This window comes from Subtercola vilae, assembly GCF_004923255.1.
In the GTDB taxonomy this organism is placed as follows: Bacteria; Actinomycetota; Actinomycetes; order Actinomycetales; family Microbacteriaceae; genus Subtercola; species Subtercola vilae.
On the sequence record NZ_QYRT01000004.1, the window covers coordinates 1 to 56180 of the forward strand.

Sequence of the window (56180 nt, forward strand, 5' to 3'; positions counted from 1 at the left end):
CCCCCGCCCAGAACGGATCGCATGACCTCCTCCGCGCCCACCCGCCGCATCATCGTCGACACCGACACGGGAATCGACGATGCGCTCGCCCTGCTCTACCTGGCAGCGCAGCCCGAGGTCGAGCTGGTCGCCATCACGGCGGTGTACGGCAACTGCGTCGTCGACGACTCGGTGCAGAACATCGCCTACGTGCTCGGGCTCGTGGGCCTTGGCGAAACGCCGGTGGCGAGGGGGGCGGCGAAACCGCTGCACGCCGAGCCGCACATCGCACACTATGTGCACGGGCATGACGGCCTCGGTGACGTGATCGATGAGCGGCCACAGCCCTCGAACCTGCTGCCGCAGAGCGCAGCCGAATACCTCGTCGAGCTGGCCAGGGGCAACCCCGGAGAGTACGAGCTGCTGACGCTCGGCCCCCTCACGAACATCGCTCTGGCGCTCGAGATCGAGCCCGACCTGCTGACCCTCTTCACTTCGATCACGATCATGGGTGGTAGCGGCCCGTTCCCCGAGGTGGGGCGCACCGACATGTTCGACGCGAACATCCAGAACGACGCCGATGCCGCACGCGCTGTATTCCAGGCACCCGCGACCCGGCGCCTCATGGTGGGGGTGAACGCCACGGCCACCGTGGTCACCGACGAGCAAGACGTGCTGATGCTGCACCGCTCGGGCACGGCCACCGGCACATTCGCCGCCACCATTCTGGAGTCGTACCTCGACTTCTACCGACTCGCCTGGGGCCGCAGGGTGAGCCCTGTGCACGACGGGCTCGCCGCCATGCTGATGCTCCACCCCGAGTGGGCGACCGAGACCGTGACCGGCCCTGTGAACATCACGAACGACGGCTTCACGGTTCGCGCGCGCGTCATGCAGACGGCCGAGGGGCGCCTCGTGCCCTGGCCCATCGAGCCGGCCCCCGACACCATCGCCGTCACTGCCGTCAACATCGAAGCTGCCCTGCACGCCTTTCTCACCGCCCTCATCGAAGCTGGAGCAGACTCATGACCGACACCGCCGTTCAGACCCAGGCCCCCGTGCGCGATCTCGCGCTGCTGCCCAAGGGGCACCTGCACCTGCACATGGAGGCGGCGATTCGGCCCGCCACGCTCACCGACATGAGCGAGGCCATGGACATCGTCGTGCCCATGCACAGCGTGTTCACCGACTTCACCGAGTTCAGCGACACCTACCGCGGCATTCTCGCCGTGCTCTCGAACCCCGAGAACCTGGCTCGGCTCATCGACGAAGCGGTCGAAGATGCGGCCCGCGAAGGGGTCGTCTACATCGAGTTCGGGGCAAGCCCGCACTTCTACGCCGGGGTCTACGGTTCGACCGAGCTCGCTCTCGAAGCCATGATCGAGTTGTGCCGCGCGTCGGCTGAGAAGTGGGGCGTCGAGATCGGGCTCATGATCACCGTCGACCGCATCGAGAGCATCGAGGTGGGGGTGGCCTACGCGAAGGTGGCGGCCGCGTTCGCCGGGCGGGGTGTGGTGTCGCTCGGGCTCGCGAATGACGAGCGCGGGCATCCGGGAGCCCCGTATGCCGAGGCGTTCTCCATTGCGAAAAAGGCCGGTTTGCTGTCGACGCCGCACGCGGGCGAGCTGGTTGGGCCCGTCGAGGTGTGGTCGGCTCTGGATGACCTGCACGCCGACCGCGTTCTGCACGGTGTCACTTCGGCACTCGACCCCGCCCTCATGGCGCGGCTCGCGGCCGACGGAATCTGCCTCGACGTCTGCCCCACCTCGAACGTGCTGCTGTCGGTGGTGCCCGAGATCGGTGCCCACCCGCTGAAGGTGCTGCTCGAGGCGGGCGTGCGCTGCTCGATCAACGCCGATGACCCGATTCTGTTCGGGCCGGACATCCTCGCTGAGTACGAACTCTGCCGCACGGTTCTCGGGCTGAGCGACGAGCAGCTCGCCGCGTGCGCGTGGAGCTCGATCGAGTGCGGGGCGGGCTCGGCCGGCCTGAAGTCTGCCGCGAAGATCGCGATCGACGCCTGGCTGGCGGCCGAACCCGCCTGAGTCGCCGTCTGGCCCTGAATCTCTGTCTGGGCCCGGTGCGCGGCTACGCGACGGGCGCGAATGCCTCGTCGTAGGTGGGGTAGTCGGTGTAGCCCTCGGGGCCCGCGCCGTAGAGGGTGGCCGGGTCGAGCGGGTTCAGCTCGAGGTCGTCGCGCCAGCGCCTGACCAGGTCAGGGTTGGCGATGACCGGGCGGCCCACCACCACGGCGTCGGCCTGGGCATCCGCAATCAGGGCGATCGCTTCGTCGCGGGTTGTCACCGCGCCGAAGCCACTGTTGACGAGGAAGGCTCCGCCGAACTGGGCGCGCAGGCCCTGCACGAAGTCGCCGGACGGCTCCGCGTTCAGAACGCTGACGAAGGCGAGGCCCAGGTCGGCGGCGGTCTGCATGAGCCGGCCGTAGACGACGGCGCGGTCATCCGCATCGTTCTCGATGATGCCCTGGATATTGTGCGACGGCGAGATGCGAATGCCCACGCGGCCAGCACCGATCGCTTCGGCGACAGCGGTCATCACCTCGGTGACCAGACGGGTGCGGTTCAGAGCTGAGCCGCCGTAGCCGTCGGTGCGCACGTTCGAGGTGGCGCCGAGAAACTGGTGCAGCAGGTAGCCGTTCGCGGAGTGCAGTTCGACGCCGTCAAAGCCGGCTGCGACGGCGTTCTTCGAGGCCTGAACGAAAGTCTCGACAATGCTGGGAAGCTCGTCTTCGCCGAGCGCGTGCGGCACCGGGTAGGCCGCCTTTCCGAGCGGCGTGTGGGTTTCGCCGTCGATGGCAATGGCGCTCGGGGCCTCGACATGGTTATTGCCGTTGATCTCAGAGTGGCTGACCCGCCCGGCGTGCATGATCTGGGCGACAATGGTGCCGCCCTCCGCGTGCACTTGATCGGTCACCCTCTGCCAGCCGGCGAGCTGCTCTTCAGTGACGAGCCCCGGCTGGCCCGGGTAGCCCTGCCCGGCGAACGAGGGGTAGATGCCCTCGCTGACGATGAGGCCGACGGATGCCCGCTGGGCGTACTGCTCGACAACCATGTCGCCCGGCACTCCTTCGATGCCGGAACGGGTGCGGGTCAACGGGGCCATGACGATGCGGTTCGAAAGGGTGAGGTCGCCGGCAGTGAAAGGCGAGAAGAGGTCGGTCATACGCAAGTGTCCATTCGATCGGGGCGCTCGCCCGACAACCGGGCGCACGCACGGGGTACCTCTGGGTAACAGCCGAACGGCCCGGCAATATTCCTTGCCAATCATGTCGGGCGGGGCTAGCCTGCGACTATTCGGCACTCAGTGCCGAATGTGGGGCACTGGCCGCTCACGCTTTCGGAGGCGACCATCCACTCTCTATCGAAAGGAAGAGCATCATGGGAAGACTCGAGGGCAAAGTCGCCTTCATCACCGGCGCCGCTCGCGGCCAGGGGCGCAGTCACGCGCTGCGCCTCGCCCAGGAGGGCGCAGACATCATCGCCGTCGACATCGTGGGGCAGATCGACTCGGTTCCCTACCCCATGTCGGTTCCCGCCGACCTCGACGAAACGGTGGCGGGTGTCGAAGCCCTCGACCGCCGCATCGTGGCGATCAGGGCCGACGTGCGCGATCTCGACGCCCTCGTGGCGGCCGCCAAGAAGGGTGTGGCCGAGCTCGGCCCCGTCGACATCATTCTCGCCAACGCCGGAATCGCACCGCAGGGCACGAAGGCCGACAACGCACAAGCCTTCCGCGACGTGGTGGAGGTGAACTTGTTCGGCGTTCACAACACCGTGATGGCCGCCGTACCGTCGATGATCGAGAAGGGCCAGGGCGGTGCGATCGTGCTGACCAGCTCGACCCAGGGCCTCAGTGGTGCGGGTGGCGACGGAACAGGGGCAACGTCGGGCTACACGGCGGCCAAGCACGGCGTCGTCGGGCTCATGCGCACCTACGCGAACTGGCTGGCGCCGAAGAGCATCCGGGTGAACACGGTTCACCCCACCGGCGTGAACACCCCGATGGTGGTGAACGACGCTATGCAGGAGTTCCTGAACTCGAACCCCGGCATGGGCGCGGCACTGCAGAACCTGCTGCCGGTCGAGCTGATTCAGCCCATCGACATCAGCAACGCGATCGCGTGGCTGGTCAGCGATGAGGCGCGGTATGTCACCGGGGTCACGCTGCCGGTCGATGCGGGATTCACCGCGAAGTAGGGGCAGCCAGCGACCGCAGCAGCACATGCCGCCAGCGCAGAACCGACGAACTCGCCGGCCAGTGCAGCGCCAGCGTCTGAAAACCCCGGTGCATGCGGTACGCGAAGGTGCGCCAATCGGTCAACGGGCGTGACGAGATGCCAACCCAGACTGCGGTGTCGTACACAATCGTGAACCGTGGGGTCAAATGGATGCTCAGATCCACGTCGTCGTGCAGATCGGTTCCCCAGCAGTGCACCGAGCCCCGCACCTCACGCCACACCGACCGCCGCAGAAAGAAGGTAGACCCGAACAGCGGAACCGTCGCGAGCGCCAAGCGCATCGAGTGGAAGTACGCACCCATGTACAGCGCCCCGAGCATCCAACTGCCCCGCGCTGGGCCATCGTAGAAACGGCCGGGCCCGGTGACCGCGTCGACGCCGGGCTCTTTTTCGAGCCGCGCCAGGCCGTTCTCTATCCACCGCGGCGGCGGCACCGAGTCTGCGTCGAGACGCGCGATGACATCGAACCGGCACGCGTCGTAGCCCGTCGTGCTGGCTGCAGGGATGCCCGGCTCGGCCTCGTAGAGTACGCGGGCCCCCCACGCGGCGGCCACGTCACCGCTGTCGTCGGTGCTCGCGTTGTCGACCACGATCACCTCGTCTGGTGCCACGGTCTGTGCGGCGAGCGCCGCCAGGCAGCTCGCGAGCGCTCGGGAATCGTTCTTCACCGGAATGACGACAGAGACTCTCACCCCTTCACCGTACGATCAAATGCAGCGCGGCGTTGGGGGCTGACAACGGATGCAATTCGTGTATCGACGCTGAGCCAACTACACATTTCGGGCAGCTCTCTCGAGGAACACTGCGCCGCCTTGAGCAGGGCGAAGGCGGGGCGAGCGTCGAGAGTCTGGTGCGGGTGCTTCGTTCGCTGGGCATCCTGCAGCAGGTTGTCGAGAGCGTCGACCCGTACTCGTCTGACGTGGGGCGGTTGCGTTCTGATGAGATACTTCCCCAGCGAGTGCGGCGCCCCACCACCCTGAGAACCGACAATGGTTGACGAACGCGCCGAGGTGTGGGTGCAACTGCTTGGCTACGACCGCTCGCCGGAACGGTGTTCGCGCACCCGCGCGGGCGCACCGGCGCGGGCGCACCGAAAGCGCTACCTTCAGCTACGCCGATTCATATCTCGCCACGCCGCTGGCCTATTCGGCGAACTCGACTAGGGTCATCGCGCTCGCGTAGCCGATGCGCGTATCGCCGTGTCTGTCGAATCTGCCGAGCACCAGCACGCTGCGGCCCGAGACCGTCATCAGCTCAGAGGTCGGGGGCTGGATGCCCGCCGCCGATTGAGCTCCCCGCGCCGACAAGCAGGCGCAGGACATCGTTGCCCCTGCTCGAAGCCCGCGACGGCGAACAGCGCAGCTCTGTCGAGATCGCCGAACTGATCGAGCAGTTCGCGTCGTTGCCGACAGCGCAGCTGGCCGAACTTTGGCGGCGCATGGTGTTCTCGATGCTCATCTCCACTACCGATGATCACCTTCGAAACCATGGCTTTCTGCCTGAAGACAGCTCGAACTCATGGAACCTCGCACCCGCATTCGACCTGAATCCGAACCCCGAGCCCGGCAACAAACAGCTCTCGACGGCGGTCGTTGACAACGACTTCGACATCGATGTGGAGTCGGCGCGGGCGGTCGCCGGTCTTTTCAGGCTCAGCCTCGCCCAGGCGAAGACCATCGAGGCCGAGGTCAGACAGAGTGTGGCGCGGTGGGCGGTCGAGGCGGCACGAATGCAAATCCGGCACTCAGAGATCGACTTGATGGCAGGGAGGTTCGAGGGGGCGTGACGCGATCGGCGTCAGGCGTCAGGCGTCAGGCGTCAGGCGAGGGAGGCGAGCAGGTTCTGCGCGGCCTCGACGGCCGAGAGACGGGTGGTGCGCGAGCCGCCGAGGGGCTGCACGAGAATCGTGGTCACTCCCGAATCGAGCAGGGCGAGCATCCGGAGCCTGACCTCGCTCTCGGTGCCGATGAGGGCGGTCGAGCGCACGAGGTCGTCGGGTACGGCGGCGGCGGCCTCGGCTTTCTGGCCGGTGAGGTAGAGCTCCTGAATGAGGGCGGCCTCGTCGCCGTAGCCGTAGCGGCTGGCGAGGTCGTTGTAGAAGTTGGCCCCGCGGGCGCCCATGCCGCCCACATACAACGCCATGCGCTGGCGGTACTCGTCGAAGGCCTCGTCGGTGCTGTCGCCGATGAAGAGGGGCATCTCTGCAACGACGTCGAGCGCGCCGAGGGCCGGGTCGCGAAGAGCTCTGCCCTGCGCGAGAGCTGCGCCCCACGCGAGGTCGGCCCGCTCGGGGTAGTAGAACAGGGGCAGCCAGCCGTCGGCGATCTCTGCGGCCTGCGCCACGCTTTTGGGCGTGAGCGCCGCGACGGTGATCGGGATGCCCGGCCGCAGCGGTCGGTTGATGAGCTTCAGCGGCTTGCCGAGCCCGGTGCCCTCGCCCACCGGCAGCGGAATCGAGTAGTACCGCCCGGCGTGGTCGATCTTCTCGCGCCGCCACACGGCGCGGCAGATCTCGATGGTCTCGCGGGTGCGACCCAGGGGTGCGTCGAACGGCACCCCGTGGAAGCCTTCGATGACCTGCGGCCCCGAGGTTCCGATGCCGAGTTCGAACCGCCCGCCCGACAGCGAATCGAGCCCCGCCGCCGTCATGGCGATGAGCGTGGGCGTGCGCGAGTACAGAGGCAGGATGCCCGTGGCCAGCGTGATGCGCTCAGTGACGGCCGCGAGGTAGCCGAGCTTGCTCACCGCATCGAACGAGTACGCCTCAGAGACGCTGACCTGCTCGACGCCGAACTTCTCGAACTGAACCACGTCGGCTGCGGCCTCGGCGAAATCACTGGAATAGTCGACAACAACACCGAGTCTGGCCATCACACCACCGTAGCCGCCCGGCCTCGGGGGCGAAAGCCCGGGGTGGTGGGCTGCACGTATGCTCGAGGGTGTTGGGCGGCGGCGGGGGCGCGGCATGAGAACGGAAGGCGCACATGAGCAGTCGGGAACATCTGGTTCGAGCCCTCTGGACTCTCTTCGAGCCCGTTCACGCCCTCACCTACTTCTCGCCGCAGTCGCGCGACAGTTTCGCCGCCGCCGGCCTCACACGCTACTGGGACGGCTACTTCGCCGGCCGCGCAGCCCCCCTCGGAGCCATCTCGGGCGCGCCCGTGACCGCCATCTTCAGTGGTTTCGCGCCCGCGCTCGTCGAGCGGGCCCTGCCCGCGGTGTGGAGCACACTCACGCCCGAACGCGCTCTCGAGGCTCGCGCCGAGGGTGCCGTGGCCACGATTCGCGCACTCGCGCCCGACGAGTCGATCGTCGCCCGCGCCGCCGAGGCGCTGCTGCCGGCCGCGCTCGCTGTCGGCGCGCACGCCGTGGGTCGCCCCTTGGCCGCGGCCAACCACGCACTGCTCGCAGCCCTCGTCACCCCTGACCCGTACCGAGTGCTGTGGCAGTGCGTCACCACGCTCCGCGAACACCGCGGCGACGGACACGTGCTCGCGCTGGTGACAGAAGACATGGCGGGGCTGTCGACCATCGTGCTGCGCGCCGGGCTCGACCTCGACGCCCCCCACATGCAGCGCGCCCGCGGCTGGACCGACGACGAGTGGCACGCCGAACAGCGCTCACTGGTCGCGCGCGGCCTGCTTGCACCGGCCGCATCCAGAACCGACGCCGGCACATCACCCGCCACCGCACCGCACGCCGCCACGCCGTTGGGCGAAGCCGCCCTCGCGCGGGCGGAGCAGCTCACCAACACGCTCGCCGTGGGGCCGTGGCAGCTGTTCGACGACAATGCTCTGCGGGCGATCGCCGCGGCCCTCTACCCGGTGGCGGCGGCGTGCGCGCCGCTGTTCCCGTACCCGAACCCGATCGGCATGCCGCACTCGTGGAACCCGACGACCGACCCCGATGCCACCGCCGTACCCTCTGCTCCCGAACGAGGCGCAGCCCGTACGGCGGCGTGACATGGCCGGGTATGAACGCAGCCCGGCCGTGTCGCCGCATGACGGGGCCGCGCCCAAACGCGACCCAGCCCCGTGGAGGCTGCGGCCGAGCACGGCCGACGACGCCGCCTGGATCGCCGAGCTGCGCGCCGAGGTCATGCGCCCCGACCTCGAACGGCTCGGCCGGTTCGACCCCGACCGGGTGCGGCAGCGCTTTCTGAACGCCTTCGTTCCCGAATTCACCTCCGTGATCGAGGCATCCGGGGCCGGCGAGGCAGTCGGGGCCAGCGAACTGCCCGGGGCGCCGGCATCACCGGAGTCGCCCGCTCCCGACGAAGACCGCACGCACGTCGCCCTCGGCGTGATCGCCGTGCGCCCAGAGCCCGACGCGCTGTGGATCGAGCACTTCTACCTGGCCCCGTCCCAGCAGGGTCGCGGGCTGGGGAGCGCCGTACTGCAGCACGTGATGCGCGAGCACGCCGATGAACGCCCGTTTCGACTCGACGTTCTGCAGGGCAGCCCCGCTCGGCGACTGTACGAACGCCACGGCTTCGAGTTCGAACGCGAAGACGAGGTCGACGTCTTTCTCGTCAGGGCTCCCGACGTGAATATGCTCAGGTAGCGCGCGGCGGCGCCGGCGGAGAGCACACGATCACGTCGAGGGAACCCTGCAGGGTGATCTCGCCGGCTCCGAACGGTACCAGCACGGTCATCCCCCGGCCAAGCCGCAGCGACAGCGGCAGCGGCGCCGCGCTGGCTCCGATGGATGCAGCACCGGCGGCAGCACCAGCCTGCAGCGAGCCTTCCCCCGCCACCACCACCAGAATCGCGAAACCAGCCGCCAGCGTGGCCGCACCCTCGACATGCACCGAACGCGCCCGAAAGAACCGGTCGGCAGCCGGCGGAAAGTGGGTGGCCCCGTCGCCCCGCCCCTCACCCAGAACTGCGAGTTGCTCCGGCAGCCATAGAGATCGGTCGAGCCCTGTGACGGCGGTTCGAACATCCAGCCCCAGCAGCGCACTCGACAGCGTGAAGCCGGGAAACCCCTGATATTCGAGCAGAATCGAGAGGTCGGTGGGCTCCTGCAGTTCGACCAGCGTGACGCCCGGCCCGATGCCGTGGGCGACGCCCGCCGGAACGAACAGAGTGTCGCCGGTCGCCAGCGCGACACGGTTCATGGCGCCCACCATGTCGGGAACATCCTGCTCGGTCACCCAGTGCTCGGCCTCGACCGAGGAGATGGGGCGGTTGAATCCGAGCAGTGCATAGGCGTCAGGCCCGTCGGTGTCGATGACCACCCAGGCCTCGGTCTTGCCCACCGTTCGCCCGAGGTGCGCCGAAGCGAACGCCGCATCGGGGTGGTAGTGCACGAACAGCCGCTCGTCGGTGCTGAGCAGTTTGACGAGCAGCATGGGGTCGGCGCCGAACGCCTGCACGTGGTGCGGCCCGAGGTAGCCGAGGGGGTCTGCTTCGATCGCATCACGCAGGGAACGACCATCCGGCAGCACCGTGAGCCCCACCCCGTGGCCCGAGAACACCTCGGTGCTCGAACCCACGAAGTCTTCGGGGGTGTACGGGTCGATGTGGGCGGTGCCCCTGAACCGGGCGATTCCCGAGCCTCCGCGGTAGGGCCGGTTGAGGGGCTGGTTGGGCGCCAGGATGACCGGGGCCACACCCTCGTTTCGAATGTCACTCATGGCGGTCTCCGAACGTGAAGTCGATACGGTATTGCGCTGATTCGCCTACCGCCAGCACTGGCAGCAGACCCTGCGCGTCTGCGGTGGCGCGCCCAGCGAGCGTAGCGCGCTTCAACGCGCCGCCGCCACGAGTGCGCCGCGGGGCCGACTCGCCGACCCGCCAGCCGGTTCTCATTCGCAGGCGACAAGCGTTTAATAGCCGTATGCAACGCAGATGGATAGCAACAGACTTCGGCGACCTCGACGTGTTCAGCGAGGTCGAGGCCGTCGTACCCGAACCGGAGCACGGCGAGGTGACGCTCGAGATTCGTGCGGCGGGCATGAACCCGGCCGACTACAAGCACGTCGCTTCAGGCAGTGACCGCAGCCAACTGCCCATCGCGGTGGGGTACGAGGTGGCCGGCATCATCACCGCCGTCGGGCCCGACACCGAGATCGCGTCAGGCGGCGGCCGGGTCGGCGACGAGGTGATCGCATTCCGGGTACAGGGCGGGTACGCGTCGGCACTGACCGTGCCGGCGAAAGACGTCTTCGCGAAGCCAGAGGCGCTTGGTTTCGCCGAGGCGGCCAACCTGCTGCTCGCCGCAACAACAGCCAGCGAGATGCTGCACGTCACAAAGGTCGCGCCGGGCGACACCATCGTGCTGCACGGGGCATCGGGCGCGGTGGGCGTGAGTGTGCTGCAGCAGGCGAAACTCATCGGCGCTCGGGTAGTGGGCACCGCCAGCGAGAGCAGCTTCGAGACCGTGCGGCGCTTCGGCGGGCATCCGGTGGCGTACGGAGAAGGGCTCGAGGGCCGACTTCACGACGCTGCCGCCGAGGGGTTCGCTGCCGCGCTCGATGCCGTCGGCACCGACGAAGCGGTTGACGCGTCGCTCGCACTCGTCACGGACCGGGCGCGCATCGTGACCATTGCCGCACCGGCGCGGGCCACGGCAGACGGATTCGTCGCGATCGGCGGGTCGATGCCGGCCAGCGCGGCCTACCGCGACAGCGTACGGGCGCACCTCATCGGGCTGGCGGCGTCGGGCCGGCTTGTGGTTCCGATCGCGCGAACCTACCCACTCGACGACGCGCGCGCGGCCCTCGAATTTCTGAGTAGCCAGCACCCCGGCGGTAAGCTGGCGCTGATCCCTGAGCGGTGATTTCTGAGCACTGCAAACTGAGCACCAACGAAAGCGAAAGCCATGGTCGTCACCCGCTTTCGCCGAGCGGCTCGCCCGGCCCTCGCGCTGTCGTCTCCCCCGCTCGATCACGGTGTCATTCAGCGGGCCGTCGATGAGGGCGTTCTCATCATGCGCCTTGCGCTCACCATGGCCACGAAGAACCACATCATCGTCGAAGCGCTGCGCGAAGATCGCTCGTTCGACGAAGAGGCCGTCGGCGGGTTCGTGCGGCGAGAACTGCGGGCGCTTGCCCTCGAACAGGTGGGGTACGCCAACCGCATGCGCATCGAGATGCGCTCGCTCACCAGGCCACCGAGACGCTCCGCTTCGAAGCTCGAGGATGCCCGCACCCAGTTCTCCATGCTCACCCAGCGGCGCGTGACCTACTCGGCTCTCTCGTCAGAACTCGACCGGCTCACCCGCGACGAGCGGTTCGTGGCAGACGCCGTCGAAGCAGCCCGAGCCGCCGCGTGGGACGATCTCGCCGGCGCCCTGACGAGCCACCTCGACCGCGTCGCCGCCGTGCTGCTCGACCCGAACTACGCTGCCGAGCGAGGGGAGCGGATGCGCGCCGTGCGCTACATCGACCTGCCCCGCCTCGCCCGCTGACCCGCCACGCGCGGCCCGCTGACCTTCCCGACCGGGGCCCCCGACCCGCGGCGTGGCAGGGTTCCAAGGCCCGCCACGCTCCGGATGCCCCTAGCGGGTTTCGGCGTCGCCGAGAAGCTCCCCGCCGAGATGCCCGCCGTCGTCTAACCTCATATGAAGGGCACAGCGAGTGTTCCCGTACATTTTTGACGAAAAAGAAGGGGGTTCGGCATGGCAATCGACAAAAACCAGGTGCTTGCTGCCCCCGTGCTGACAGCCACACTGCGGCCCGACAACACCGGGGAACTTCGGGTTGACGGCACTGTGCACCGCATCACCGGCGCATCCGACGGCGAAGCGCTGCAGGCTCTGATCGCCCTGATGCAGGCGGAGGCGGCGCGTCTGGGCGGCCCCGTTCGGGTCACCACCCGCGCGCAGACCGGCGTGAGCGTGCTGCTCGTCGGCGTCGACGGAACGGTCGAAGAGGAGAGCTACACGCCGAACGAGGAGCTCGACGAGGGCGAGGGCGACGAGAGCGACGACGAAGACGTCGATGTCGATGTCGATGTCGATGTCGATGTCGATGTCGATGTCGATGTCGACGGTATCGACGATGCCAGCGACGACGACCTGGATGACGATCTCGACGACGACTTCGATGATGACGGCGCCTCGTCGGCCGCATACCAACCGGTCTCGGCGGCCTCGCCCGCTCTGGTGACCTCGGCGCCCGCACCCGCAACACCGTCGTTGCCAGCGAGCACCGCCTCGCCCGACTCATCCAGAACCCCAGCCACCACCGTTTCACCCGCAGACACGAAAGACACCATGTCAAACCAAACACAGAGCCGTGACTTGCGTGACGCCCCCTCGTTTCTCGCCGCGCCCAGCAGCACCGAGCCCGCCCAACAGGGCTTCGCCGGCTTTCTCAACCACATCGGGTTTCATCTGGCACCGGGGCGGTCTGAGCAGAGCGAACGCCGCGACATCGAAGAAGTGACCCGTCGTTTCGACGCTCGGCGCACCGTCACCGTGATCAATCGCAAGGGCGGGGCCAACAAGACCCCCACGGTTGTGAACCTCGCCGCGGTCTTCGGACGCTACGGCGGCGGCAGCGTGCTCGCCTGGGACAACAACGAGACCATGGGCACCCTCGGCTGGCGCACCGAGCAGGGTACCCACGAATCGACCGTTCTCGACGTCATCGACAGCGCCGACGCACTGCTCAGCAGCGAGGCCGAGTTCGGCCAGATGTCGACCTTCGTGCACCACCAGCCGGCCGACAAGTTCGATGTGCTGCGCTCTGACGAAGACATCGCCGGCACCCATGAGGTCACCGCAGCCGAGGTCGACCTCGTGCACCGCGTCGCCGCGAAGTACTACCGGCTGATCTTCATGGACTCCGGCAACAGCGACCGTGCTGAGAACTGGCTCCGGATGATCGACCACACCGACCAGCTCGTGGTTCCGACCACCACCATGGAAGACCGCGCGCAGGCCGCGCTGCTCACCCTTCAGGCCGTACAGACGCGCAGCGAGAAGGCGGCTGAGCTCGCCCGCAACGCCGTCGTCGTGGTGTCGGAGTGGCAGCCGAAAGAGTCGAGCATCTCGCAGCGCATGGCCGACGAGTTTCGGCCGTACGTTCGCGATGTGGTCATCGTGCCCTTCGACCCGGCGCTGAAGGCGGGCCGAATCCAGCACGCGGGCCTCCAACCCGCGACCCGCCGTGCCTGGCTCGCCGCGGCAGCAGCAGTCGCCCGCGGCCTCTGACCGGTTGAACGACGCCGGCCTGGTACGGGAGAAGCGATGGCTGCCCACACCGGTGCTGCCGTCAGCACGAGCGCGCTGAGCAAGCGATTCGGTCGAGCCGTGGCGCTCGATGCACTCACTCTCGACGTCGCGGCCGGCAGCATCTTCGGCGTGATCGGCCCGAATGGAGCCGGCAAGACGACCGCGCTCCGGCTGCTGCTCGACATCATTCGCCCCACGTCGGGATCAGCCCTCGTGCTCGGAGTCGACCCCCGCATCGGGGGCCCGGAGCTTCGTCGCCGCATCGGCTATCTCCCGGGTGAGCTTCGCCTCGAGGGCCGCATCACCGGTCGAAACCTGCTCGACCAGCTCGCCCGCATCAGCGGGCCGGTCGCGCCCGGCGCCATCGATACCCTGGCCGAACGAGTGGGCCTTGATCTCACCCGTCAGGTGCGTACGCTGTCGAAAGGCAACAAGCAGAAGCTCGGCATCGTGCAGGCTTTCATGCACACCCCCGACCTGCTGGTTCTCGACGAGCCGACGAGCGGCCTTGATCCGCTGGTGCAGCAGACGTTTCTCGTTTTGGTCACCGAGGCCGCCGCCCGCGGCCAGACCGTCATAGTGAGTTCGCACGTGCTCAGCGAGATCGAGCAGGTCGCCGACAGGGTGGCCATTATGCGCGCCGGCCGAGTGGTTCGGCTCAGCTCGGTTCAGGAGTTGCGGCAGAGCGCCGCGCGGCACGTCCGTGCGACCCTCAGCGGCACCGATGTTGCGACGGTGCGTGCCGCACTCGAAGCCGACGGCGCACTGAGCGCGCTCAGCACGCTCAGTGCCGGGCTCAGCGCTGACAGCGCCGGGATCAGCGAACCTCTCGGCACGGGCAGCGTCTGCATCTCCGGCACCCTCAACGGCAGCATCGACCGACTCGTAAAACTGCTCGCGGGCTTCACCGTGGTCGACCTGCGCATCGAAGAACCCGACCTCGAAGAGTCGGTTCTGGCGCTGTACCGCGACGACGAACCCGGCAGCACGCGCGAGCACCACCGCGACGACCACCGCGATGGTAGACGCACGAAGAGGCACCCTCATGAGTCGTGACGCTACAGATTCGGTGGCCGAGAAACCTGATGACGAGCATCCTGGTGACGGGCATGCCTCAGCCGAGCATCCGGCAGCCCTGCAGGCTCCCGACGCCCACCCGCACACCCTCCCTCTTCTGAGGCAGTCGCTCGTGGGTAGCTGGCGATCGCTTCTCGCCTGGTCACTCGGTCTCGCCGCGACGATTCTGCTCTACATGCCCCTGTTTCCGTCTCTGGGCGGGGCCAATTCGCAGCTGTCGGCTCTGCTCGCGAGTCTGCCGCCGCAGCTCATCAAAACCCTCGGGTACACCGACATAGCGTCGGGTTCGGGCTATGCCGAGTCGACGTTCTTCGGCCTCGTCGGTTTTCTGCTGATGAGCGCCGCCGCCACGACCTGGGGTTCGGCTGCCATCGCCGGCGACGAGGAGAGCGGAGCACTCGAACTGATTCTCGCCCACGGAGTCAGCCGACACCAGCTCGTACTCGAGCGGAGCCTTGCCGTAACGGTGCGACTGGTCGTGCTCGCCGCCGTGAGCGGCGCCCTGCTGGCCGCCGTGAACCCGAGCTCACAACTCGGTTTGGCCGGCACCGACATCGTCGCCGCCTGCGCCGCCTTTCTCGGGCTCGGCCTCGTCTCGGGCAGCGCCGCCCTCATGGTGGGCGCGCTGACCGGCCGTAGGCTCTTCTCCACCGCTGCGGGTGCTGGTGTCGCCGCTGTGAGCTATGTGGTCAACGCCATCGGCAGTCAGTCGGCCGCTCTGGATGCTCTGCGATCGTTCACCCCGTACGGATGGGCCTATCGGCACACCCCTCTGGCCACCGGCGCTGACCTTCCGGGCCTGGCCCTGCTTTTCGGCCTGAGCGCCCTCTTCACCGTGGTGGCCGTCGCCGCCCTCCGCCGCCGCGACATCTCGGGCGCCTGACCGGCGGCGGGCGGCGGGCGGCGGCTAGAGCTCGACCTTCTCGTTCTCGGCACCGTCGTAGGCGTCGCCGGTCACCTTCGATTTCACGAAACTGAGCACCGACGCCACGCGACCACCGGGGGTGTCCCAGTACTCTGCACTCTCGCTCGTGAACTTGATCAGAGTCACGTTCGGGTCGCCGGGGCCGTCGGGAAACCACGCTTCGACCCACTTGTTCCACAGGTCATTGAGTTTGGCCGAGTCGGTGACCTCGCTGGCGGTGCCCGAGAGCGACACCCAGGTGTCGTTCGATGCGAACGACACCCCGACGACCGGGTTCGCCGCGATTTCGGCGATCTCGTGCGAGTCGTGCGCTGCGATGAACCAGAGGTCGCCGTCGAATTCGGCCTCCTGCACGGTCATCGGCCGAGCGACGAGCTTGCCGTCGGCACTGGTGGTCGTGAGCATTGCGAAACGAAAGTCTGTGATCAGTTCGGCGACTTTTGCTACGCCGGTTGTGCTGTCAGCCATTGTGGGCTCCTTACGTTGGGTTGTGCATCCACTCTTCGCTGCACACCAGCGCACTTCAAACCCTTGACTTCGAGCTCGCCTGCCCGGACAGACGTCACGCCGACACCAGACAGACGGGGGCTCAGATCGTCGAGGTATCGATCACGAACCGGTACCGCACGTCGCTCTTGACGACGCGATCGTATGCTTCGCCCACCTGGTCGGCACTGATGACCTCGATCTCAGAGCCGAGGCCGTGCTCGGCGCAGAAGTCGAGCATCTCCTGCGTCTCACGAATGCCACCGATATTCGAGCCGGCGAGGCTGCGACGGCCGGCGATCAACGAGAAGACGCGGAACGTCTGCGCGTTCTCGGGCAGGCCCACGAACACCATCGAACCGTTGAGCGTGAGCATCGAGAGGTACCGGTCGAGATCGAGGTCGGCCGACACCGTGTTGATGATCAGGTCGAAGCGCTTGCGGTTCGTCTTGAATGTCTGCGGGTCGCTCGTGGCGAAGTAGTCGTCGGCGCCGAGGCGCAGCCCGTCGTCGTGCTTCGAGAGCGTCTGGCTGAGCACGGTGACCTCAGCGCCGAGCGCGTGGGCGATCTTCACGCCCATGTGGCCGAGGCCGCCCATGCCGACGATGGCGACCTTCTTGCCGGGGCCTGCACCCCAGTGCTTCAGGGGCGAGTACGTGGTGATGCCCGCACACAGCAGCGGCGCAGCCACGTCGAGGCTGATGCCCTCGGGAATACCGAGCACGTAGTTCTCGTCGGCGACGATCTGCTTGCTGTACCCGCCGTAGGTCTCTTCGCCGCTGTACTGGCGGCCGTTGTAGGTTGCGACGTTGCCCTTCAGGCAGAACTGCTCTTCGCCTGCCAGGCAGTTCTCGCACTCGCGGCACGAGTCGACAAAACAACCGATTCCCACTCGGTCACCGACGCGGTAGCGCGTGACACCCGGGCCGACCTCGGCGACGATTCCCGCGATCTCGTGGCCGGGAACCATCGGAAAGATTGCGGTGCCCCACTCTTCGCGGGCCTGGTGGATGTCGGAGTGGCAGATACCGGCGAAGGCAATGTCGATCAGCACGTCGTGCTCGCCCACGTCACGGCGTTCAATTGTGGAACGTTCAAAAGCGGCCCCCGCTGAGGGGGTGACCAGGGCTGCAACAGTAGACATGAAATCCTCGCTCGACCACCACCAAGGGGGCGCCCGAATGCGCCCTGCGTCAGTGTGGTGTGTCTTAAGCCTACGACGCGGTTGCCCCTCTGATGGCACCGTCGAACCAGCGCGTGATGCTTGCCGAGTGTGTTATGGCAGTGCCCACCACGAGCGCGAATGCCCCGGCGCTGACGCAGTCGCGGGCGTGCTGCAGCGTGTGAATGCGCCCCTCGGCGATCACCGGAACATCGAGCGCGCCGGCGAGTTGCGCCAGCATGTCGAGGTCGGGGCCGTCGGTCGCCGTGCGCTCACCCGTGTACCCGCTCAGCGTCGTACCCACGCAGTCAGCGCCGTCATCGGCCGCGGCCAGGCCGTCGGCAGGCGAACCAGCGTCGGCCATGACCAGAACCCCGGTCTCGCCGTGCAGGCGGTTGATGGTCTCTCGCAGGGTCAACCCGTCGGGCCGGGGGCGGCGGGTGCCGTCGATGGCCACGATCTCGGCGCCCGCCTCAGCGACCCGACGGGCGTGCTCGAAGGTGGGGGTGATGAAGACTCCGGATGCCCCCACCTTCCACAGCCCGATCTGCGGAACTCTCACGCGCTCGTGTATGAGCGCAATGTCGCCCGGGCCCTGCGCCCGAATACCCACCGCTCCCCCGATCACCGCGGATTCCGCGAGCTCTGCCATGGTCTCGGGGTTTCGCATCGGCTCACCGGGGTAGGCCTGGCACGAGACGATGAGGCCGCTCTTCAGGGCGAGCAGGGTGGGGTGTATGGAGCGGGTCATTGGCGGTTCCGTTCGGGTTCGATGAGGGAGGATGCGAGGTCAGGAGCTCGTGACGACGCGGTGGCCCAGTGCCGCGGCCGGGTGGTCTCCGGCGGGGCTTCTGGCCCTCCGCACGAACGCGGCTGCCGCGCCGATGAGCGCTGCGTCGGCACCGAGTTGCGCGGGCACCAGGGGGCACCCGGCAACGCTCGGCATGAGCTCGGCAGCGGCGCCGCGCCGAACGGCAGACCACCAGAACTCTCCCGCATCGCTGAGGCCGCCGCCCACCACCACAGCGTGCGGGTCGAGGCTGTTCACCAGCCCGCCGATGGCGCGCCCCAGAGCGTACCCGGCCGTCTCGATCGTGCGCTCGGCGATCGGGTCTGCGGCACCGGAGGCGCGGGCGAAGACACCACGCGCATCGGTCACCACCGGGTCGCCACCCGCAGCGCGGTAGCGTTCGGCGATAGCGGGGCCGGAGGCGATCACTTCGAGATGCCCCTCGCGCCCACAGGTGCAGGGCAACCCGGCGGCCTCGGCGGCCGGGAGATGGCCGAAGTGGCCCGAGAGACCGGTGGCGCCCGCCCAGACGAGACCGTCGGTGACGAAGGCTCCCCCGATGCCTGTTCCCGCAGCGATCATCATCATCGACGGGCATCCGCGACCCGCACCGGCGAGCGCCTCACCGAGGGCGTGCGCGTGCACATCGTTCAGAACCGTCACAGGCAGCTCGAGGCGATCTTCGAGAACGGCCGCGAGCGGCGTGCCCGCCCAGCCGGTGAGCGACGAGGTGGCCGAGACAACGGTTCCGGTGGCGCGGTCGATGACGCCGGCCGAACCCACCCCGCAGCCCGCGACCGGATGCCCGGCCCGGCGCGCCTCGGCCAGCAGGCCCGAAGCGACGCGCACCACCTCGGCCACGATGGCAGCCGAGCCCAGAGCGGCCGGCGTCGGCGAGCTCGCCAGCGCCACCACCCTCGCGCCCCCGGCCAGATCGATACCGGCGAGATCAGCTCCTGCTGAGTCAGCCCCGGCCGCACCCGTGAACTCGACGAGGCCCACTGCGATCTTGGTTCCGCCGATATCGACGCCGAGCACGAACGTCATGTGACGAGCAGCCCCGAGCGGTCGACGATGGCGTGGATGCGTTCGACGGTGCTCTCGTCGAGCTCGGCAACCGGCTGCGACATACGTGCACTCGAGATGACGCCCAGGCGCGCGAGCGCCACCTTGAACGCCCCGATGCCGGCAGCTTCGCCGCTCACTCCCTGCGCCTGAAACACGATCTCGAACAGCGCGCACAACTCGTCTTGCAGCGAACGCGCGCGGGCCCAGTCGCCGTCGACGGCGGCCTCGTACATCTCGACGTACCGGCGCGGGTCGATGTTGCCGAGCCCGGGTACCACCCCGTGTGCACCCCAGAGCAGCGCACCGTCGGCCACCACCTCGTGCCCGGTGAAGAGCACGAGTGGTTCACCGGCGGCCCGGTTCGCGTTCACGAGGCGACGAAACGCCACGTCGTCGCCGCTGGAGTCTTTCACCCCGGCGAGGATGCCCTCAGCGCCGAGCCGCACCAACATGTCGACCGTCAGCTTGTTGTGCACCCGAACGGGAACGTCGTAGGCGAACAGCGGAAGAGCCGTTGCCCCGGCGATCAGGCGGAAGTGGGTCTCGATCTCGGCGGTGCTCGGCAGCGTGTAGAAGGGCGCCGTGGCAACGATCGCGTCGGCTCCGGCCTGCTCGGCGAGGCGAACCTGCTCGATCACGCGGGCGGGCGTCATCTCGTTCACCCCCACGATCAGGGGCACGCGGCCGGCGGTGACCCGAGCCGACTCTTCGATCACGCTCACCCGCTCGGCGTCGGTGAGAAACGCGACCTCGCCCGACGAGCCGAGCACGAAGAGGCCGTGCACCCCGCCTGCGAGCAGATGCTCGATGACCGAGCCGAGACCGGGCAGGTCGAGGGCGCCATCGGCTGTGCGCGGGGTGACGACGGGCGGAATGACGCCGTGAAAACGGGGTTCTGACATGGGTGTATCTCCTCTGGGTAGAACGGTGAAAGACAAAAAATGGGTGACGGTCAGTGCCGAAGAAGGCTGGGCGCGGCGCCCAGCAGAGTGCGGGTGTACGGGTCGGTGGGATGATCGAACACCTCGGTCGCGGTGCCCTCCTCGACGATGCGACCGAAGTACATGACGAGAATTCGGTCTGACACGTAGCGAACGGTCTGGATGTCGTGCGAGATGAACACCATGCCGAGGTTCAGGCGCGTCTTCACATCGCTCAGCAGGTTGAGAATCTGGGCGCGCACCGAGACATCCAGAGCCGAGGTCGGCTCATCGGCGACGATGATGTCGGGTTCGAGGGCCAGCGCCCGGGCAATGGCCACCCGCTGGCGTTGGCCGCCCGAGATCTGTCCTGGAACAACCTCGGCAGCCGAGGCCGGCAGCCCCACCAGGTTGAGCAGTTCGAAGACCCGCGCCTCACGCTGCGATTTCGACCCGATGCCATGCACGTTCAACGGGTCGCTGAGCACATCGTGCACCGTCATGCGGGGGTTCAAGGCCGTGGCCGGGTCTTGAAAGATGACGGAGACCGACTTGCCATACGTCTTGGCCACCGCTGCAGACCGGCGCCGAATGTCGGTGCCGCGAAAGTACACCGACCCCTCGGTCGGCGCCTGCAACCCCACCATCACCCGGGCGAGCGTCGACTTGCCGCAGCCCGATTCGCCCACGATACCGATGGTCTCGCCGCGGCGAACCGTGAGGCTCACATCGTTCACGGCGGTCACCGTGTCGCGACGAAACAGCGTGCCGGTGCGGGCGGTGTGCACTACCTTCACGTGCTCGAGGCGCACAATCTCTTCGTTCGCGCTCATCGGTACAGCTCCAGTTCATCGTCGGCGGGCAGATCGACCGGGTTGAAGCTCGCGAAGGCGTGCTCGGTGCCGGGAATGAACGTCAGGCCGGGTCGCTCTGCCCGCACGGGCGCGAGGCTGAGCGATCGTGGGGCGAAGCGGTCGCCGGTGGCGAAGTCGCGGGGCGACGGCACCATTCCGGGTATCTGGTGCAGGCGATCGGCACCGTCTTCGATCGACAGCACCGACCCGAGCAGGCCACGGGTGTACTCGTGCTGGGGGCGCGCCAGCAGACTCTTCGTCGGCGCCGACTCGACCACCTGACCGGCATACATCACTGTGATGCGGTGGGCGAGTTCGGCGACCAGGGCCAGGTCGTGGCTGACGAACACCATGGCGAAACCGAGCTTCTCACGAAGGTCGTTGAGCAGGTCGATCACCTGTGCCTGCACGGTGACATCGAGAGCGGTGGTGGGCTCGTCAGCCACCACGAGCTTCGGGCTGCGGGTGAGTGCCAGCGCGATGAGTACCCGCTGGCGCTGCCCGCCGCTGAGCTCGTGCGGGTAGCTCTTCAGAGTTCGGGCCGGGTCGAGCCCCACCAGTTCGAGCAGTTCTTCGGCGCTTCGGGTGCCGCCGCGCCGCAGCAACTGGGTGAGCTGGCTGCGAATCAGCATCGACGGATTCAGTGAACTGAGCGCGTCTTGGTAGACCATCGACATGTCGTGGCCACGAAGCGCGTTACGGCGCTTCGGGTTCGCCTCGAGCAGGTTCTCGCCCTCGAAGAGCACCTCGCCGGTCACCTCGGCCGACGCCGGCAGCAGCCCCATGATGGCGAGGCTCGTGATGCTCTTGCCGCAACCCGACTCACCCACCAGCGCCATGGTCTCACCGGGGCGCACCGAGAAACTCACGTTGTCGACCACGGCGACGTCGCCGTGCCGTTCGGGAAACCGGATGCTCAGGTTCTTCACTTCGAGCAGCGGCGCAGCGTTCGAGCTGTAGACGAGCCTGTCGGTGCGCGTGCGCTCTGCGGTGCGCAACAAGGCGAGATGCCGCGTGAGAGACGCGGGTTCGGCACGGGCGGTGGGGGCCCGGGCATCCATCTCCCGAGGCGCACCGTCATGCGTCGATGCGGTCTCGACGCTCTCGCCATCGACGGCCGCGACCGCTTTCACCGCGGCCGCATTCTTTCGGATGCTCGGCCGTACCATGGCATCGGTCAGACCCTCGGCGAGAATGTTGAGCGCCAGCACGGTGAGCAGAATGAGCATGCCAGGGAAGAAGGTGGCCCACCATCCCCCGCTCAGCAGCAGGTTGCGCCCGTACGAGATGACGTTGCCCCACGACGGGGCGGGGTCTTGCACACCGGCACCGATGAACGACAGGCTCGCCTCGAACACGATGGCGTCGGCCACCAGAATCGTGGCGAAGACCATGACGGGAGCGGCGCAGTTGCGGGCCACGTGCTTCAGCAGAATGTACGACGTGCGCGCACCCATCACCTTCTCGGCCGAGACGTAGTCTTCACCGAACTGGCTGAGCACGTTGGCCCGCACGATACGGCTGAGCTGCGGAACGTACAGAAAGGCGAGGGTGCAGATGAGCACTGGCAGCGACTTGCCGAAGACCGCGACGAACACGACGGCCAGTGCAATGCCCGGGAACGACATGACAATGTCGAGCAGGCGCATGACGATCTCTGAGACGGCCTTGCTCGCCGTGGCAGCGATCGAACCGATCACCGCTGCGAACACCAGCGCAAGCGCCGTGGCGCCGAGCCCGATGGCCAGCGAGTACCGGGCGCCGAAGACCAGCCGGGAGAAGATGTCGCGCCCTGCACGGTCGGTGCCGAACCAGAAGTCGGCCGACGGAGGTTGGGCCGGGATGCCCGTGGTCAGCGGGTCGTGAGGCGCAACCAGTGGCGCGAAGACAGCCGCGAACACGATGACCAGAAAGAACCCGAGGGCGAATTTCGAACCCAGCGGAAGCGCGGCAATGCGCAGCCCCGGGGTGGCGAGCCGTTGGGTGAGAGTGCGACGCATGATTAGACCGCTCTGATTCGGGGGTTGATGACCAGGTACAGCAGGTCGACCACGATGTTGACGACGACGAAGGTGAGGGCGATGACCAGGGTGACGCCCTGCACGAGGTTGGTGTCGCCCGAGGTCACCCCGTTCAAGATGAGTTCTCCCATACCGGGCAGGTCGAAGATGACTTCTATGACGACGGCGCCGCCCAGCAGGTATCCCACCCGCAGGCCGAGCACCGTCACCGGGGTGATGAGCGCGTTGCGCAGCACGTTGCGGCCGACCACGACGTGCATCGGCAGGCCAGAACCGATGGCGGTTCGCACGTAGTCCCGGTCGAGTTCTTCGACCATCGATGTGCGAACCACCCGGGTGAGAGACGCGGCGACCGGCACACCGAGCGCCAGAGCCGGCAGCCACATCGAAGCGAACCAGCCGCCGAGCGAGTCGCCAGGGTTGACGTAGCCACCGCTCGGAAACCAGTTCAGATCGAGCGCGAAGGTCTTGATCAACAAAATCGCGAGCCAGAACGACGGCGTGGCGATGCCGGCGATCGACACGACGCGAATGACCTGGTCTGGCCACCGGTCGCGGTAGAGCGCGGCCGCCACACCCAACACGAGTGCGAGCACGACCGCGATCACCAGACCGAGGAAGGTCAGCTGCAGAGTGAGCGGGAACGCAGTGGAGATGAGCGTGGTGACCGGCTTGGCGGGCGGAACCGTGTTACCGAGATTGCCCGTGAACAGGCCGCCCAGAAACCGGAAGTACTGCTCGAAGACCGGGTCGTTCAACCCGTTTGCCGCACGATACGCCTGCTTCGCAGCTTCGGTCGCGCTCTCACCGAGCGCGTTGGTAGCCGGGTCGGTGGGCGAGAACTGCATGACGAAGAACACCAGCAACGTGATGCCGAGCACCATGAAGGGCAGCCACAAAAGGCGCCGCCCCGCCAGTCGAGCCAACGCGATCACGAGACGGTGGTTCCCACATCGAGAAACGACAGGCCCGAGATCGACAGCGGCTTGAACGCGGGAACATCGGTCGCGTTCCAGGCCGTCGGCAGTTTGCGGTGGAACAGCGGGTACAGCGGCACGTTGTCAGAGATGATGTCGAAGATCTGGCCCCAGGTGGCTTTCTGCGCCGCCGCATCCGACTGGGTCGAGGCGGTGTTCAGAAGGGCCGTGACCTGGGCGAACTCGGGGGTGTCGGCCCAGCGGTAGCGCGTCACGGGCCAGACGGTTCCCGCGAACCACCAGCGCAGCAGCAGGTCGACGTCGTTGCCGAAGACCGAGGGGTCGCCGGGCGCGACCATCACCTGTAGGGCGCCACCGTCGACCTTCTTGTACTGGCCACCCGACTGGCCGATGTCGAGGGTGGTGGCGATGCCCACGGCATCCAGACTCTCTTTGATGAGCGGAGCGACGTCTTTCACCCACGCGGTGTCGGTGGTCAGCAGCGTGATGGCGAGGTTCGACACACCGGCGTCGGCAAGTAGCTGTTTCGCCTTGTCGGGGTTGTAGCTGTAGACCGTCTTGGCCTCGACGTACGACGGGTGGTCTTTCTGCACGAAGCTGCTCGCGGCCGTGGCATTGCCGAGCAGAGCGGTGTTGATCACCTTATCCATGTCGATCGCGTAGAAGAAGGCCTGCCGAACGCGCTTGTCGTTGAAGGGGGCCACCGAGCAGTTGAACATCATGAAGAGCAGGCCGAACGACTGAACCGACTGAACCGTGATCTTCTTGGCGAGCGCATCGGCGTCGAGGTAGGGCACGTCTTCGATGGCTTCGACACGACCCGACTGGGCCGCGGTGACGCGGGCCGAGGCGTCAGAGAGCAGGTTCCACGTCATGGCGGCGGCCAGCGCGGGGCGCGTACCGTTGTAGGCGTCGAAGCGCTGAAACTCGATCTTGTCGTCTTTGGTCGCCGAGATCATCTTGTAGGGGCCCGAACCGGTGGGCAGGCTGTCGAACTTCGACTGGTCGGCCAGCACGAGGGCCTTGGGCACGATCTTCACGACCGAGATGCGCGAGGGGAAGAGGCTGAAGGCGTACTTCAGTTTGAACTGAACGGTGCTCGCGTCTTTCGCTGTCACGGAGTCGAGAAAGGGCAGAAAGCCCCGGTACAGCGAGTTGTTCGCGGGGTCGATGACGCGGGTGAACGAGAAGACGACGTCGTCGATGGTCACCGGGCTGCCGTTGTGGAAGGTGGCGCCGCTTCGAATCGTGGCCTCCCACGTCGTGTCATCGATCTGCGTCGGCATCGCCGTGGCGAGAGCGGCGTAGGGCTGGCGTGTGGCGGGGTCGAGGTCGACGAGGCCTTCGAGCACGTGCCAGTTGGCCGCGACGGTGAGGGCCGCCGAGGTGGTCATCGGGTCGAAGCCGGTCGAGAGCGGGTACGACATACCAGCGATGATCGTTCCGCTCGGGTTCACGGTTGCTGATCCGGCGCCGGCTGCCGTTGTGGAGCTCGGCCCGCTGCAGGCCGCGAGGGCGGCAACGATGCCCAGGGCACCGGCCGACTGCAGAAATACCCTGCGACTGGTCTGCACGTGGAGCGCTTCTTTCAACATGAATTGCCTCTCGGGAATGAATATCGGACATCTGATGTCCTATGTGGGTAAACTGACGGTAATACCTCGTTGTGAGAAAGGTCAAGTCGAAATGCAAATCACCCCGATGACGGCAGGAGAAATCTTTCCTGCCGACATGAGCCGCAAGCGGAATTCGGTCACCGACCAGATCAAGAATTTCATTCTGCGAAACGACCTGCGACCCGGCGATCTCATGCCCACCGAGTCGGAGATCTGCGCGACGCTCAACGTGAGTCGCTCGAGTGTTCGCGAAGCCATTCGCACTCTCGCCGCCCTCGACATCGTCGAAGTACGCCACGGCTATGGCACCTATGTGGGCAACCTCTCGCTCGCACCCCTCGTCGAAGGGCTCGTCTTTCGTGGGGTACTGAGCCCCGAAGACAACTTCGCAGCACTCCGCGAAGTAGTCGAAGTGCGCGAGGCGCTCGACCTGGCCATGGCCGGGCCCATCGTGACGGCATTGACAGGCCAGAACGACGAGCAACTGCGGGCCCTCGTGGGCACCATGGTCGACAAAGCAACTCGAAACGAAGCCTTTCCCGAAGAAGACCTCGCCTTTCACACCCGGCTTCTCAGCTATCTCGACAATGCCCTGGTCGGCCAGCTGGTCGCCGCCTTCTGGGAGGTCAACACCGTGGTCTATCCCCTCTTGGGGCTGGCCCCAGCAGCGGATATGGATGAGACGGCCAAAGCACACGGAACAATGCTCGATGCCGCAGAAGCCGGCCGCATCGACGACTACAAGCAGGCCGTGATCGACCACTACCTACCCCTCAGACGCGCGCTGCAGAAAGCGAACGCCCGACGAGCCGAGAAGTGACTCCGCTACGGGTAGCCGTGGTGGGCACCGGCAGTTTCGCCCGCGAACACGTCGTCGCGCTCAGCCAGCTTTCGGGGGTGCGCGTGACGCACGTCGCGGGCAGCGACCTCGGCCGCGCCCAGAGCGTCGCCGCACTCGCGCCCGGCGCCATCGGCACGACCGACATCGCCGGCACAGTAGGGCTTGACGGCATCGACGCCGTCGACGTCTGCAACGCAACTCCCGACCACAAGCGTTGGGTGATCGCCGCTGGCGACGCCGGTAAACACGTGCACGTAGACAAGCCCGCCGCACTCACGGTGGCCGACTTCGACGAGATGGTCACGGCCACCGAAGGCCGTGGCCGCACACTCATGGTGGGGCAGACCGTACGGTTTCAGCCCGTGATCGCTGAACTGCAGCAGCAGGTCGCGTCGGGTGACATCGGCGACCCGAAGCTGCTGCACGTGACGTGGTACACCGGCCACGTGTGGCCGAACGGCTGGCGCGGGTGGCAGCTCGACACGGCGCTCTCGGGCGGGCATCCGGTGCACAACGGCACCCACAGCATCGACCTCGCGGTATGGCTGATGAACTCCCGGCCCGTCGAGGTGTTCGCGCGGCAGTTCGCCACCTTCGCCGCCAACATGCCGATGCCCGACAGCTTTCAGCTTCTGGTGCGGTTCGAGAACGGCTCTCTGGCTACCCTCGAACTCTGTTACGCGCTTCGCCAGCCGGGCGAGTTTCTGCGCCGAATCGTGCTGGCGGGAACCGAGGCGACACTCGCGCACAGCACAGAGGCCGACCCGGGGCTGGCATCGCCCGGGCATCCGGTACCCCCAGCCTCGATCGAGGGCGCCCTCGCCGCCCAGCTCGCACACTGGGTGCACTCGATCCGAACGAAAGAGCCGTTTCTCGTGACAAACCGCCAGGCCCGCGCTGCACTGATGACGGCCGTGGCCGCCCAACAATCGCTCGACACCGGCCAACCCGTGCAGATCGAGCAGACGGTGGCACTGTGAGCGGCCGGCCGGTGCGCGTCAGTTTTGTCAGCGGCGTGCGGCACGCCGGGCCGTACCTCGAGATTCTGCGCCACGACCCACGCGTCGAACTCGTGGGCGTCGCCGAAGAACCGGGCGTACCCGAGTGGATGCTGCGCGACAGCCAGCATGTCGCCCGCCGCGCTGAGACGGCCTGGTTGCCGAGCGTCGACGATGCGCTCGACCCCGACAGAGTCGATCTCGCCTTCATCTGCAGCGAGCCCACCCGGCACGCACGCCTCGCGATCACGGCAATGAAACGCGGAGTGAATGTCGTCGTCGACAAGCCGGTCGCCACGACGCTCGACGATGCCGACCTTGTGCTCGACGCCGCGCGCGATGCCCGCGGCTTCTGCAGCGTCATCAATCGAACGCACTCCCCGGCGCTTCGCCGCACCCGGCGCTACGTCGACGCCGGGTACCTCGGGTTGCCGCGCCACCTCGACGTGGAATTTCTCGCCAGCGGCCGACACTTCAGCACCTCGGTCGAGCGTCCGGGGCTCGTCATCGACCCTGCTCTCAGCGGTGGCGGCGAACTGCTCAACTTTCTTGGCTACTGCGTCGACGCCGTTCGCTACCTGACCGGCCTCGAAGTCGAGTCGGTTTACGCGATGACGGGCGCACTGTTCGGAGCCGGGCATGCCGACCGCGGTGTCGAAGACACCGCCGTGGTGTCGCTCGGCCTCGAGCACGGGGTCACCTGCACCGTCACTGTGGGCCGGGTGGCATTCGCGCCCGGGCTCGGGCCGACCAGCTCGAGCATTCGTCTGCTCGGTTCGCACGGGCACGCCGTGGTCGACGACGACAAACCGGCCGTGCTGCGCTACGGCGGGCACCCCGCGCTGTCGGCGCACCCGGTGGGCGGCGATGGGTCTGCGGTAGCGCTGCGCCTGTTTCTCGACCACGTCGTGGGGCGTGCGGTCGAGGGCCGAGCACCCGACTACGGGCTGGCGGATGCCCGGGCAGGCCTCGCGGTGATCGATGCTGCCTATCGCTCGGTGGCTTCACGCGCGGTGTGCGCTCCGGCGAAGCGTGGTGGTGGCACGGCTGACGGCGCTGCTGAGGGTAGCGCTGCGGGTGCTGGCAGCGATGCTGGCGCGGCACGAATCGGGGTGCACTCGTGAGCGGGTTCATTGTCGGCGCCTATGCCGCGGCCCCGGGCGAGCTCGACCTCGACCCGCGGGCCGAAGACGAGTGGTACCGGCACCTCCGCGACATTCCGGGCGTGGGCGGCCTCGAGCTGGCGTGGGCCGGCACCCTGCACCCCCGGGGCGTTGAACGTCTCGCCGAAGTGCTCGACCCGGCGTGGGGCTCCGTCGTGACCTGCATTCCCGGCACCGGTCGCACGCTGGCGACCGATCCCGTCTTCGGTCTCGCTTCTGACAACACCGACGGGCGACACCGCGCCGTCGACGACCTCGCCCGTGTGCACGCCGAGGTTCGTCGACTTCAGCACGAGCGGGGTGACGCCGCGGTGCTGGCCGTAGAGATTCACTCCGCACCGCACTCGTTCGAGGTGCGGTCGTCGCCCGAGAGCTTCGCCGCGTCACTCAGCGAGGTGGCCGCGTGGCCGTGGGGCTCGGCCCGACTCATGGTCGAGCACTGCGACGCCGTGGTGCCAGCGGTTTCCGGCCGCGCACGTCTGCGTGCCCAGAAGGGGTTTCTGAGCCTCGCTGACGAGATCGCGGCCGTCGCCGCCGCGAATGCCGCGATCTCCGCCATGCAGGCATCCACGCAGACGGCTGCACCCGCATCGGCCACGTCCGCTCTGCGCCCAGCCATCGGCCATGCGCTCAACTGGGCACGTTCGGCCATCGAGACGCGAAGCGTCGACGGGCCGGCGGCCCACCTCGCCGCCATGGTCTCTGCAGGCACCCCCACCGCGGTCATGTTCTCGGGCGTCTCCCCCGTCGAAACCGAGTACGGCGAGGCGTTCCTCGACGCGCATCTGCCCGTCGCCGCCCCCGCGAACGGCTGGGCAGGTGCCGCCGGGCATGGCCCGGTCGGCGCCGCCGAGAACGACCGCAGAAGTGGCCTCGAGCCGACCTCGCTGCTGACCGGCGACATCGTGCAGAGCACCCTGGCGCTGGCAGGCCCGACCGGCTTCGCGTACGTCGGGGTGAAGGTGGGGGCATCCCGAACCCGACTGACCCACCTCGACAGGCTCGCCCCCACCCTCGCCACGCTCGCCGCCCTCGAACACGCCGCACTCACAGGCTGACGCCACCTCGGCCCGTCGGTCGGCCCGCTGAGTTACAGCTCCTGCCAGGCCGGCCGGTTGTCGAACACGTAGCGGTAGTAGTCCGCGTTGACGAGCTCGGCCGCGGCTGCCTCGTCGACGATCACCGTGACGTGCGGGTGCAGCGCAATCGCCGACGCCGGAACCGATGAGCTCACCGCCCCCTCGACCGCCGCCGCCAACGCGTGCGCCTTCGATGCCCCGAACGCCAGCAGAACCAGGTGCCGCGCCCTCAGAATTGTGCCGATTCCCTGCGTGATGCAGTGCATCGGCACGTCATCGATCGACTCAAAGAACCGCGCGTTGTCAGCACGGGTCTGCGGCGCCAGCGTCTTCACCCGGGTCAGTGAGGCGAGTGACGACCCCGGCTCGTTGAACCCGATGTGCCCGTCGGTACCGATGCCCAGAATCTGCAGGTCGACCCCACCCGCCGCAGCGATGGCCGCCTCGTAGTCGCGCCCGGCATGCTCTGCTGTCTCGATCTTGCCGTTCGGCACGGCAATCCGTCCGGCGTCGAGCCCCAGCGGCACCACCACTTCTCGGTCGATGACGGCCCGATAGCTCTCCGGATGCCCAGTCGGCAGCCCCACGTACTCATCGAGCGCGAACCCCCGAACCTGCCCGAGGTCAGCCCCAGCGAGCTGCACCGCGAGGTGACGGTACATCGTCAGCGGGGTTGACCCCGTGGCAAGGCCCAGCACAGCCGCCGGAGTCTGCCGCACCAGCCGCGCCACCACCGCCGCGCCAAGAGCACCGCCCTCGTCTGCGTCTTTCACAATGACCACTTCTGCCATGCCGCACTCTCCTCGATTGGAAATCATGACACCAGACATCAGATGTCCCTTCCATCCTATGGCGACTCCTTGCTAGAGTTACCGCAAATATGACGTCAGATGTCGTATCTCAGGGAAAGGATTCATAGATGATTCACGCACCCCTTAGCACCGCACGCACCGCACGCACGGCACGCACCGGTCGCACCGCACTCCTCGCAACCGCACTCACCGCCAGCCTCGCAGCCGCCGCACTGCTCGGCGCCCCCGCCGCCAGCGCGACCCCGAGTGATCCACCGGGCACGCTCACCACCACGAGCCTGGCCCCCACGCTTGTCTCACCCTTTGCCGCGTACCGCATCCCCGCGCTCAGCTATCTGGGTGACAACGTGGTTGTCGCCGCCTGGGATGGGCGACCCGGCAGTGCGGCCGATTCGCCGAACCCGAATTCGATCGTGCAGCGCCGAAGCACCGACGGCGGCGCAACCTGGAGCACCCAGGCCACGGTTCTCCAAGGAAACCCCGACACGGCCGGCTCAGGAGCGAACAAATACGGCTACAGCGACCCCAGCTACGTTTACGATCACGTTGCAGGCACCCTCTTTCTGTTCTCGGTGTACTCGAAAGACCAAGGTTTCGGCGGCAGCACCTTCGGCAACGACGACGCGAACCGCCAGGTGATCAGCGCGCAGGTCTCGCAGTCGACCGACTTGGGTCTCACCTGGGGAGCGCCGCGGCTCATCACCTCCGTCGTCAAACCGGGAACCAGCAGCGCGGCTCCGGTTGCGGGCGATGTGCGGGGGATGTTCGCCACCTCGGGTTCCGGCATACAACTGAACTACGGCAGCCACGCCGGCCGGCTCATCCAACAGTTCGCCGGTGACGTTCGGCAGGCCGACGGTACGAACCAGGTCGAGGCGTACAGCGTCTACTCCGACGACCATGGGGCTTCGTGGTCGCGCGGCGCATTCGTCGGAACCGGTATGGACGAGAACAAGACGGTCGAGCTCTCTGACGGCCGCGTTCTCCTGAACTCCCGCGACCACGCGAACCAGGGCTATCGCAAGGTCGCCCTGTCAAGCGACGGTGGTGCAACGTACGGCCCGGTCACCAGCGACCTCGAACTGCCCGACCCGGCCAACAACGCCTCGCTCGTGCGCTTGTACCCCGACGCGGCGGCCGGCACGCCCGAGGCGAAAATACTGCTCTTCACCAACGCGAACTCGCAGTCGGCCCGGCAGAACCTGACCGCCCGTGTCTCGTGCGACGACGGCGCAACGTGGCCTTTCGCCCGCCAACTGAATGCCGGCTTCTCGGCATACTCAGTAGCGGCGAGGTTGGGAGGCGACTCTGTTGGTGTGCTTTATGAGTCGAGCTACTCCACGGGCATCCAGTTCGCCGCACTGAACGACGCGTGGCTGGCCTATTCGTGCGGCGGGGTCACCCCCATCGCGGGCACCACTGTCACAGGTCAGCGAACCGACGCCGCACGAAACCTCGGCACAGCACCGTACTCCGCGGGCGAGCAAGTGCCGTACTCCTTTCGCGTGACAAACCACTCGACGGGCACGGTCAGCACAACTCCCACGGCGGGCAACTTCACACCCCTCGTGGCCCCAGGAACGGGCAACTGCCGCTACCTCGCCCTGGCCGCCGGCGCCTCTTACACCTGTGCGACGCCCACCCATACCGTCACCGCAGCCGAGGCCAGCCAGGGCTACTTTGTGCCCGACACAACCTGGTCGGTCTCACCGTCGTCGAGCGGGAGCGGGCGTGTACTCGGGCTCCCGGTGAACCTGACCGCGGGTGTTCACGTCGACAGCGCAACGATTTCCGGCGTCAGCATCGTGGGCGCACGGGCCGACGCGGGCCGTGACGTGGCGGCAAGCCCGTATGCTGCCGGCGACACCATCGCGTACCGTTTCGCGGCGACCAACACCACCGCGACCACCGTCTCGGTAGCCCCCTCGAGCGGCAACTTCACGCCGCTGGTGGCTCCAGGAACGGGCAACTGCCGCTACTCATCACTGGCTGCCGGCGCCTCGTACACCTGCACAACACCCACCCACACCGTCACCGCAGCCGAGGCCAGCCAGGGCTACTTCGTGCCCGACACGACGTGGGGTGTGACAGTCGGCACCACCACCACCTCGGCCCGAATACTCGGAACACCGGTGAGTCTTCGCTAACGCGTGGGCATCACACCGCGGAGGGCCTCGTCACGGGGCTCTCTGCGGTGCGATGCCCCACCCGTTCGGCCAACCGCTCACGGTGGTGCCGCTCGCCGCGAATTGTCACGACGCCCACCACGATCACCCACGCGAGAAACGGAAAGGTGGCGGTCGCCGTCACCCCCGGGCCCCCCGCCGAGAACAGGTTCTTCGAGCTGGTGCCGTTGAAGATGGCCGGAACGGAGAGCAGATTGGTTGCCGCCACGGCGAATGCGAACCAGCCCGTCCAGCGAGGCAGGGTCGTCGACGCGAACGTCACATAGCCGGCCGCCGCCACGACGAGGGCTGTCAGCATGCCACCGATCGAACCGAACATCACGATGTGCCCTTCGATGAGCGCCCGGATGACCGTGCCATTGGGAGCCTGGCCGACGGTGTCGAGCGCACCACCGGCATCCAGTGCATCACCCACCAGCGTCACCGCGACGAACACCAGCCCCGACCCGTAGCTGAGGTCGGCGACCCACTGCAGGTCGTGCCGGGCCACGGTGATGAGCTGGCGCAGGCTTGCGAGAAAGACAACCAGCGCGGCCATGAGGAAGATGTCGATGAAGATGACCGTCAGCGAAGCGTTCGCCACTTTCGCCGTGAAGGCGGCGAGCGCCGACTCGTCTGAGAGTTCGGGGCGCGAGCCCACTGCGGCCACCTTCACAACGAACTCGCTCGACATGAGAACAGCCACGGCGATGGCTGAGATACCCGTCCATCGCCGAACATCGGGCTTCAGGGTGTGCTGCGTCAGGATGCGTGGCATAGCGCGCTCTTTCTCCTCGGTGCCCCCAGTCTGCTGCAGCGCCCTGGCCCGCACACTGCGACGCGCAGACGAAGCACCCCCGCTGATCAGCCCTGTGAACTGATCTTGTCAGGCCGAATCACGAGGATGACCCGCTTCTGGTCGCGGCCCCCGTACCAGGGATAGGCGGTTCCGAGGTACTTCTGGGCGAGCTTCTCGATGTGCTCCACTGCTCCCTCTGTCTCGGTCGATGTCACGGTACCGCGAACCTGGTAGTACCGGCTGGGGTTGCCCGGGTCAGAGAGGGCGACGGCCACGCGAGGGTCTCGCTCGATGTTGCGCAGCTTCTGAAACCCCTCGACCGTGTTGATGATCACGTTCTCGCCATCGGTGTCGACCCACGTCTGGGTGAGCTGGGGCGAGCCGTTCGGCATCGTGGTGGCGATGTAGCAGAGTGCGCGTGAATTCAGCAGGGCCAGCAGTTCGTCAGAGAGCGTCATGCGAGCAGATCATACAGTACGCACGACACCCCGCCAGACGAAGCGTGCCCCTATGCGTGAGCCTCGCCACCGAACGTATGATAAAAAACGAGAGTGGGTGCACGTGTCCGAGGTGGTGTCTAAGGGTCCTTCCGAGAAGGTTCTGGGTGGTCGTTACCGCCTGGGCACGCCGGTCGGGCAGGGCGGAATGGCGACGGTCTTTCGGGCGCGCGATGAGATTCTCGGGCGCGAGGTGGCGGTCAAACTCTTCACCAACAGCGCCGCCGATGCGGGTCGAGAAGAGGGCGAACTGGCGGTTCTGGCAAGCCTTGACCACCACGCACTGGTGCAGCTGTACGACGCGGGTATCGACCGCGATGAGTACGGCCGTGCCCACCGCTACATCGTCATGGCGCTGGTCAACGGCAGCGACCTGCATGACCGGGTGGGGGTGTCGGCCCTGTCGGCCCGGCACATTGCCGAAATCGGCTACGACATGGCCGAGGCGCTCGACTACATTCACGCGCACAACGTCATTCACCGCGACATCAAGCCGTCGAACATTCTGGTGGTCGACTACGGCGACGGCTCACCCCGTGCCCGCGCCAAATTGACTGACTTCGGTGTGGCCCTGACCGCGGACATCGAAAGGATGACCGCCGAAGGCGCCACGACCGGTACCGCCGCCTATCTCAGCCCCGAGCAGGCCTCTGGGCGCCCGGTCGGGCCCGCGAGCGATGTGTATGCACTCGGCCTTGTGCTGCTGGAATGTTTCACGCGCTCACTCGAGTACCCCGGAAGCGTGGTGGAGTCGGCCATCGCACGCCTCCGCCGCGACCCCGTGATTCCCGCCGAGCTGCCCGACTACTGGCGACAGCTGCTCGGGGCGATGACGGCTCGCAACCCGCTCGAGCGCCCGGTGCGGCATGAGCTTGTCGCGATTCTGAAGCAGGTCGTCATCGCTGAGAGCGGGCGTCACAAAGACGAGGTGATGCACCCGTTGTTCGAAGACGACGAGAAGCACCCTTCTCTGGCGCCGCGCCCCAGCGTTCTCGACACCCTGCCAGACGAAGCCCTCGATCGCGTGACGGTGATGGCGGCGCGGTTGTTCGCGGCGCCCATCTGCATCATCAGCGTTCTCGACCACGATCGGGTGTGGCTGAAGACGCACTACGACACGTCTGCAGAGCAGACGGCGGCCGGCAACCTGAATCTGACACTCACCGCGCAACCACAGTCCGAGCCAGTGGTCATCGAAGACACCATGCTCGACTCGCGCTCGAGCGACAGTTCTCTGGTGACAGGTGACTTCGGCATGCGCTTCTACACGAGCGTGCCGCTGAAACGTTCGAGCGGCACAGTGATCGGCACCCTCTGTGTCATCGATTTCGAGCCGCATGCAGTGTCGAACGAAGAGGTCGAGAACCTGAACGACCTCGCCGCCCTCGTCGTCAGCCAGCTCGAATTGCGTCACGTGGGAATGCGGACAACCAGCGAGATCCGTGTGAACACAGCACCGCCGGTTGCCGCCCTGGCCCCACTGGTTCACTGACCGCATCGGTCGCAACCGTGCAGGTCACCGATTCGACTACCGGGCCACGCCGATGAGCCATTGTCACACCGTGACGGAGGCCCATCCTTTTTTCTTCATCGACTCGCTCCACAGTCGGCCGGCGCGGTACGACGAACGAACCAGGGGGCCGGCGAGCACCCCGTGAAAACCCAGCTGCTCGGCCTCTTCGGCGATCTCGACGAACTCCTCCGGCCGCACCCACCGCGCCACCGGCAGGTGCCGGGGGCTCGGCCGCAGGTACTGGGTCACCGTGATGATGTCGGTCTTCGCGAGGCGCAGATCGCTCAACGCCTCACTCACCTCGGCGCGGGTCTCGCCCATGCCGAGGATGAGGTTCGATTTGGTCACCAGCTTCGCGTCGCTGGCCTGGGTGAGAACATCCAGTGACCGTTCATAGCGAAACGCCGGCCGAATACGCTTGAAGATACGCGGCACCGTCTCGACGTTGTGGGCGAAGACCTCGGGGCGCGAGGCGAACACTTCGGCCAGCAGTGCCGGGTTGCCCGAGAAGTCGGTAGCGAGCAGTTCGACCCCGGTGCCCGGGTTCTGCGCGTGAATCTGGCGCACCGTCTCGGCGTGCAGCCAGGCTCCCTCGTCGGGCAGGTCGTCTCGGGCGACTCCGGTCACCGTGGCGTAGCGCAGCTGCATCTGGTGCACCGATTCGGCCACGCGGCGCGGCTCGTCGGTGTCGTAGTCGGCGGGTTTGCCCGTGTCGATCTGGCAGAAGTCGCACCGCCTCGTGCACTGCGAACCGCCGATGAGAAAGGTCGCCTCGCGGTCTTCCCAGCACTCGAAGATGTTCGGGCAGGCGGCCTCCTGGCAGACCGTGTGCAGTCCCTCGCTCTTCACGAGCTCCTGCAGCTTGCGGTACTCGGGGCCGAACCGTGCCCGGGTCTTGATCCACTCCGGCTTCTTCTCGATGGGGGTCTCGGCGTTTCGAACCTCGAGCCGCAGCAGTTTGCGATCCCCCACGGTGGCGCTCATGCCGCCACCGCCGGCACGCGCTCGAGCACCCGACAGAGTTGCTCTTCGACTGCTGCCTGCACCTCCCGCGGTTCGATCCGTCGACCGAGTACCTCGGTCATCGTGGTCACACCCGCGTCGCGAATACCGCAGGCCACAATGTGCTCATACGGTTCGAGGCTGTTGCTGCAGTTGAGGGCGAAACCGTGCATCGAGACGCCTTCAGACACCCGGATGCCGATGGCTGCGATCTTCGCCTCGGCTCCGTTCTGCGTCACCCACACTCCCGAGCGGCCCTCGACGCGATGCCCCTCAATACCGAACTCTGCCACCACGGCACTGAGCGCCGCCTCGAGGTCGCGCACGTACCGAACCACCTCGAGCGGTTCGGGCAACCGCAGAATGGGGTAACCGACGAGCTGCCCTGGGCCGTGCCAGGTGAGCTTGCCACCGCGATCAGAGACCACGACCTCCGAGCCATCGGTGGGCAGCTCGCTCGGTTCGGTGCGCTTGCCGGCGGTATACACCGCGCGGTGTTCGAGCAGCAGCACCGTGTCGGGTGCGGTGCGCGCGGCAACTCTTCGGTGCAGGTCGCGCTGGCGCTCGAGCCCCTCGTCATAGGGAATGAACCGGCTACCGAGGTCGAGCGGGCAGAATTCGATCATGCACCATGGTCGCATTAAATGTACTGAGTTCACAAAAGGCGTTGACCGCTTGCCGGCGAGGAGCCCCGCTGCCCCCTGGGGTGCGTCAGATCCAGCGCATCTGATCGTGGCGGCACCGCGGTTACCCCCGCCGCCTCGCCCGCCGACGCTCCCGCCACGACATCGCCTCGAGGGCAGCGTCGGCCCGCTCGCGCGCCTGAAGCATCTCCTGATAGCGCTCGGCACGGCGTTGCCGCCACCGCTCGAGTTCGCTGTCGATGTCGCGCGTCGGTGTGATCACCGGCGGCCCGCCCTTCAGTTGCCGGCGCGCTTCGACGATGCGCCGATTGAAGTCGTCGAGCAGGTCGCGAACGGCCGTTTCTGAGGGCGCGGCGTCGAGCCGGGCATCCAGAGCCGTGTTCTCTGCGCGCAGAGTGAGCGCCGGCGGGCCGAGGCCGGTGATGTTCTCGCGTTCGATCTTCTTGCGGATCCACCAGTCGGGGTCGTACGTCTGCTGCAACCCGCTGAGGGGCTTGCCAGCGCCCGGCAGGTTGTCGAAATCGCCGCGGCGGATGGCCTGCTGAATGGCGATCTCGACGAACTGCGCCCGTGCCTCCATTCGGGGCTGGCCCGCGGTGTCGGCCTCGTCATCGGGCTCCGCGCTGCCGGGGGTCGTGCCATCGACTTTATACCGGGCCACATTCAGGCGAGCGTCACTGCGCTCGTTCTTGCCGCTCATGCGTCAAGCCTAAGTTCTGCCCAGCGCTTCGTCGAGGGGGCTCCGGATGCCCCGCGGGGCTGCCCACACCACCCCGCCGAGCCGCCTCATCTCAGCCGTCGAACCCGTTCACGAAGGTCACGCTGGCCTGCTCGATCTGCGTGCGGGCATCATCGTGAGAGACACCCGCCACCCCGTCTCCCGCCTGCGGGCCGTAATCGCCGAAGAACGCGTGCACTCCCCCGGCGATCACCACATACTGTGTGTCGGCGGGAAGCGACGGCTTCGCTGCGTCGATCTTCGCCGGCGTCGCAAGGCCGTCGTTCGACCCCGAAACCGAGAGCACCCGGGCGCCGAGGCCGCTCATGTCGGTGGCAGGGTACGACGCGTACAGCAGCAGCCCCACCACCTTCCAGGTGCTGGCGCCGGCGAACGAGCCTGCGTCGATGGCGGCGACGGTTCCACCGAGCGAGTGGCCACCGACCACCCACTGGGTCACGGAGGCATGCGCCGAACGCGCTCCGCCGAACGCGGCCGCCGAGAGAAAGGCGATGCCGAGCGGCTGCTTCGGAATGACAACGAGGTGCCCCGCCTCGGCAAGCGGCCTCAGAACGGCGGCGTAGGCCCGGGCATCCACTCTGGCACCCGGCTGAAAGAACACCCCGGTCGCTCTGACCGTGCCGGTCGGAGTCAGCACGATTTCTGTGGCGTCTTCGGTCACCGTGACAGCCGCATCAGAGCGCATTGCCGCGAGCGCCGGCTCGTCAGCCGACGACGGCACCAGCCATGCCACGGCCGCAATCACGATGACCCCCAGTCCGAACGCCACCACCCGCAGCGGTCGCAATCGTCGGCGCACGACCACTCGCCGGCGCCACGATCGCACCGCCACCACCACACACACGACGAAGGTGACCGCCAGAATCACGGTGTATGCCGGATGCCCGTGCACCAGCATCGACCCGGTCGACACTGCCGCCCACACCGACACCAGCGCGCCGAGCGTCACCGCACTGCGCACCGCCCAGAACCCGATCACGTCTGTTCTACTCGCCACCCTGCAATTCTGCCGCACCCACGGGAGGCGTGCGGGGTTTCACCTGATGCGCTCGCAGGGTGTAGCGAGGAGCGGCCCGCAGGCCCGGTGCAGAGGGCGCTACGCGCCCGGTTTCCAACCGAGCAAGGGGCCGAGCACCGTGGCGACGTCGGTGAGGATCTGAACGTAGTCGGCGTGCTCGAACGAGAAAGGCAGCGCGAAGACCACCTCGTCGACGGCCTGGAATCCGGCGTGCGCTCGCAGAGCATCCGCAATCTCGGCAGAGCTGCCCACGATGTCGGGCGCGAACAGAATGCGCTGCGGGCCCTGCGGCGTCTGTGTGCGCGCGAACCGGCTCTCGGCGTAGGCGCGGTACCTCGTCACCTGCTCGGGAGTCGCGGTGTCGGTCGGAATCACGACGAGCCCCTGCGAGGCGCGTGCCGCCTGGCCGAGCGGGTGTGTCTGTCGAAAGAGGTCGATGTGCGAGCGCTGGATGCGCGCGAAGTCGTCGTCTTCTTCGGCCCGCACCACACTGCTCGTGAGCAGGTTCAGCCCGTTCTCGCCCGCCCAGGCGGCCGATGCGAGCCCGGCGGCGCCGTACCAGACGCGATTCACGAGGCCCGGCGAGTGCGGCTGGATGCGCGGCGAATAGGCCTCGATGCCCTCTGTTCCGGCGAACGTGCTCACCGCGTCTCCTCGCAGGTTCGCCAGCACGCGCAGAACCCGATCGTGCCCGAAGTTCTCGCCCTCGGCCGTGTCGGGGTACAGGTGCGCCTTGATGTCGTCGAAGTGCGTGGGCGGCCCCACGCTCACACCGGCGTTCAGCCGGCCGCGGCTGAGAACGTCGACGGTAGCGAGGTCTTCGGCCAACCGAAACGGGTTCTCGAAGCCGAGCGGAATCACCGCGGTTCCGAGCTCGATGCGGGTCGTTCGCTGGCTCGCCGCCGCCAGCACTGCGACCGGCGATGAGATTCCGTACTGCAGGTGCCGGTCGCGCAGCCACGCGCTGTCGAACCCGAGCTGCTCGCCTAGTTCGATGATCTGCAGGGTGCTCTCGTGCCCAGCGAACGGGTCGGCCTCGTCGAACAGCCCGATGCTCAGAAAGCCCAGCTTCGCGAGGGGGCGTGCGGTGTCTGGCATGGTCTCTCCCGGGGTTCTGACCTCCCTTCATTGTGCACCGCAATCGCCACAGTCGGGCGCGCCGCTGTCAACCCTCCCAGGGTTTACCCCCGCTCGCCGCCGATCCGTGATTCAGTAAAACGGTACTGTTCGTCGCGCGCCTCGCATGGCGCGACCGGCTCGGGGGGTGGCACGCGCGTGGCCAATCACAGATTCATGCTCGACGACGGGCGCGGCCTCGGCGTCTCGGCCGCTGGCGACCCGGCGTCGAAGCGCCTCATCGTGCTCTGCCACCCCACCCCCGGCGCGGGCGGATTCGACCCGAACCCCACCGTCACCGCCCAGTGGCCGGTTCATCTGCTGATGCTCGACCGCCCCGGTTACGGGGCCTCAGACCCGCTCCCAGAGGGGGCCATTCCGACCATCCAAGACCGGGCCGACGACCTGGCCACGTTCCTCGCCAGCTCAGAAGACGAAGCCAGAGCGGTCGGAGGCGCCGACTTCGGCACGGTGGGCGTGGTCGGCTGGGGCACGGGCGGGGCCGTCGCGCTGTCGCTGGCTGCGCGGCACCCCGACCTGGTCGACAGGGTTGTCGCTGTAGGGCTGCCCCGCGCATCCGGAGTCGCACTGGGCGACACCGTTCGCCGCCGCATCGGCCTCTCATCGATGAACGCCCACGCCCCGCTGTCGCAACTCACCCGCGCACTGGGCGCCGGGCCCGCCCTCACCCGCGCCTCCCTCGGCATCGCAGACGACGACCCAGCCCTCTCCCGCCCGGGTGTCGCAGGCCGCATCGACCGGATGCTCGCCGAAGCCAGCACGCAGGGCCCCTCCGGTATCGCCACCGACCTGCTCGCGTTCCGCGACCGCGGCTGGGTCGACGAGTTGCCGCGCATCACGGCCGCAACGCTGCTGGTCTACGGCGACCGGGCCGACGACGGCTCCGACGGCTCCGGTTCTGACACAGCCGCCACAGCGGCTGCGGACGGCCAGTGGTACCGCCGCCGCATCCCGCGCTCGCGTGTCATCCGCGCGGCCGGCGCCCGCGAGCTCACCCTCGTGAGCCACTGGCGGCGCATCCTCGCGCACGTCGCCCCCGCTCGCCGCCCCTGACCCCGGGCGCCCCGACGAGGCAAGGCCATTCTGGCCAGCAGACCGATGTGACACAGGGCATGCGGCACACGATCCCTCATACAAGAGCGGCGGCTCGATAGCCGCAATACTCAGCCATCGGTGCAGATCTCTGTTCAGTTGGCACGCCCGACACATAGGATGTCTGAACACCCTTCCCGAACCCGAGAGACCCCATGGCCGTCACTGACGAAGCGATCAGCCGCATCCGCGAGATGATTCTGCGCGGCGAACTGCGGCCCGGCGACCGCCTGCCCCCCGAGGCCGAGCTCAGCGAGCGGCTGGGTCTCTCGCGCAACTCCCTTCGCGAAGCGGTGAAGGCGCTCGAACTCATCCGGGTGCTCGACGTGCGCCGCGGTGACGGAACCTACGTGACCAGCCTCGAACCCGGCCTGTTGCTCGAGGCCGTGCAGTTCGTCGTCGACCTGCACCAAGACCAGTCGGTGCTCGAACTCTTCGAGGTGCGCCGTATTCTCGAATCGTCGGCCGCCGCCCTGGCCGCCACACGGATGACACCGGATGCCCTGACCGACCTGCGCCGCAGCGTCGACCTCGCGGCCGCCACCGACGACGTCGCGGCCCTCGTCGAGCACGATCTCGACTTTCACCGGCGCATCGCAGCGGCCAGCCGCAACGACTACCTCTCGACGCTGCTCGACGCCCTCAGCAGCAAGACCGTCAGAGCACGGCTCTGGCGCGGAATCACCGAGGAGAACGCAGCCGGACGCACCCTCTCAGAGCACGCGGCCATCGTCGAGGCCATCGCGGCGGGCGACGCCGAGCTCGCCAAGGGCCTCGTCACGGCCCACATCGCCGGCATCGAGGGGTGGATCAGGCGCGCCACCACCTGAGATAGAAAGCCGAGCGTGGCACACTGCCGCCCGAACCCGCTCTAGCGCCGAGCGGCGGCTAAACGTAGGATGTATGGAGCCACCTCAACCCCACCGCCTATAGAAAGCCCTGCATGAAGCTCCTGCGCCTCGGCCCCCTCGGCCACGAGATCCCCGCCGTTCTCGACGAGCACGGCACCCTCTTCGATCTCAGCTCCCTCACCGCCGACCTCGACGGCGCCTTCTTCGCGCGAGGCGGCATCGCCGAGGTGGCTGCTGCCCTCGTAGCCGGCACCCTCGCCACGCTGGGCGACCCGAGTGACGGCTCGGTGCTCCGCGTCGGTGCCCCCATCGCCCGCCCGACCGCCGTGATCTGCATCGGCATGAACTACGCGGCCCATGCCGCCGAGTCAGGTTCGCTGCCGCCCACCCAGCCCGTGATCTTCTTCAAACACCCGAACACTGTCGTCGGCCCCTACGACACCGTGCTCATCCCGCCAGGCTCGACGAAGACCGACTGGGAGGTCGAACTCGCCGTGGTCATCGGCTCTCGCGCCCGCTATCTCAGCAGCCCCGACGAAGCGCTCGGCGTCATCGCCGGCTTCGCGGTCTCGAACGATGTCTCAGAGCGGGCCTACCAGATCGAGATCTCGGGCGGCCAGTGGAGCAAGGGCAAGAGCGCCGAGACGTTCAACCCGCTCGGCCCGTGGCTGGTGCCGACGGCCGAGGTCGGCGACGGGTCGGGCCTGCGCCTCTCCTCCACTGTCAACGGCGAGCCGCGCCAAGACTCGAACACCAGCGACCTCATCTTCGACGTGGCCACCATCGTCTGCCAGCTGAGCCAGTTCATGGTGCTCGAGCCGGGCGACCTCATCAACACGGGCACCCCCGAGGGCGTCGGCCTGTCGGGCCGCTTCCCGTACCTCGCCGACGGCGATGTGTTCGAGTGCAGCATCGATCTGCTCGGCACACAGCGCCAGCCGGTGCGCCAGACCGTGCTGCCGCCGACGCAAGAGCAGCGGCACACAACCCAGCCCGGGAGCCCCTCGTGACCGACAGCACCCTCACGCGACGGGCCGACGACGGCAGCTACGACGGCACCGTCGCCGTGGTCACCGGTGGAGCATCCGGTCTCGGCAAAGCCATCGCCGAAGAGCTCTACCGCCGCGGTTCGACCGTGTACTGCCTCGACCTCACACCCGAGCAGGTCAGCGCGCCCCTCATCGGCGTGCACTGCAACATCGGCGAAACGGCCAGCGTCACGGCGGCCATCGCCGAGGTCGTCGCCAGCGCCCACCAGCTCGACATCGTTGTGGCGAACGCCGGCATCGGAGCCCAGGGCGACATCGAGGCAAACGACGACGACGAGTGGATGCGCGTGCTCAACATCAACGTCATCGGCTCCGCTCGCACCGTTCGTGCCGCACTGCCGCACCTGCGCGAGTCGTCGAAGGCCGCCATTGTCTTCACCTCGTCGATCGCAGCCTGGGCCGGGCTGCCCCAACGGGCGCTCTACTCCGCCTCGAAGGGGGCCATCTCGGCCCTCACGCTGGCGGTGGCCACCGACTGCCTTCCGCTGGGCATTCGCGTCAATGCCGTCGCACCGGGCACCGCCGACACCCCATGGGTCGGCCGGCTGCTCGACTCGGCTGCCGACCCCGCGGCAGAACGCGCAGCCCTCGAGAGCCGCCAGCCCACCGGCCGGCTGGTTCAGCCGAACGAGGTGGCCGAGGCCGTCGCCTACCTGGCCTCCCCCACCTCGCGGAGCACGAACGGCGTCATTCTCGCCGTCGACGGCGGCCTGTACTCGCTGAGGCCGCGCCCGAATCAGGGGTGAGGCAAGCGCTCGAGCCCTCGGCGTCGAATACCCACCATGAACAGACGCGCAGTCGGAGCAGTGCGGCTCCTGGTGGGGCTCGGCCTGCTGGCCACCATCGTGATTCAGATCGCCGATCGTGTGGTGCACAACGCCTTCGACCCGTGGGAGTACTTCAGCTACTTCACCATCGAAACCAGTCTGTTCAACATCGTGGTGCTGGTCGTCGGGGGCGTCATGGCGCTGAGGCTCGCCCGCGACACCACGCTGTACACGACCGTGCGCATGGCCACTCTCACCTACGCCATCGTCACCGCGGCGGTCTACAACCTGCTGCTGCGTGGGGCTCCCTCGCCCGGCTTCCAGGGGCTCAGCTGGCCCAACGAGATCGTGCACGTCTGGGTGCCGATCATCATCGTGCTCGACTGGCTACTCTCGCCCGGGCGGCCGGCGCTGCGCTGGCGCACTCTCTGGGTGGTCGTGACCTACCCGATCGCGTGGGCCGTCTACACGTTCGTTCGCGCTGCCGCGAGTGGCGGCACCATCTACCCGTACCCGTTTCTCAACCCCGCCAACGGCGGCTGGGGCAGCGTCATCGGCTACATCGTGGGCCTCACCGCATTTCTCGTCGGCCTCGGCGCGCTGGCGGTCGGGTACGGCCGGGGCCGCTCTCGTGCGGCGGAGCGGGCCCGGCTACGGGCGTGAGTCGCCCCCACTTCGTACTACGGGCGGAAGGCCGTCACGACCGCCGCGATGTCGTCTGACCCGTGCCCGAGCGAACTCGCCCGCCCGAACAGCCCGGCGAGGGCCTGCAACATCTCGGTCGGAGCCTCGGAGCCCGAACGGGCATCCTGAACCGCCTCGAGCATCAGCCCCAGATCTTTCGCCAGCCCATCTACCGCGAACGACGCTGTGAAGTCGTCGTCGATCATCATGCCGCCCTTGAGCTGCGCGTAGGGCGTGTTCGAGGGGCCGCCGTCGATCGCGTGCAGAAAGAGGGCCGGGTCGACTCCGAGCAGCCGGCACATCTCGACCGACTGCGCCGTGGCCGCGGTCAGCGACGCCACCCACGCGTTGCACGCCAGCTTCAGCGCGCTCGCACTGCCGGGTGCGTCGCCCACCTCCACCGTCTTCGAGCCGATCGCGTCGAGCACGGGCGCCAGGCTCCGGATGCTCGCCGCCTCCCCCGACACCAGAACCACGAGCGTGCCCTCGTCGGCCGGTTTCTTCGTTCCCACCACCGGGGCGTCGACCATGCTCACCCCGTGCTCGGCCGCACGTGCCTGGAGCCGGCCCACCCCCGCCACCCCCACCGTTGCGCACTGCATCCAGACGGCATCCGGGGCCGTGTTCGCCAGAAACTCGACCGCCACCTCGGTCACGGCGGCTTCGTCGAACAGCATCGTGAGCACCACGTCGGCCTCACGAACCGCGTCTGACACAGACTCGGCGACCGTCGCGCCGTCGCTCTCGAGGGGTTTCGCCTTCTCGCTGTGGCGGTTCCAGACCGTCACGTCGATTCCCGCCCGCAGCAGCGAGCGGGCCATTCCGGCGCCCATCGTTCCGGTTCCGAGTAGTGCGACCTTCATGGTGTTCTCCCTGTTGTTCGGTTGTTCGGTTGTTCGTCATGCTTCTCGCCGGGCTTCGCCGGCACCGCTGGTCACGCCTTCGCGCTGCCGGTCACGCCGTAGCGCTGCCGATCACACTGTCGGGTACCTCCCGCAGAAAGATGTCTGCCGTCTTCGGGCCCACACCCTTCCGCTCCAACATCGTCGCTTTCAGCTCCGCCCGCGACCCGGCCCGCTTCACCAGCTGGCTCACTGACCCGTGCTCGGACTTCACCCGGTGCATCACCTCGTGCAACTCATCTGTCATCACGTAGTCGATGCGCGCGTAGTGCCCCTCATCGAGCAGCGCCCGCAGCCCCTCGCGGTCGTACTCCGCGAACCGCCCCGGGCTCGTCAGCCCGTGCTTCACCAGCACCCGCCACGTCGCGGCCGACACCTCCTGCTGCACCGGCCGCCCAAACAGCAGGCTCGCCAGAAACCACCCGTACAGGTCTTTCGCCCGTCCCGAATCCGGTTTCAACCCCAAATCGCCTGCCGTCATGTTCGCCACTGCGGCCTCCTCTTCGTCACATTGCTCTCTCAATCGAGTCAACGCTTTCTTCACCGACCTCGTCTACCGCTTGACTCGCAACTGTCGGGCTGTTGTTGCGCTCATACCAGAACTTCGGATGCTCGATCGCGCACCACGTTCGTTGTCTCCGGTGTGCGAGATGAAGACCTCGTCTCCCTGAAAACACTGGCCTCCAGGGGCAAACGCTAGTCGGCGGGCCTGACGAGGCAGAACGGGTGGCCAGCGGGGTCGAGGTACGCGCGAAACGTCGTGTCGCCGGCACCGGTGAGCGTAGCGCCAATGGCGAGAACCTGTTGCTCGCCCACGTCGAGGTCGTCGACCTTCACGTCGAGGTGTAACTGCTGCGGAACATCCTGACCCGGCCACTGGGGCGCCCGATACCCGTCGGCCCGCTGAAAGGCGAGGAACGGCCGAGCGTCACCGGGCGGCACGATCTCGCACCAGTCGGCGTCGCGCGACACCGTCTGCATTCCGAGCAGCTCGGCGTAGAAGTCGGCCAGGCGCTCGGGGTCGGGGCAGTCGACAACAACAACGTCCAGTGTTCCGATCATGCCAAAAAGCTAGGGCTTCGGCGGGCGGGATGCAAGCGGGTAACTTTGAAGGATGCCCGGCCGATGGTTTCGACGAAGCACGCCACCCGCGAGCGTGCCCGAATACTGCGCCACGATCGTCCTGTACCAAGCCATCTCGAAGCTCGACGCCCTGGCCGTGATCTCGCTGGCCGTCGACGCGCCGGTCGAGAACGCGAAGCTCGGCATGCCGAGAATCGCCCTGGCCGACGGCGCGTGGGTCGAGGTCGAGCTGCCGAAGTTCGGCGAACCGCCGCCGCTCGCCCTCGACGTGTACAGCACAGTGAGCACCGACCAGGCTCGGCTTCAGGCCCTGACACTCATTGCAGCGCTGCGGCGGCAGACGGCTTGGGATCTTCGCCCCGACTTCGGCGCGCACGACGACGACTGAGGCGCCGAAGCACTGGCGCATGCGGCAGACGCACTGCCGCACGGGCACCCGAATCAGAGCACTCGGCCCGGCACCGGTACCCTTGGGGCAATGACTATCACCGCATCAGCCGACGGTTCTGCCCTCGGCAACCCCGGGCCCGCCGGCTGGGCCTGGTACATCGACGACTCGACCTGGGGCGCCGGCGGCTGGCCGCACGGCACGAACAACATGGGCGAACTGAAGGCAGTGCTCGAGCTGTTTCGCGCCACCGCACACGTCGACGACGACCTGCACATTCTCTGCGACAGCCAGTATGTGATCAACACGATCACCAAGTGGATGCCCGGCTGGAAGCGCAAGGGGTGGCGAAAGGGTGACGGCAAACCGGTCATGAACCTCGACCTGATCAAAGAGATCGACGACGCCATCGTGGGCCGTCGCTACCGCTTCGAGTGGGTCAAGGGCCACGTCGGTCACACCCTGAACGAGGCAGCGGATGTTCGTGCCCGCGGTGCCGCGGAAGCCTACGCCAAGGGCCGCACCCCCGACACTGGCCCAGGCTACCCGGGAGGCGCCCCGCGCATCGACGGTTCCGCGGCTTCCGCGTCTTCTGAAGCAGCCCCGGCCACACTGGCGGCGCGACCGGTGTCTGCACCACAGGCATCAGCCAGCCAGAGGCCAGCACACGACACTCTCTTCTAAGCCCGCTCGGCGCCTCTTCGCAGCCCCGCGAGGAGCAGCTGCACGAGGCGACGCGCGTCGTAGCCGGGGTCGTGCTCGGCTCCCGCGCAGAGGTTCCCGATGCCGCGCATCAGCTGATACGCGGTGACGCCAGGCTGGCTCTCGCCGGCGGCGACCGACGCCGAGAGCAGGTCGGCGCAGACCGGCACGAGCCTGTCGATGAAGTACGCGTGCAGAGAGTCGAAACCGTCGCGATCTGATCGCAGCGCAGCCGCGAGCCCGTGCTTTGTCACGAGAAAGTCGACGAAGAGGTCGACCCACCGGGCGAGCGCCTCGGAGGGCGACCCGCACGACGCGAGCAGAGCCGGCCCGGCCTCAGCGCAGGCTTCGACCTGGTGCCGGTACACGGCCACGACGAGGTCAGCGCGGGTGGGGAAGTGCCGGTAGATCGTTCCGACACCCACCCCGGCCGCCGCCGCAATCTCGCGTACGGGCGCATCGACGCCCGCGCTCACGAACACCGAGGCTGCGGCGTCGAGCAGGGTCTGCTCGTTGCGTCGCGCATCGGCACGCCTCGACCGCGCGGGCAGCGCGGGCAGCGGCGCCGGGGCGTGCGTCGGCAGCACCGACGCCAGCTGCTCTGACGCCACCCCACCCTCGTCGTCAACTGTCATGGCTGGCCCTTCACGTAAAGCCGATTGCACCACGGAATCACGTTCCGTATCGTCACTAGCGGATCATGGTTCCGCTTGTACATGATCGCACACCCGGCGCGCGAGCGCGAAAACGCGAAAGTGCGGTAGCCACCCGCGTCAGGCAGAGCGCGGGCGGCACAATCGTCGCCTCCTGCGCCTCACCACCGCTCAGAAGCGCGCGACACCCGCCCGGTCCATGAACGTGCCCGTCGGGCCGGCTCCCCCGCGTGTCGCCAGGTCGACAACCGCGTCGGTGCCCTCTTCGACTGTCTGCAGACCGTTGTTTCCGTTCAGATCGGTCGCCGTGTAGCCCGGGTCTGCCGCATTGATGCGCATCTCGGGGAACGCCTTTGCGTACTGCACCGTCAGCATCGTCACGGCCGACTTCGACGACTGGTACAGCGGAGCGATGATGTTCGACTCGAGCCGCTGCGGGTCGAGCACGGCGTCGAACGACCCCATGCCGCTCGACACGTTGACAATCGTGGGGGCATCGGATGCCCGCAGCAGCGGCAGCATTGCATGCGTAACCCGCACAATACTCACCACATTGGTGCCGAACACCAGCTCGGCGTCGGCCGCCGTCAGCTCGTCGATCGCGCGGCGCGGGCCCGTGATGCCAGCGTTGTTCACGAGCACGTCGAGCCCACCTGCCGCCCCGATGGTCTCGGCGGCCGCAGCCACCGACGCGTCGCTCGTCACATCGAGCTGCACGAACCGGCCGCCCAGCGCCTCGGCCGCGGCCCGGCCGCGCGCCTCGTCGCGAGCGCCCATCCAGACGGTGTGCCCCGCCGCGATGAGGCGGCGTGCGGTTTCGTAGCCGAGGCCCTTGTTGGCCCCGGTGATCAGTGTGGTCGGGTGCTGCGCTGTGGTCGGGCCGGGTGTTGTGGTCGCGCCGCGTGCTGTGGTCGCGTTCGGCACTGCCGCCGCGTCAGGTGTTGTAGTCATGGCTCGAGTCTGCTGCCCGCAGGCCGCAGTGTCGTGGCCCGGCCGAACAGGAGGACTCGCGGTACCACCCAGAATGGGCCCCACGCTGGCAGACTGGGCAGATGCAGGATGCTCAGCACGGCGATCTCGCGGCCCTCCTCCGCTCCTGGCGCGATCGTCTCTCGCCGATCGACGTGGGGCTGCCCGCGGGCGACTCCCGCCGGGCATCCGGTCTGCGACGGGAAGAACTCGCCGCGCTGGCAGGATTGAGCGTCGACTACGTGGTTCGCCTCGAGCAGGGCCGCGCCCGCCGCCCGTCGGCGCAGGTCGCCGCCTCTCTCGCCCGGGCCCTGCAGCTGAGCGACACCGAGCGCGACCACCTCTTCGTGGTGGCGGGGCTGCTGCCGCCGTCGCCGCGTGAGGTTCCGTCGCACATTCCGCCCGGGGTGCAGCGCCTGGTGGCGCGGCTGGGCGAATCACCGCTGGCCGTATTCACGGCCTCGTGGGACCTCATCACCTGGAGCCCGCTCTGGGCGGCGCTGCTCGGCGAACCCGTGAGGCCCGCTGGCGGCGGGCGGCCGAACCTGATTCGCTCGCTGTTCACGGGCGCCGCCCTGCACGACGGCGAGGCAGCGATCGTGAGCCGGTCGGGCAGCGTCGATGCGTTCGGAGCGTCTCTCGTGGCAGATCTCCGCCGGGTGCACGGCCAGTACCCCGATGACCGCGGGGTCGACGCGCTCGTCACCGAGCTGACAGCAGCGAACGACACCTTTCGGGAGCTCTGGCAGAGCGGGGCGGTTGGCGAACACCAGTCAGAACGAAAAGTGGTGCACAGCGCGCTCGTCGGCGATGTAGAACTCGACTGCGATGTGTTCAGCGTGGCCGGAACCGACCTGCGCATCGTCGCGTACACCGCCGCGACCGGCTCGGAAGCTGCGGCGCAACTCGACTTCCTGCGCGTGTCGGCGGTGGCCGCACTGCCGGTGGCCTGAGCCACTCGGCCTCAGGCGACCACGTCGAGCGCCGCCCGCACGATGCTGTCGGTATCGATGCCGTGATACCGGTACACCTCGTCGATCGCCCCGGCCTGGCCGAAACCGCTCACCCCGAGGTTGCGACTCTTCACCTGGTTCACCGAGGCGAGAAACGCGAGGGTGTGCGGATGCCCGTCGAGCACGGTCACCATGGGCGCAGCCTTCTCGCGGGGCAGTATCTGGTCGAGAATCCAGGTCTCGGCCGAGCCCTGTCCGTTTCGACCCTGCAGCGCTTCGTAGAGCAGCCCGGGGCTCGTGACACACAGCACATCGACGGGCGTGCCAAGCATTTCGAGACGATCGGCGGCCGCCAGGGCATCCGGAACCAGCGCGCCCATGGTCACGATCGTCACCGCGGGATGCAGCGCCGCTCGCAGTAGGTACCCGCCGGCCACGACCTGCCGGCGACGACGCTCGCGCGCAGCGGGGTCGGTGGGAATCGAGGCCAGCTGCTGATCGACCGGCTTCGTCGACAGCCGGAGGTAGGCCGACGTACCGCCCTCGCGGCCCATCTGGGCCATCGCGGCAAGAAGGGTCCACTCGACGTCGAGCGCGAACGCGGGTTCGTAGCTGATGCAGTTCGGCTGCTCGAGGCCGATCGAGGGGGTCTTGATCGACTGGTGGGCACCGCCCTCGGGGGCGAGTGTCACGCCAGAGGGCGTGCCGACGAGAATCGACTGGCCGCCGGCGTAGATGCCGTATGACCACGGTTCGAGCGCGCGCTCGACGAACGGGTCGTAGAGCACCCCGATGGGGAAGAGCGGCTGGCCCCAGCGACTCCACGTGGCGCCGAGCTCACCGATCAGGCTCACGAGGTTCACCTCGGCGATGCCCAGTTCGATGTGCTGGCCGGTGGGCTTCTCGCGCCAGTGCATGATGGTCTCGGCATCGTCGCTGAACCAGTCCTGGCGCTCTTCGGTCGACCAGACACCCACCTTGTTCACCCAGCCGGCCAGGTTCGTGCTCGAGCTGACGTCGGGGCTCACTGTGACCACGCGGCGTGCAGCCTCGGGCGCCGCGCGGGTGAGGTCGAGCAGCGCGCGGCCGAGGGCGGCCTGCGTCGTAGCGGTGCCCGCCGGTGTGCGGCCGAAGTCGGCGGGCACGGCTGGCGGCAGTACCGCTTCGATGGGGTCGCGGTGCAGCCGCTCGGCGGTCGAAGCGCAGAGCACTCCCCCGGCCGAGCCCGCCGCGAATCGCTGCCACGGGTGAGCGGCATCTTCGCCGAGCTGCTCGGCGAGCGCCCGGTACTGCTCGACGCTCAGCAGCGACGAGTGGTTCTGCGGGTGCCCCTCTGTCGGCAGCCCGTACCCCTTGATCGTGTAGGCGATGATGACGGTCGGCCGGGTGTCGTCGATCTCCGCGTACGCCTGCTGCAGCGCGGCGAGGTCGTGCCCGCCGAGGTTGCGGATCGCCGCCAGCAGCGTCTCGTCGTCGATCGTGGCCAACAGATCGGCAATCGATTGCCGGGCCGACCCCGTGCCCGGCAGGCGGTCGCGCAGCTCGTCGGCGGCGCAGCGCAGCAGACGCTGGTACTCGGGGTTCGGCATCGCAACGATGCGGTCGCGAAGGGCTGGGCCACCGTCGCGGTCGAACAGGCCCTCGAGCAGACTGCCGAAGCGAACGGCGATCACCTGCCAGCCGGCGGCCTCGAACATCCGCTGAATCTTGCCGGCAGCACTGTTCGGCACCACCCGGTCGAGCGACTGTCTGTTGAGGTCGACAATCCAGACGATCTCGCCCAGCTCGGCCACGCTCGAATCGAGCACCGCCTCCCAGATGGCCCCTTCGTCGAGTTCGGCGTCGCCGACCAGCGAGTACTGGCGCCCGCGGCTGGGCGTGCCCGTGATCGTCTCGGTGTATCTGCGCGAGATAGCGCCCCAGATCGGCGCCGTCGCCCCGATGCCCACCGACCCCGTCGAGTAGTCGACCGGGTCTGGGTCTTTCGCCCGGCTCGGGTAGCTCTGCAGCCCGCCGAACTGCCGCAGTGTGGTGAGGTATTTCTCATCGAGGCTGCCCAGCAGATAGTTGATGGCATGCAGCACCGGCGAGGCATGCGGCTTGACCGAGACACGGTCTTCGGCGCGCAGCTGACCGAACCAGAGTGACGTCATGATCGTGTTGATCGAGGCGCTCGATGCCTGGTGCCCGCCCACCTTGATGCCTGAGGTGTTCTCGCGCACCCGGTTGGCATGATGGATGATCGAGGTCGACAACCACAGCACCCGCCGTTCGATCGCGGCCAACGTAGCCAGGCGCGACTCGCCGCCCGCATCGTCGAGGCGGGCGCGATTCTCGTTGAGCGTGCTGTGTTCCACCGGGCTTCCTTAGGTCAGAGGAGTGACGCACCGAGTCGACCACAGATGACGCTCTCTGCGCAATCGACGTGACCTAAACTAAGCAGGATGCTCACCTGAACCCAAGCCGGCCCCGAAGAAAGTGATCACAATGCCACGAAAACGCCAGGCCGACCAGGTCGACGCAGCCATTCTGCAGCGGCTGGTCGCCGACCCCGACGTCACCAACCTGGCCATCGCCGCCTCGACAGGGCTTGCCCGCAACACGGTTCGGGCCCGCCTCGACCGCTACACCGCCGAGGGCGCGCTGCGCTCGTTCGAGAGGCGCATCGACCCGGCATTTCTCGGCTACCCGCTGCGCGCCTACGTGGTCACCCGCGTCACCCAGCGCAAACTCGACCGTGTCGGGGCCGCCCTCGCCACCGTGCCCGAGGTGCTCGAGGTGCACGGCCTCACCGGCGTGAGCGACCTGCTCGTGCACGTCGTCGCTCGCGACGCCGACGATCTGTACCGCATCACCGGCCACATTCTCAGCATCGACGGCGTGAAGCGCACCAATACCGGCCTGGTCATGCGCGAACTGGTGGGCTACCGCATCGCCCAGCTCATTGACCCGCCTCAGCGAACCGCGAAGAACACGATGCAGAACAGTCCGCCGACGACGCTGTAGACAGCGAACGGAACGAGGGTGCGCGAGCGAAAATAGCGGTCGAGAAACCTGACCGCTATGAAGGCGCTGACGAACGCCGCCGCGCTGCCGGCGAGCACCTGGCCCTGAATGCCCTGCCCGAGGGGCCCGAACAGGTCGGGCAGTTTCAGCACTCCGGCGGCGAGGATGACCGGGGTTGCGAGCAGAAACGAGAACCGTGCCGCCTCGCGGTTGCTGAGCCCGGCCGCCATGCCGCCGACCATCGAAATGCCCGAACGGCTGATCCCTGGCAGCAGCGCGAGGATCTGCGAGGCACCCACCGCGATCGCGCGCGGAAAACTGAGGGAGCTGACCGCGGCATCCACTTGTGCGTCGTCGTCATCGGGCTCGACCGAGCCGATGGCCGCGTGGGCACCGACAGTGACCACCGCTCTCGGCGTGCGGGCGCGGCTGCGCCGACCGAACCGTTCGCTGAGCAGCAGTACAAACCCGTTCACCGTGAGAAAGATCGCGGCGATCATGGGAACACCGAGTACGCTCCGAAAGACGTGGTCGAGCAGCAGGCCCGCTATCGCGACCGGAATCGTGGCGATGATCAGCAGCCACGCCAGGCGCTCCGGTGCCGTACTGATGCGTCGGTACCTGATCGACGTGACCAGCCCCACCACGATGCGCGCCCAGTCCTTGCGAAAGAACACGATCAACGCGAGGGCGGTCGCGACGTGCAGCCCCACAATGAACGCGAGGTATGGCGAATCGGGCGCAGAAACGTTCATGTCGGTCGCCCACGAACCACCCACGATCGCCGGGATCAGAATGGAGTGTCCCAGACTTGAGATCGGGAACAACTCGGAGATGCCCTGGATGACGCCCATGACGATCGCTTCCAGGTACGTCAGTTGGCTCATACTGCCACGCTACGCACACCGTGCACTCGGCCGCGTCATCCGAGCGAGTGACCCTCGTACACACATGTAATGATCCGTCGGGCGATTCACGCCAGGTGCGGCACTCGGCAGGCCCCGAGCTGCGCAAATCGGGGCTTCAGTCAGTGGGCACCCGCAGCGCCACGCACTTTCGCCCAGCCGTTGCCCTCATTAGGCACGCCCGTTTCAGCGCGGCTGAGTGGTGACGCTTTACTCAGTTCCGCTAGGTTTTTCTCAACACAATTTGTCAGTGGGGTGCTCGGATGGCGTGGTCGAATCGTCCGGCGGCGACGATGCAAGACGTGGCGGCCCGGGCTGGGGTGTCTGTCAAGACGGTTTCGAACGTCTTGTCGGGCTACGAGCATGTGTCGGCGAAGATGCGAACCAGGGTCATGGCAGCGGTCGACGAACTGAGTTACGAGATCAATATTGCGGCCCGCAACCTGCGCGTGGGCCGAACCCACGTCATCGGCCTCGCGATACCCGAACTCAGCCAGGCGTACTTCGCCGAGCTGGCGGACGCGGTGATCAGGGCCGCCGGCCAACGAGGCTACACGGTATTGATCGAGCAGACGGTCAGAGAAGACTCCACCGAGATCAGTGCCGTCTCGAACATGCGCAAACACTCGATCGACGGATTGATCTACAGCCCGCTCACGCTCGCCCCGGCAGACGTGACTCAGCTCAACGTAGACTTTCCGGTGGTCGTTCTCGGTGAGCGTGTGCACGGCAGCCAAGCAGACCACGTGACCATGTCGAATGCTGCCGCGACGCGCGCAGCGACGACTCACGTGCTGGAGCTCGGCCGTCGACGCATCGCCGTTCTCGGCGTTCAGCCGGATGGGCCCGTCGGCACCGCCGCCTCGCGGCTGCAGGGCTACGAAGACGCCCTGACGAGCTATGGCATCGAACCAGACCCGAAGCTGTTCGCGGCCGCATCTCTCTGGCATCGAAGGAACGGCGTCGAGGCGACAGAACGGTTGATCGCGACGGGCGCGACATTCGATGCCATCGTCTGCTTCAACGACGCCCTCGCCCTCGGCGCATTGCGGGCGTTGAAGCACAACGGTTTGAGAGTGCCCGAAGACGTCTCTGTTGTCGGTTTCGACGACATCGAAGACAGTTCGTATTCCACGCCGTCGCTGAGCACGATCTCCCCCCGGCGCGACGAGATCGCTCAGGAGGCGGTCGCGCTACTCGTCGAGCGAATCGAAGGCACGGCGCCCAGCACCGCAGCGCGCGAGGTCGTGACGGGGTTCGCCCTGATCGTTCGGGAATCAACACTCGTTCCCTTCTGAACGGGCACGACTCAGTCGTAAAACAATCTCGAAGATGACTCTTGACAGAGTTCGATGGCTGCCGTAATTTCAAACTTACATCGATGTAAATTTGTACGAACCCATTCGAATCGCCCCTAAACAGAGACGTTAGAGGCAGTAAGTAGGTATTCAGTGAAGAAGCTGATCAGCGTCGCGGCAACGGCTGCCGTGGTCGCCATCGCACTCTCGGGTTGCTCCGGCTCGGCGGGTTCCTCGTCAGACCAGGCCAACGGAAAAGTCGCTCTGACGTTCTGGCACGGCTACACCGAGGCAGACGGCGGTGTGCTCGACAGCATCGTCAACGATTTCAACGCCTCGCAGAGCAACATCACCATTTCGACGCAGACCAAGACATGGTCTGTCATCGACGACACGCTGCTGCCGGCCCTGTCATCGAAGAATGGCCCTGACATCGTTGCCATGACCTCCGACCGACTGCCCGTGTACGCACAGAAGAAGGCATTGGTCAATCTCGACGACTTCTACGCCCAGGATTCCAGCAACACCAAGGCGCTGAAGCCCGAAGCGGTGAACATGGAGACCGTCAGCGGCAAGAAGTACGGCGTTCCGAGCGGTTTCGTGCCCCTGTCTGTCATCTACAACAAGACGCTCTTCGCCCAGGCCGGCATCACCACGTTCCCCACCACGTGGGATCAGTGGGTCGCTGACGCGAAGAAGCTGACGGTCGATTCCAACGGCGACGGAACACCCGAACAGTACGGCCTCGCGCTGCCAGACCACGCAACCGTGGGCAACGGAATCTGGCCGAGCCTGTTCGAAGGCAACGGCGGCTCGGTCACGAGTTCCGACGGAACCCAGGCCACCGTCAACTCGCAGGCCAACATCGACACTCTCACCTACTGGGCTGGTGCCATTCAGAAGGACAAAATCTCGCCGACCGGTCTTGACGGCATCGGGGCAGACAAACTCTTCACCGCCGGCAAGGCAGCCATGGAGGTCGGAGGCCCCTGGATGGCAGGAGTCGCGACCACGTCGAACATCGACTACGGCCTTGCCGCAATTCCGGCCGGCCCGAAGGCGCAAGTCGCCTCGGCAATCGGCATCTCACTGGCTGTGACGGCGCAGACCGACGCCACGAAGCAGGTGGCGGCCGAGAAGTTTCTCGCCTACTTCAACGACAAGACAACCGCCGTAAAATGGTCGCTCGGCTCG

57 protein-coding genes (1 of these 57 running past the window's edge) are annotated in these 56180 nt (G+C 67.3%); 29 read left to right on the plus strand and 28 right to left on the minus strand.

Translation table 11 applies throughout. From position 1 onward, the window contains the following. A partial coding sequence (locus D4765_RS02640; protein WP_237280219.1) for a nucleoside hydrolase occupies positions 1–1008 on the plus strand: 1008 nt, incomplete at its 5' end. Beyond that, positions 1005–2024, plus strand: a complete 1020-nt coding sequence (add, locus tag D4765_RS02645; RefSeq protein ID WP_201799209.1) for an adenosine deaminase — start codon at positions 1005–1007, stop codon at positions 2022–2024. The genes D4765_RS02640 and add, both read left to right, overlap by 4 nt. A gap of 43 nt (positions 2025–2067) precedes the next feature. Here add and D4765_RS02650 read toward each other — a convergent pair whose 3' ends face one another. Continuing rightward, the gene (locus tag D4765_RS02650; protein WP_136640680.1) at positions 2068–3162 is read right to left on the minus strand and encodes an alkene reductase; all 1095 of its coding nucleotides are present in this window, start codon (positions 3160–3162) and stop codon (positions 2068–2070) included. A gap of 215 nt (positions 3163–3377) precedes the next feature. Here D4765_RS02650 and D4765_RS02655 point away from each other — a divergent pair, with 215 nt between their 5' ends. Continuing rightward, the gene (locus D4765_RS02655; RefSeq protein ID WP_136640681.1) at positions 3378–4196 is read left to right on the plus strand and encodes a mycofactocin-coupled SDR family oxidoreductase; all 819 of its coding nucleotides are present in this window, start codon (positions 3378–3380) and stop codon (positions 4194–4196) included. Here D4765_RS02655 and D4765_RS02660 read toward each other — a convergent pair. Continuing rightward, entirely contained in the window at positions 4183–4929 is a 747-nt protein-coding gene (locus tag D4765_RS02660) for a glycosyltransferase family 2 protein (RefSeq protein WP_136640682.1), read from the minus strand. The genes D4765_RS02655 and D4765_RS02660 overlap by 14 nt on opposite strands. Before the next feature lie 164 nt (positions 4930–5093). On the opposite strand from D4765_RS02660, the gene D4765_RS19085 reads away from it, so the two are divergent. Both D4765_RS19085 and D4765_RS19090 read left to right on the plus strand, forming a co-directional pair. Beyond that, positions 5094–5234: a hypothetical protein gene (locus D4765_RS19085; RefSeq protein WP_161580325.1), complete on the plus strand. Its 141-nt coding sequence runs from the start codon at positions 5094–5096 to the stop codon at positions 5232–5234. 327 nt (positions 5235–5561) lie between these two features. Further along, the gene (locus D4765_RS19090; protein WP_161580326.1) at positions 5562–6023 is read left to right on the plus strand and encodes a HipA domain-containing protein; all 462 of its coding nucleotides are present in this window, start codon (positions 5562–5564) and stop codon (positions 6021–6023) included. Between the two features lie 32 nt (positions 6024–6055). On the opposite strand, the gene D4765_RS02670 is transcribed toward D4765_RS19090, so the two are convergent. Next, entirely contained in the window at positions 6056–7108 is a 1053-nt protein-coding gene (locus tag D4765_RS02670; RefSeq protein ID WP_136640684.1) for an LLM class F420-dependent oxidoreductase, read from the minus strand. Positions 7109–7221: 113 nt separating this feature from the next. On the opposite strand from D4765_RS02670, the gene D4765_RS02675 reads away from it, so the two are divergent. Both D4765_RS02675 and D4765_RS02680 read left to right on the plus strand, forming a co-directional pair. Next, complete coding sequence (locus D4765_RS02675; protein WP_201799210.1) at positions 7222–8199, plus strand: SCO6745 family protein; 978 nt, start codon at positions 7222–7224, stop codon at positions 8197–8199. Between the two features lies 1 nt (position 8200). After that, positions 8201–8800: a GNAT family N-acetyltransferase gene (locus D4765_RS02680; protein WP_136640685.1), complete on the plus strand. Its 600-nt coding sequence runs from the start codon at positions 8201–8203 to the stop codon at positions 8798–8800. On the opposite strand, the gene D4765_RS02685 is transcribed toward D4765_RS02680, so the two are convergent. Next, on the minus strand, positions 8793–9875 hold the full coding sequence (locus tag D4765_RS02685; RefSeq protein ID WP_136640686.1) for a hypothetical protein: 1083 nt from the start codon (positions 9873–9875) through the stop codon (positions 8793–8795). The genes D4765_RS02680 and D4765_RS02685 overlap by 8 nt on opposite strands. Positions 9876–10078: 203 nt before the next feature. Between D4765_RS02685 and D4765_RS02690 the strand changes: the two genes are divergently transcribed. From D4765_RS02690 to D4765_RS02710, 5 genes are all read left to right on the plus strand, one after another. After that, on the plus strand, positions 10079–11020 hold the full coding sequence (locus D4765_RS02690; RefSeq protein WP_136640687.1) for a zinc-binding dehydrogenase: 942 nt from the start codon (positions 10079–10081) through the stop codon (positions 11018–11020). A gap of 42 nt (positions 11021–11062) precedes the next feature. Beyond that, positions 11063–11650, plus strand: a complete 588-nt coding sequence (locus D4765_RS02695) for a hypothetical protein (protein ID WP_136640688.1) — start codon at positions 11063–11065, stop codon at positions 11648–11650. 210 nt (positions 11651–11860) lie between these two features. Next, entirely contained in the window at positions 11861–13399 is a 1539-nt protein-coding gene (locus D4765_RS02700) for a MinD/ParA family ATP-binding protein (protein ID WP_136640689.1), read from the plus strand. Between the two features lie 36 nt (positions 13400–13435). Beyond that, positions 13436–14476 (plus strand): ABC transporter ATP-binding protein, encoded by a 1041-nt coding sequence (locus D4765_RS02705; RefSeq protein WP_136640690.1) that lies wholly within the window; start codon positions 13436–13438, stop codon positions 14474–14476. Continuing rightward, positions 14466–15380, plus strand: a complete 915-nt coding sequence (locus D4765_RS02710) for an ABC transporter permease subunit (RefSeq protein WP_136640691.1) — start codon at positions 14466–14468, stop codon at positions 15378–15380. Before D4765_RS02705 ends, D4765_RS02710 begins: the two co-directional genes overlap by 11 nt. A 24-nt stretch (positions 15381–15404) precedes the next feature. Here D4765_RS02710 and D4765_RS02715 read toward each other — a convergent pair whose 3' ends face one another. The 9 genes from D4765_RS02715 to D4765_RS02755 form a co-directional block, all read right to left on the minus strand. Beyond that, positions 15405–15890 (minus strand): pyridoxamine 5'-phosphate oxidase family protein, encoded by a 486-nt coding sequence (locus D4765_RS02715; RefSeq protein ID WP_136640692.1) that lies wholly within the window; start codon positions 15888–15890, stop codon positions 15405–15407. A 121-nt stretch (positions 15891–16011) separates the two neighbouring features. Next, positions 16012–17052, minus strand: a complete 1041-nt coding sequence (locus D4765_RS02720) for an NAD(P)-dependent alcohol dehydrogenase (RefSeq protein WP_136640693.1) — start codon at positions 17050–17052, stop codon at positions 16012–16014. A 70-nt stretch (positions 17053–17122) separates the two neighbouring features. Further along, a complete protein-coding gene (locus D4765_RS02725) occupies positions 17123–17821 on the minus strand; it encodes an N-acetylmannosamine-6-phosphate 2-epimerase (protein WP_136640694.1) in 699 nt (232 codons plus the stop codon). A 39-nt stretch (positions 17822–17860) separates the two neighbouring features. Continuing rightward, positions 17861–18907 carry an ROK family protein gene (locus tag D4765_RS02730; protein WP_136640695.1) on the minus strand — a complete coding sequence of 349 codons (1047 nt, stop codon included), beginning with the start codon at positions 18905–18907 and terminating at the stop codon, positions 17861–17863. Further along, the gene (locus tag D4765_RS02735) at positions 18904–19830 is read right to left on the minus strand and encodes a dihydrodipicolinate synthase family protein (protein ID WP_136640696.1); all 927 of its coding nucleotides are present in this window, start codon (positions 19828–19830) and stop codon (positions 18904–18906) included. Before D4765_RS02735 ends, D4765_RS02730 begins: the two co-directional genes overlap by 4 nt. A 50-nt stretch (positions 19831–19880) precedes the next feature. Further along, on the minus strand, positions 19881–20681 hold the full coding sequence (locus D4765_RS02740) for an ATP-binding cassette domain-containing protein (protein WP_136640697.1): 801 nt from the start codon (positions 20679–20681) through the stop codon (positions 19881–19883). Next, entirely contained in the window at positions 20678–22702 is a 2025-nt protein-coding gene (locus D4765_RS02745) for a dipeptide/oligopeptide/nickel ABC transporter permease/ATP-binding protein (protein WP_136640698.1), read from the minus strand. Before D4765_RS02745 ends, D4765_RS02740 begins: the two co-directional genes overlap by 4 nt. A gap of 2 nt (positions 22703–22704) precedes the next feature. Further along, positions 22705–23658: an ABC transporter permease gene (locus tag D4765_RS02750; RefSeq protein WP_136640699.1), complete on the minus strand. Its 954-nt coding sequence runs from the start codon at positions 23656–23658 to the stop codon at positions 22705–22707. Continuing rightward, on the minus strand, positions 23655–25235 hold the full coding sequence (locus D4765_RS02755; protein ID WP_237280220.1) for an ABC transporter substrate-binding protein: 1581 nt from the start codon (positions 25233–25235) through the stop codon (positions 23655–23657). Before D4765_RS02755 ends, D4765_RS02750 begins: the two co-directional genes overlap by 4 nt. Before the next feature lie 127 nt (positions 25236–25362). Here D4765_RS02755 and D4765_RS02760 point away from each other — a divergent pair, with 127 nt between their 5' ends. The 4 genes from D4765_RS02760 to D4765_RS02775 are packed head-to-tail and all read left to right on the plus strand — an operon-like array spanning position 25363 to position 29337. Then, positions 25363–26097, plus strand: a complete 735-nt coding sequence (locus D4765_RS02760) for a FadR/GntR family transcriptional regulator (protein WP_237280221.1) — start codon at positions 25363–25365, stop codon at positions 26095–26097. Beyond that, positions 26094–27098: a Gfo/Idh/MocA family protein gene (locus tag D4765_RS02765; RefSeq protein ID WP_201799211.1), complete on the plus strand. Its 1005-nt coding sequence runs from the start codon at positions 26094–26096 to the stop codon at positions 27096–27098. Before D4765_RS02760 ends, D4765_RS02765 begins: the two co-directional genes overlap by 4 nt. Further along, positions 27095–28240: a Gfo/Idh/MocA family protein gene (locus D4765_RS02770; protein ID WP_136640701.1), complete on the plus strand. Its 1146-nt coding sequence runs from the start codon at positions 27095–27097 to the stop codon at positions 28238–28240. The genes D4765_RS02765 and D4765_RS02770 overlap by 4 nt, the downstream gene beginning before the upstream one ends. After that, the gene (locus tag D4765_RS02775; protein WP_136640702.1) at positions 28237–29337 is read left to right on the plus strand and encodes a DUF4862 family protein; all 1101 of its coding nucleotides are present in this window, start codon (positions 28237–28239) and stop codon (positions 29335–29337) included. Before D4765_RS02770 ends, D4765_RS02775 begins: the two co-directional genes overlap by 4 nt. A gap of 32 nt (positions 29338–29369) precedes the next feature. Here D4765_RS02775 and D4765_RS02780 read toward each other — a convergent pair whose 3' ends face one another. After that, positions 29370–30149 carry a glucosamine-6-phosphate deaminase gene (locus D4765_RS02780; RefSeq protein ID WP_136640703.1) on the minus strand — a complete coding sequence of 260 codons (780 nt, stop codon included), beginning with the start codon at positions 30147–30149 and terminating at the stop codon, positions 29370–29372. A 128-nt stretch (positions 30150–30277) separates the two neighbouring features. Between D4765_RS02780 and D4765_RS02785 the strand changes: the two genes are divergently transcribed. Continuing rightward, positions 30278–32317 carry a sialidase family protein gene (locus D4765_RS02785; protein ID WP_136640704.1) on the plus strand — a complete coding sequence of 680 codons (2040 nt, stop codon included), beginning with the start codon at positions 30278–30280 and terminating at the stop codon, positions 32315–32317. A gap of 10 nt (positions 32318–32327) precedes the next feature. Here the strand turns inward: D4765_RS02785 and D4765_RS02790 are convergent, their stop codons facing one another. Together D4765_RS02790 and D4765_RS02795 are read right to left on the minus strand one after the other, a co-directional pair. After that, on the minus strand, positions 32328–33113 hold the full coding sequence (locus D4765_RS02790) for a hypothetical protein (protein ID WP_136640705.1): 786 nt from the start codon (positions 33111–33113) through the stop codon (positions 32328–32330). Positions 33114–33199: 86 nt separating this feature from the next. Then, positions 33200–33592 (minus strand): PPOX class F420-dependent oxidoreductase, encoded by a 393-nt coding sequence (locus D4765_RS02795; RefSeq protein ID WP_136640706.1) that lies wholly within the window; start codon positions 33590–33592, stop codon positions 33200–33202. Positions 33593–33689: 97 nt separating this feature from the next. Here D4765_RS02795 and D4765_RS19095 point away from each other — a divergent pair, with 97 nt between their 5' ends. Beyond that, positions 33690–35123: a protein kinase domain-containing protein gene (locus D4765_RS19095; RefSeq protein ID WP_237280222.1), complete on the plus strand. Its 1434-nt coding sequence runs from the start codon at positions 33690–33692 to the stop codon at positions 35121–35123. A gap of 63 nt (positions 35124–35186) precedes the next feature. Here the strand turns inward: D4765_RS19095 and lipA are convergent, their stop codons facing one another. From lipA to D4765_RS02825, 5 genes are all read right to left on the minus strand, one after another. Then, complete coding sequence (gene lipA, locus D4765_RS02805; RefSeq protein WP_201799212.1) at positions 35187–36128, minus strand: lipoyl synthase; 942 nt, start codon at positions 36126–36128, stop codon at positions 35187–35189. Continuing rightward, positions 36125–36772, minus strand: coding sequence for a lipoyl(octanoyl) transferase LipB (gene lipB, locus D4765_RS02810; protein WP_136640707.1), 648 nt, complete (start codon positions 36770–36772; stop codon positions 36125–36127). The genes lipA and lipB overlap by 4 nt, the downstream gene beginning before the upstream one ends. Positions 36773–36893: 121 nt before the next feature. Beyond that, the gene (locus D4765_RS02815; RefSeq protein ID WP_136640708.1) at positions 36894–37490 is read right to left on the minus strand and encodes a DnaJ family domain-containing protein; all 597 of its coding nucleotides are present in this window, start codon (positions 37488–37490) and stop codon (positions 36894–36896) included. A 91-nt stretch (positions 37491–37581) separates the two neighbouring features. Then, positions 37582–38526, minus strand: coding sequence for an alpha/beta hydrolase (locus D4765_RS02820; protein ID WP_136640709.1), 945 nt, complete (start codon positions 38524–38526; stop codon positions 37582–37584). A 99-nt stretch (positions 38527–38625) separates the two neighbouring features. Further along, complete coding sequence (locus D4765_RS02825; protein WP_136640710.1) at positions 38626–39645, minus strand: LLM class flavin-dependent oxidoreductase; 1020 nt, start codon at positions 39643–39645, stop codon at positions 38626–38628. A gap of 177 nt (positions 39646–39822) precedes the next feature. Here D4765_RS02825 and D4765_RS02830 point away from each other — a divergent pair, with 177 nt between their 5' ends. The 5 genes from D4765_RS02830 to D4765_RS02850 all read left to right on the plus strand — a co-directional run bounded on the left by D4765_RS02830 (position 39823) and on the right by D4765_RS02850 (position 44106). Beyond that, a complete protein-coding gene (locus tag D4765_RS02830) occupies positions 39823–40737 on the plus strand; it encodes an alpha/beta fold hydrolase (RefSeq protein ID WP_136640711.1) in 915 nt (304 codons plus the stop codon). Between the two features lie 194 nt (positions 40738–40931). Next, complete coding sequence (locus D4765_RS02835) at positions 40932–41606, plus strand: FadR/GntR family transcriptional regulator (RefSeq protein WP_136640712.1); 675 nt, start codon at positions 40932–40934, stop codon at positions 41604–41606. A 113-nt stretch (positions 41607–41719) separates the two neighbouring features. Beyond that, entirely contained in the window at positions 41720–42637 is a 918-nt protein-coding gene (locus D4765_RS02840; RefSeq protein WP_201799213.1) for a fumarylacetoacetate hydrolase family protein, read from the plus strand. Beyond that, positions 42634–43422 carry an SDR family NAD(P)-dependent oxidoreductase gene (locus D4765_RS02845; RefSeq protein WP_136640713.1) on the plus strand — a complete coding sequence of 263 codons (789 nt, stop codon included), beginning with the start codon at positions 42634–42636 and terminating at the stop codon, positions 43420–43422. The genes D4765_RS02840 and D4765_RS02845 overlap by 4 nt, the downstream gene beginning before the upstream one ends. Positions 43423–43458: 36 nt before the next feature. Continuing rightward, positions 43459–44106 (plus strand): Pr6Pr family membrane protein, encoded by a 648-nt coding sequence (locus D4765_RS02850; RefSeq protein WP_136640714.1) that lies wholly within the window; start codon positions 43459–43461, stop codon positions 44104–44106. A gap of 17 nt (positions 44107–44123) precedes the next feature. Here D4765_RS02850 and D4765_RS02855 read toward each other — a convergent pair whose 3' ends face one another. The 3 genes from D4765_RS02855 to D4765_RS02865 form a co-directional block, all read right to left on the minus strand. Continuing rightward, entirely contained in the window at positions 44124–44990 is an 867-nt protein-coding gene (locus tag D4765_RS02855; protein WP_136640715.1) for an NAD(P)-dependent oxidoreductase, read from the minus strand. Between the two features lie 91 nt (positions 44991–45081). After that, entirely contained in the window at positions 45082–45519 is a 438-nt protein-coding gene (locus D4765_RS02860; protein WP_136640716.1) for an HhH-GDP family DNA glycosylase, read from the minus strand. Positions 45520–45725: 206 nt separating this feature from the next. Next, on the minus strand, positions 45726–46091 hold the full coding sequence (locus D4765_RS02865) for a VOC family protein (protein ID WP_136640717.1): 366 nt from the start codon (positions 46089–46091) through the stop codon (positions 45726–45728). 52 nt (positions 46092–46143) lie between these two features. Here D4765_RS02865 and D4765_RS02870 point away from each other — a divergent pair, with 52 nt between their 5' ends. After that, complete coding sequence (locus D4765_RS02870) at positions 46144–46500, plus strand: hypothetical protein (protein ID WP_136640718.1); 357 nt, start codon at positions 46144–46146, stop codon at positions 46498–46500. A gap of 90 nt (positions 46501–46590) precedes the next feature. Continuing rightward, complete coding sequence (locus D4765_RS02875; RefSeq protein WP_136640719.1) at positions 46591–47184, plus strand: RNase H family protein; 594 nt, start codon at positions 46591–46593, stop codon at positions 47182–47184. Here D4765_RS02875 and D4765_RS02880 read toward each other — a convergent pair. Then, complete coding sequence (locus D4765_RS02880; protein WP_136640720.1) at positions 47181–47837, minus strand: TetR/AcrR family transcriptional regulator; 657 nt, start codon at positions 47835–47837, stop codon at positions 47181–47183. The genes D4765_RS02875 and D4765_RS02880 overlap by 4 nt on opposite strands. Before the next feature lie 189 nt (positions 47838–48026). Then, positions 48027–48806 (minus strand): SDR family NAD(P)-dependent oxidoreductase, encoded by a 780-nt coding sequence (locus tag D4765_RS02885; protein ID WP_136640721.1) that lies wholly within the window; start codon positions 48804–48806, stop codon positions 48027–48029. Positions 48807–48907: 101 nt separating this feature from the next. On the opposite strand from D4765_RS02885, the gene D4765_RS02890 reads away from it, so the two are divergent. Continuing rightward, positions 48908–49777 carry a helix-turn-helix transcriptional regulator gene (locus D4765_RS02890; protein WP_136640722.1) on the plus strand — a complete coding sequence of 290 codons (870 nt, stop codon included), beginning with the start codon at positions 48908–48910 and terminating at the stop codon, positions 49775–49777. Positions 49778–49788: 11 nt separating this feature from the next. Here D4765_RS02890 and D4765_RS02895 read toward each other — a convergent pair whose 3' ends face one another. After that, entirely contained in the window at positions 49789–52071 is a 2283-nt protein-coding gene (locus D4765_RS02895; protein ID WP_237280231.1) for a transketolase-like TK C-terminal-containing protein, read from the minus strand. Between the two features lie 193 nt (positions 52072–52264). Here D4765_RS02895 and D4765_RS02900 point away from each other — a divergent pair, with 193 nt between their 5' ends. Further along, entirely contained in the window at positions 52265–52783 is a 519-nt protein-coding gene (locus D4765_RS02900; RefSeq protein WP_136640724.1) for an Lrp/AsnC family transcriptional regulator, read from the plus strand. Here D4765_RS02900 and D4765_RS02905 read toward each other — a convergent pair. Next, entirely contained in the window at positions 52732–53670 is a 939-nt protein-coding gene (locus D4765_RS02905; protein ID WP_136640725.1) for an undecaprenyl-diphosphate phosphatase, read from the minus strand. The two genes, D4765_RS02900 and D4765_RS02905, sit on opposite strands and share 52 nt — an antisense overlap. A gap of 281 nt (positions 53671–53951) precedes the next feature. Between D4765_RS02905 and D4765_RS02910 the strand changes: the two genes are divergently transcribed. Both D4765_RS02910 and D4765_RS02915 read left to right on the plus strand, forming a co-directional pair. Further along, a complete protein-coding gene (locus tag D4765_RS02910) occupies positions 53952–54986 on the plus strand; it encodes a LacI family DNA-binding transcriptional regulator (protein WP_136640726.1) in 1035 nt (344 codons plus the stop codon). A gap of 153 nt (positions 54987–55139) precedes the next feature. After that, positions 55140–56180 carry the 5' portion of an ABC transporter substrate-binding protein gene (locus tag D4765_RS02915; protein WP_136640727.1) on the plus strand. 234 nt of this gene lie beyond the right edge of the window, so the window shows 1041 of its 1275 coding nt (coding positions 1–1041); its start codon is at positions 55140–55142; the stop codon falls past the right edge of the window.

Bases quoted from the DNA above. Each gene is read 5' to 3' on its own strand.
- add (WP_201799209.1), top strand. From the start codon at position 1,005: ATGACCGACACCGCCGTTCAGACCCAGGCCCCCGTGCGCGATCTCGCG.
- D4765_RS02650 (WP_136640680.1), bottom strand. From the start codon at position 3,162: ATGACCGACCTCTTCTCGCCTTTCACTGCCGGCGACCTCACCCTTTCG.
- D4765_RS02655 (WP_136640681.1), top strand. From the start codon at position 3,378: ATGGGAAGACTCGAGGGCAAAGTCGCCTTCATCACCGGCGCCGCTCGC.
- D4765_RS02670 (WP_136640684.1), bottom strand. From the start codon at position 7,108: ATGGCCAGACTCGGTGTTGTTGTCGACTATTCCAGTGATTTCGCCGAG.
- D4765_RS02675 (WP_201799210.1), top strand. From the start codon at position 7,222: ATGAGCAGTCGGGAACATCTGGTTCGAGCCCTCTGGACTCTCTTCGAG.
- D4765_RS02680 (WP_136640685.1), top strand. From the start codon at position 8,201: ATGGCCGGGTATGAACGCAGCCCGGCCGTGTCGCCGCATGACGGGGCC.
- D4765_RS02685 (WP_136640686.1), bottom strand. From the start codon at position 9,875: ATGAGTGACATTCGAAACGAGGGTGTGGCCCCGGTCATCCTGGCGCCC.
- D4765_RS02690 (WP_136640687.1), top strand. From the start codon at position 10,079: ATGCAACGCAGATGGATAGCAACAGACTTCGGCGACCTCGACGTGTTC.
- D4765_RS02695 (WP_136640688.1), top strand. From the start codon at position 11,063: ATGGTCGTCACCCGCTTTCGCCGAGCGGCTCGCCCGGCCCTCGCGCTG.
- D4765_RS02700 (WP_136640689.1), top strand. From the start codon at position 11,861: ATGGCAATCGACAAAAACCAGGTGCTTGCTGCCCCCGTGCTGACAGCC.
- D4765_RS02705 (WP_136640690.1), top strand. From the start codon at position 13,436: ATGGCTGCCCACACCGGTGCTGCCGTCAGCACGAGCGCGCTGAGCAAG.
- D4765_RS02710 (WP_136640691.1), top strand. From the start codon at position 14,466: ATGAGTCGTGACGCTACAGATTCGGTGGCCGAGAAACCTGATGACGAG.
- D4765_RS02715 (WP_136640692.1), bottom strand. From the start codon at position 15,890: ATGGCTGACAGCACAACCGGCGTAGCAAAAGTCGCCGAACTGATCACA.
- D4765_RS02720 (WP_136640693.1), bottom strand. From the start codon at position 17,052: ATGTCTACTGTTGCAGCCCTGGTCACCCCCTCAGCGGGGGCCGCTTTT.
- D4765_RS02725 (WP_136640694.1), bottom strand. From the start codon at position 17,821: ATGACCCGCTCCATACACCCCACCCTGCTCGCCCTGAAGAGCGGCCTC.
- D4765_RS02730 (WP_136640695.1), bottom strand. From the start codon at position 18,907: ATGACGTTCGTGCTCGGCGTCGATATCGGCGGAACCAAGATCGCAGTG.
- D4765_RS02735 (WP_136640696.1), bottom strand. From the start codon at position 19,830: ATGTCAGAACCCCGTTTTCACGGCGTCATTCCGCCCGTCGTCACCCCG.
- D4765_RS02740 (WP_136640697.1), bottom strand. From the start codon at position 20,681: ATGAGCGCGAACGAAGAGATTGTGCGCCTCGAGCACGTGAAGGTAGTG.
- D4765_RS02745 (WP_136640698.1), bottom strand. From the start codon at position 22,702: ATGCGTCGCACTCTCACCCAACGGCTCGCCACCCCGGGGCTGCGCATT.
- D4765_RS02760 (WP_237280221.1), top strand. From the start codon at position 25,363: ATGACGGCAGGAGAAATCTTTCCTGCCGACATGAGCCGCAAGCGGAAT.
- D4765_RS02780 (WP_136640703.1), bottom strand. From the start codon at position 30,149: ATGGCAGAAGTGGTCATTGTGAAAGACGCAGACGAGGGCGGTGCTCTT.
- D4765_RS02785 (WP_136640704.1), top strand. From the start codon at position 30,278: ATGATTCACGCACCCCTTAGCACCGCACGCACCGCACGCACGGCACGC.
- D4765_RS02790 (WP_136640705.1), bottom strand. From the start codon at position 33,113: ATGCCACGCATCCTGACGCAGCACACCCTGAAGCCCGATGTTCGGCGA.
- D4765_RS02795 (WP_136640706.1), bottom strand. From the start codon at position 33,592: ATGACGCTCTCTGACGAACTGCTGGCCCTGCTGAATTCACGCGCACTC.
- lipA (WP_201799212.1), bottom strand. From the start codon at position 36,128: ATGAGCGCCACCGTGGGGGATCGCAAACTGCTGCGGCTCGAGGTTCGA.
- lipB (WP_136640707.1), bottom strand. From the start codon at position 36,772: ATGATCGAATTCTGCCCGCTCGACCTCGGTAGCCGGTTCATTCCCTAT.
- D4765_RS02815 (WP_136640708.1), bottom strand. From the start codon at position 37,490: ATGAGCGGCAAGAACGAGCGCAGTGACGCTCGCCTGAATGTGGCCCGG.
- D4765_RS02825 (WP_136640710.1), bottom strand. From the start codon at position 39,645: ATGCCAGACACCGCACGCCCCCTCGCGAAGCTGGGCTTTCTGAGCATC.
- D4765_RS02835 (WP_136640712.1), top strand. From the start codon at position 40,932: ATGGCCGTCACTGACGAAGCGATCAGCCGCATCCGCGAGATGATTCTG.
- D4765_RS02840 (WP_201799213.1), top strand. From the start codon at position 41,720: ATGAAGCTCCTGCGCCTCGGCCCCCTCGGCCACGAGATCCCCGCCGTT.
- D4765_RS02850 (WP_136640714.1), top strand. From the start codon at position 43,459: ATGAACAGACGCGCAGTCGGAGCAGTGCGGCTCCTGGTGGGGCTCGGC.
- D4765_RS02855 (WP_136640715.1), bottom strand. From the start codon at position 44,990: ATGAAGGTCGCACTACTCGGAACCGGAACGATGGGCGCCGGAATGGCC.
- D4765_RS02865 (WP_136640717.1), bottom strand. From the start codon at position 46,091: ATGATCGGAACACTGGACGTTGTTGTTGTCGACTGCCCCGACCCCGAG.
- D4765_RS02870 (WP_136640718.1), top strand. From the start codon at position 46,144: ATGCCCGGCCGATGGTTTCGACGAAGCACGCCACCCGCGAGCGTGCCC.
- D4765_RS02875 (WP_136640719.1), top strand. From the start codon at position 46,591: ATGACTATCACCGCATCAGCCGACGGTTCTGCCCTCGGCAACCCCGGG.
- D4765_RS02880 (WP_136640720.1), bottom strand. From the start codon at position 47,837: ATGACAGTTGACGACGAGGGTGGGGTGGCGTCAGAGCAGCTGGCGTCG.
- D4765_RS02885 (WP_136640721.1), bottom strand. From the start codon at position 48,806: ATGACTACAACACCTGACGCGGCGGCAGTGCCGAACGCGACCACAGCA.
- D4765_RS02890 (WP_136640722.1), top strand. From the start codon at position 48,908: ATGCAGGATGCTCAGCACGGCGATCTCGCGGCCCTCCTCCGCTCCTGG.
- D4765_RS02900 (WP_136640724.1), top strand. From the start codon at position 52,265: ATGCCACGAAAACGCCAGGCCGACCAGGTCGACGCAGCCATTCTGCAG.
- D4765_RS02905 (WP_136640725.1), bottom strand. From the start codon at position 53,670: ATGAGCCAACTGACGTACCTGGAAGCGATCGTCATGGGCGTCATCCAG.
- D4765_RS02910 (WP_136640726.1), top strand. From the start codon at position 53,952: ATGGCGTGGTCGAATCGTCCGGCGGCGACGATGCAAGACGTGGCGGCC.